This is a genomic window from Dyella sp. C11, assembly GCF_003121485.1.
Lineage (GTDB): Bacteria > Pseudomonadota > Gammaproteobacteria > Xanthomonadales > Rhodanobacteraceae > Dyella.
Map to the genome: position 1 here is coordinate 1 of NZ_QAVX01000002.1, position 57671 is coordinate 57671.

Here is a 57671-nt window from a genome sequence, read left to right on the forward strand (position 1 = left end):
GGGCGGACGAGCAGGCCCCGCAGGGGTGCCTGGCAGGACGCCAGGCACTTTTCGCCCGGGCAGGAGCCCGGTCGAAAAGCCCGGCCGCCCCTCACGGACTGGCTGGGCTGAAAGCCCAGACAGCGCCAAGTGGGGGTGCCTTTTCTTTTGGTTACTTTTCTTTGGGCAAGCAAAGAAAAGTGACCCGGACTGCGGCAGCAGTTCGGAAGCCCGCGGCAGGCGAGCCAGGTCGAGGAAAGGACCCAAAAGAGCGAAAAGGCAAAGTCACTGGATTCCCGCCTTCGCGGGAATGACGGTGAGGGGTAGGGACGTCACCGCAAGAATGGCGGTGGGGGTAGAAACATCATTGCGATGAAAGTGGTGAAGAATAGGGGCGTCATCGCAAAGGCGGCGGCGAGGGATAGAAACATTCCCGCGAGCACCCGACCTTTATCCCCTTATCGGGACTCACCCCAACCCTCTCCCCCCAAGGGGAGAGTGAGCAAAAGCGGCATGACGGCCGAAGAACGAAGCAAAGCGCCGAGCACCCCAAAAAAAACTAAAAACACCCTGCCACCTTCCTCACACCCTCATCAATCTGCACCAGACTCGCGCCACCATATCCAAGGATGAGCCCAACCCTCCCCGGCTCTCCGATGTAACAAGGCGTCAGCGGCCTCACCGAAACACCCACTTCTGCCGCCCTGCGCGACACCGCCACATCATCCACGCCATCGGGCAGCAAACCCGCCAGCTGCATGCCGGCTTCGGTGCCGATCACTTCCAATCGACCACCGAGATAACGCCCAATCGCCTCATGCACGGCGATGCGTTTCTCCATGTACAGCGTGCGCATGCTGCGAATATGCCGCGCGAAATGGCCTTCGCGAATGAACTCCGTCATCACCGACTGGTAGAGCATCGACGAGAACGTGTCGATGGCATCGCGACCTGCGTAAAAATCCGTGACCAGGTCCTTCGGCACCACGATGTAGCCGAGACGAAGTGCGGGAAACATCACCTTGCTGAAGGTGCCGAGATAGATCACGCGCGCCTGCGTGTCCGTACCTTGCAGCGACGACAAGGGGCGACTGCCGAAGCGGTATTCACTGTCGTAATCGTCCTCGATGATCCATGCGTCGTTGCGTGTCGCCCAGTGCAATAACTGCATGCGTCGCGACGCACTCATCGCCATGCCTAGCGGAAACTGGTGCGAAGGCGAGATGTACACCGCACGCGCATCCGCAGCAACGCGCGCGCCATGTGCAACGTCGATGCCTTCGGCATCCACCGGCACCGGCACCAATTCGGCGCCTGCGGTGCGCAAGGCCTGGTGCGCACCGGGATAGCCCGGGTCTTCCATCCACACGCGTTCACCAGCATCCAGCAGCACATGCGCACAGATCTGCAGCGCCTGTTGCGAACCAGTGGTGATCAACACCTGCGACGCATCACAACGCACGGCACGCGCAGCACCGAGGTATTCGGCAACAGCCTCGCGCAGCGGCAAATGCCCCATGGGGTCGCCGTAGCCCATCGATTCCAGCGACAGGTGTCGTGCATGACGGCTCACCAGTTTCGACCACAACGCCGAAGGGAACGCATCCAGCGCAGGCAGGCCCACGCGGAAAGCCCCCATGTTCGCCAGCCATGTCGCTTCAGGTGATCGCAACAAGGCAGCACGACGGGACGTACGCCGCGAACCACCGGGTGATGCGGCAGGCGTTGGGCGCACGCGTTTCGTTTGCTCGGTTGTCATATCCGATGGGATGGCACGCGCCACACATGTACCCGCGCCGGTGAAGGTTTCCAGGAAACCCTCCGCCTGCAGCTGCTCGTACGCACCCAGCACGGGAATGCGCGAAATGCCGAGTTCGGTGGCAAGGCTCCGCGTGGACGGCACGCGCTGTCCCGGCCGCAGCTGGCCGCTGCTGATGGAGCGGCGAAACCAGTCGGACAGCTGCTGGTACATGGGCGTGTCGCTGCCCGCGTCCATGGCGACGGGCGGCAGGAATCCGGCGGGAATGCGCTGCATGGCAACGGCTCCAGAGTGGCTATATAAACTCGCGCCAAAGTGGTTATTCCAGCCGACCACTTTCGGGCATAGCTTGCGCTCGTCCGAACGAGCCAGCAACCATGAAGCGATTCCTGCCCACATCGCTGATGCACCCAAGGATTTTCGTGCTCGGCATGGCGTTCCTGCTCTGCTTGCCCGGCACGTGCCAGCGTGCTCATGCCCAGGACGAGGCATCGTCCACGGAAATACCGCAGACCCGCGACAACGCCTGGTGGACGGGCCCCATGATGGCCAACTCCGCCGAGACCCTGCCACCCGGCCACATGTTGCTGGAGCCCTATCTCTACGACGTCGCCAGCCGCGGTTCCGACAGTTTCGGTTCGCGCACCTACATCAACTACGGCGTCGCCGACCGCTTCACCATGGGCGTGATTCCCGTGTTCGGCTACAACCGCGTGAGCAACGCGCCGAACAGCAGTGGCGTGCAGGTGGGCGACATCACGCTCACCGCGCAATACCGCCTGCGTCAGTTTCATGAGGGCAGCTGGCTACCGACCGTCGCCATCCAGGTGCAGGAAACGTTTCCTTCGGGCAAGTACGACCGACTCGGCAATCGCCCCGCCGATGGACTCGGCAGCGGCGCGTACACCACCACCATCGGCATCAATACGCAGACCTATCTATGGATGCCGAACGGCCGCATCTTGCGCGTACGATTCAACGTGTCCGCATCGTTCTCCTCCAGCACGGATGTGAACGGCGCAAGCGTCTACGGCACCGACGCAAACTTTCGCGGTCGCGCACGCCCCGGCGATAACGTGTTCGGCAACGCATCGGCCGAATACAGCCTTACGCGAAACTGGGTACTGGCGCTGGATGTGATCTACAACCACAACAGCTCCACGCGCGTGAGTGGCCAGGAATATGCAAACGCCGATCCCTTTCCACCCGATCCTGCGCTCGGCGCCAAGTCGAACCGTTACATCGGCTTCGCACCCGCTGTGGAATACAACTGGTCGCCCAACCTTGGCCTGCTGGTGGGGATGCGCGTGATTCCTTCGGGCAATCGCACGACGTCGTCCATCACGCCGGCCATCGCTCTCAACTATGTGCACTGAGGAAGAGACATGAAACGTGTTGTCCTGTTCGTGCTGTCCACGTTGTTGCTCGCCACCGCCGCGATGTCCACGCCGCCTACGCATCCATTGCCAAGTTTCGTGGGCCTGGCCATTGCGGACAAAAACAGGCCTGCCGAGGATCGCGCGCTGGACGACGAACGCCATCCCGCTGCGGTGCTCGGCTTCACCGGCATCAAGCCCGGCGACATCGTGGTGGATCTGATGCCCGGCAAGGGCTACTACACGCGCCTGTTCAGCCGCATGGTCGGCCCGAAAGGCAAGGTGTATGCGCTGCAACCCTCGGAGATGGACAAGGCTGCGCCGAAGGGGCTGGAAAGCGTGCGCGGCTTTGCTGGCTCAGGCGAATACGCCAACGTCAGCGTGCTGGTGCAGCCGGTCAACGAACTGAAGCTGCCCGAACCTGTCGACGTGATCTGGACATCGCAGAACTGGCACGACTTGCACGACCCCTTCATGGGGCCGGCGGACATCGCGAAAGTGAGCAAGGCGCTTTTCGATGCGCTGAAGCCCGGCGGCACGCTGATCGTGCTGGATCACGCCGCCGCCGATGGCACGGGCGTATCGAAGACGAACGATCTGCACCGCATCGACCCGGCTGCCGTCAAGAGCGAACTGGCTGCCGCGGGTTTCCAGTTCGACAGCGAGAGCGACGCGCTGCGCAATCCCGATGACGACCACACCAAGGGCATTCGCGATCCGTCGATCAAGGGACACACGGACCGCTTCATCTTGAAGTTCCACAAACCTTAGGATGCATCTGATATACGCAGTAACGCTTTACTCCTAAGGTCAAGGTGGCCACCTTAATCCTAGGAAAAAGTCCATGGACACCTCCGCCAAGAAACCCTCTGGCCCTTTCATTGCCTCCTCATGGGCAGCGCTGTTACTCGGCGTTATTGCGTACCTGCTCGGCCTGTGGAATGCAGGCATGCCGCTCAACGAAAAGGGCTACTACTTCACCGTGCTTATGTTCGGGCTATTTGCAGCCGTTTCCATTCAAAAAAGTGTGCGTGACCGCGCCGAAGGAATACCCGTTACGGGACTCTATTTCGGACTAGCCTGGTTTTCCATCATTCTGACCATCGTGCTACTTGCGGTTGGCTTATGGAATGCAACTCTGCAGCTGAGTGAGAAAGGCTTCTATGCAATGGCTTTTGCGCTAAGTCTGTTTGCTGCCATAGCAGTCCAGAAGAACACGCGTGACCTCGCATCGATTCCGATGCAAGAAGTGAACGACTAAGCCTCTTATTGGTGGGTTAACCCTGCCCTCGCCTCACAGCTACGCTTCACTTTGTCCGGCGCACTTCACCGTCCCCTCGCTGCGCACCTTCGTTCTTGATGAAATCGACGAAGGCGCGCAGCGGCGCCGGCATGTGCGTGCGGCTTGGGTAATACAGCAGCGGGCCGCTGAAGCGCTGGCACCACTCATCCAGCACGGGCACCAGCGCACCGCTCGCCAGCGACGGCTGCAGGAATTCCTCGAAGGTGTGGATGATGCCGAGCCCACTCACCGCCGCTTGCACCTGCATCTCGGTGGTGGATGAAAGCAACGGTCCTTCCGGGCGGATGCGCACCACTTTTCCGCGACGTTCGAACTCCCATACCGCAATGACGCCACTGGGAAAGCGATGGCGGATGCAGGCATGGCTCACCAGATCCTGCGGCTTCGAAGGACGACCGCGTTCCGCCAGATACGCCGGCGACGCCGCCGCCACGAAACGCTGCATGCGCGGGCCGATGGGCATGGCGATCATGTCGCGCTCCACACGCTCCTCGTAGCGAATGCCGGCATCGCAGCCGGCGGCCAGCATGTCGACAAAGGCATCGTCCGTCACCACGTCCAGCATGATGCCTGGATGAGCGCGCAGGAATCGCGCCGCGATCTGCGGCAAGACGTAGCGCGCCACGATGGAGGGCACGTTGAGGCGCAAGGTGCCGGTGGGGCTGTCGCGGTACGCGTTGATGCTGTCGAGCGCACCGCCGATTTCACCGACCAGCGGCGTCAGGCGCTCGATCAACCGCTGGCCGGCTTCGGTCGGCGTCACGCTGCGCGTGGTGCGATTGAGCAGGCGCACGCCCAGGCGCGATTCCAGGCGCCGCAATGCGGCACTCAACGCCGATGCGGAAACATTCCCCTGCAGCGCCGCACCACGAAATCCGCGGGCGCGCGCCACGGCCAGAAAAGCTTCGATATCGGAAAGGCCAAGTTCTTCCATTGTGCGGATTCCGGCACGGGTCGTGTGGATAGGCCCGGATTATCGTACACCCGCTTCCACCCCATACTTCGCTGCGAATCGATCCTCCCTACCCTTCGGAGATGCGCACATGCAACACCGTCAACTTGGTTCCACGGGTCCCAGCGTTTCCGCCCTCGGCCTCGGCTGCATGGGCATGTCGGGCATGTATGGCCCGTCCGATCGTGCCGAGAGCATCGCCACCATCCACGCGGCACTCGATGCCGGCATCAACCTGCTCGATACCGGCGACTTCTATGGCATGGGCCACAACGAGATGCTCATCGGCGAAGCGTTGAAGAACGTGCCGCGCGAAAACACCATCATCAGCGTGAAGTTCGGTGCGCTGCGCGATCCCGCCAATGGCTGGGGTGGCAACGACACGCGCCCGGTCGCGTTGAAGAATTTCCTCGCTTACACCTTGCAGCGTCTGGGTGTGGATTACATCGATGTCTATCGTCCCGCACGCCTGGACCCCAACGTGCCGATCGAAGACACCATCGGCGCCATCGCGGACATGGTGAAGGCCGGTTACGTGCGTCACATCGGCCTCTCGGAAGTGGGCTCGGAAACGATTCGCCGCGCCGCCGCCGTGCACCCCATCGCCGACCTTCAGATCGAGTATTCGCTGATCTCGCGCGGCATCGAAGACGGCATTCTCGACACCTGTCGCCAGCTGGGCATCGGCATCACCGCCTACGGCGTGCTATCCCGCGGCCTGATCAGCGGGCACTGGGATAAGAACAACGCGGGCAAAGGTGATTTCCGCGCGATGAGTCCGCGATTCCAGGCGGGGAATGTCGACCAGAATCTCGCACTGGTCGATGCGCTGCGCACGATTGCCCAGGCGAAGAACGTGTCGGTGGCGCAGCTTGCCATCGCGTGGGTGGCTGCACAGGGCAAGGACATCGTGCCTCTGGTTGGTGCACGTCGTCGTGACCGGCTGCAGGAAGCGCTGGGCGCTCTCGACGTGTCGCTGAGCGCGGAGGATCTCGCCACCATCGAGGCGGCCGTGCCCAGGGGCGCGGCAGCCGGTGATCGTTACGCAGCGGCACAGATGGCGCACCTGGACAGCGAGCGAGCGCACTGAAGCCTTTCACGGTCACGCCGGCCCGCGTCGGCGTGACCGTCCCTCTGCGTCACCGGCGCCCTATACTCGACGGTACCGGTCCGCCGAGAGTCGCTCATGGGATTCCTGCAAGATCCGCCGCAACTCGCCCACCCGTATCGCGAAGACCCGCTCCTGCGCGCCACCCTGCGCCGCGCACTTCCACCAGCGCGTCTTGCCGCCATCGAGCCGGACCTGCAGGCACTCGGCGATTACGCGGTGATGGAATGGAAGCGCGCCAATCACAGCACCCGCCGCAAGCCCGTGCTCACGCAATGGGATGCCTGGGGCAATCGCGTCGACCGCATCGAACTCACCGAGGCGTGGCAGGAAGGTCCGCATATCACCACGCAGCATGCGGTGCTGGCTGCCGGTCACGAAGCGCATGAACACGCGCGACTGGAAGAGTTTGCACGCGTGTATCTCTATCACGTCGCCAGCGAATTCTATTCGTGTCCGCTGGCGATGACCGACGGTGCCGCCACGGCGCTGAAAGCATCCGGCAACAAGGCGTTGATGGAACGCGCGCTGCCGCATCTGCTCAGTCGCGATGCTTCCACGTTCTGGCTCAGCGGACAGTGGATGACGGAGAACGCCGGCGGTTCGGATGTCGGCAACACGGAAACCGTGGCGCGACAGGATGCCTCCGGTCAGTGGCGCCTGTACGGGCGCAAGTGGTTCAGTTCCGCCGTGGTCGGTGAAATGGCGCTCGGGCTGGCGCGCCCGGAAGGCGCTGGCAGCGGTCCCGGTGCGTTGGCGCTGTTCTACGTCGAAACCATGGATGGTGAGCGTCGCAAACCCGAACTGATCATCGATCGCCTGAAAGACAAGCTCGGCACGCACGAGCTTCCCACGGCGGAAATTCACCTGGATGGCCTGCCCGCATGGCCGTTGGGTGAACTCGCCAACGGCGTCCGCCAGGTGGCGCCGATGCTTAATATCACGCGCACATGGAATGCGATGGGCGCCACCGCCAGCATGGCGCGCGCGCTTTCGCTGGCCCGCGATTACGCCACGCGACGCAGCGCTTTCGGCAAGCGATTGATCGACCAACCGCTGCACGCGCAGACGCTGGCCGACATGCAGGCGGAATTCGAAGGCGCGTTTGCGCTGAGTTTTGAAGTGGCGCATTTGCTTGGGCGCGTCGAACACGGTTCGGCGCAACCGCATGAGGCCGCCCTGCTCCGCCTGCTGACACCGCTGGCGAAACTGTGGACGGGCAAGATGGCCGTGAAGCTGTGCGCCGAAACGCTGGAATGCTTCGGCGGTGCGGGCTACATCGAAGACACGGGCCTGCCCCAGCTGCTGCGCGATGCGCAGGTATATGCCATCTGGGAAGGCACCACAAATGTGCTTTCGCTCGACACCCTGCGTGCATTGGCCGGCGACAATTTCAACGCCCTGTGCATCGCCATCGAGGGTTGGCTGGCCGACAGCATCGATGCGCAGGCACGCCAGGCCATCCACAAGGCACTGCACGATGCGGCGGCCTATCTGCAGACGCATGCCAACCAGCGCGACACTCTCGAAGCCGGTGCCCGGGGCCTGGCTCTCACCCTTGCCCGCACCACCGCCGCCGCCCTGCTGGCGAGGCACAACGCCTGGGGTGCGCAGCACGGCCACGCGCGTGCCGGGGCGGCATTGCGCCGGTTCGTGGCGCATGGGCTTTCGCGGTTTTCCACTTCGGATGCCACCGATACGGCGCTGTTGCTCGGGCCGCATTGAGGCAGCACCCGCCAGCCAGGCGCCAGGCCCGAAGATTCCTCACCGTCATTCCCGCGAAAGCGGGAATCCAGTGCCTTTACACGTCGCGGAAACCTCTAGGGAGAGCAACGACACTGGATTCCCGCTTTCGCGGGAATGACGGGCAAAAAGCCAAAGCAGCGAGCAAAAGCGCGAAGCATGGAAGGCTGGACAACCCGAGGGTGCTCCAACCCGCCCCACCCGCTAAAATGTCCGCCTCCCCATCCTGGCGACCCCGACCATGCAGCACCTGACCATCGTCACCACCGGCGGCACCATCGACAAGATCTACTTCGACGACAAGTCGGACTACAAGATCGGCTCGCCGCAGATCGGCGACATCCTCAGCCAGCTCGGCGTCGCCTTCCAGTTCGACGTGATCCCCATCCTGCGCAAGGACAGCCTGCACATGAACGATGAGGACCGCGCGCTGGTGCGTTCCACCATCGAGGCGCAGCCGCATCGCCACGTGCTGGTGACGCACGGCACCGACACCATGGTGGAAACCGCGCGTGAACTGGCCAACATCAAGGGCAAGGTGATCGTGCTTACCGGCGCGCTCAATCCCGCGCGCTTCCAGGGTTCGGATGCCGTGTTCAACATCGGTTGCGCCGTGGCCGCCGTGCAGACGCTGCCCGATGGCGTGTACATCACCATGAATGGCCGCGTGTGGGACCCGTCGAAGGTGCGCAAGAACCGCGACGCCAACCGCTTCGAAGAAAGCAACGGCTGATCTTTCGCCCGGACGAATGACAAAAGGCCCGGTCACCCTGACCGGGCCTTTTGCGTTTTACGCCACGCGGATGGCGCTTACTGCACGTTGAGGTTCACGTCGTCGAGCACGAACGAGGTCTGCGCGGACGAATCTTCCGTGCCGGTGAACTTGATCGTCACCGTCTGGCCGATGTACGCACTCACGTCGTAGGTGGCCAGCGAGTAGCCCGATGCAGCGTTGAGGTTGGAGTACGTCGCCAGCGTCTTCAACACGGTGCCCGAGCTGTTGAGCACCTGCACGGTGAGCTTGTCGTAGGCGGTGGATTTGGTGGTTTCCGCCGTGTCGATGTGCAGGTAGAACGTGAGCTTGGCCGAGGTCTTGCCGCTGGGAATGGCCACCTTCTGCGACACTGTGTCGGTGTGCGTGGAACCGTAGCCATCCAGCCACGCGAACCAGGTGCCGCTGTGTGCCGTCTCACCGCTGCACGTGCTGTTGCTGCACAGCGCGCCCGAGCTGATCGACCATGGGCTGGCCGTGCCGGTCTCGAAGCCCGGATTCACGATCAGCTGCGTGGGCGTGCTGCCGCCCGACACCGTCACCGACGACGTCTTGCTCGACGTCTTGCCGCTGGCACCGTCGGTCACCGTCTCCGTCACGCTGTACGTGCCGGCCGCCGCATAGGTGTGGCTCGGGCTGGCCGTGGTCGCGGTGCCACCGTCGCCGAAGGTCCACGAATACGAGGTAATGCTGCCGCCCGAGTCGGTGGAGCTGTCGGTGAAGTTGGCCGTCAGGCCATTGGTGACGAAACTGAAGTTCGCCGTCGGCGTGCCGCCCGTGGTGCCGCCACCACCGCCGCCCCAGTACTGCGTCACGTAGCTGTTGAACTTGGCGATGTCGAGCGAGCCCCAGCCGGTGGTGTTGTCGTAGCCGGCCTTCGCCGTGTAGCCGTAACCGTTGTAGCCGTTGTTGCCCGAGGTGACGTCATGCAGCGGTGAGGCATCGGTCGGGAAATGCGCGTACATGTTCTGCGTCGGCAAACCCAGCGTGTTGTTGTTTGCCGAGAGGATGCGCGCCCAGATGCCGACAAAGATCGGTGAAGCCAGGCTCGTGCCGCCGATCTGATAGCTCTGGCCCTGGATGATGATGTTGGCGCCGGTCGATTCGGCCGCATCGAACGCAAGGTCAGGCACCTGACGCATCGTTGCGGAGGAACCCAGCGCGGTGGTCTGCCAGCTCGGTGCTGCTTCGAACAAGCTCACGCCGCCACCGGTGGCCCACAGGCGCTTGTTGTTGTCGCCGCTGTTCGGATCGACGGCCTGCAAGCCTTCGTTCCACACCGTCTCGCCACTCCACGTGGTGCCACTGGTGCTGAGCGTAGTGCCACCCACCGCCACCACATTCGGCGAACTCGCCGGCTCGCTCACGGAGTAGTGGCTGAGCGTGATCTTCACCGTGCCCGACGAATTGGCGACGTAGCCCGGTGCACCTTCCGTCGGATCGCTCGACCACTGGTACACGCCCGCATCACCCGATGCGATGGAGAACGTCTGACCTTGCGCCACGGCCTGCGCGAAGATCTTGTCGTCCGCCGCCTGCGTACCGGAGCTGTTCGCTGCCGACTCGTCTTCGCCCAGCGAGACGTTAATCACCTTGGCGATGTTGTCGGTCACTGCGCGGTTGTACGAAGCAGTGATGGCGGCATCAGTCAGGCAGCTGTCGTTCGCGTCGCAGTTCGGCGCGGTGTAGAAGATCAGCGTGTTCACGCCGCCCGACATACCGGTGATGGTCTGGCTGTCCAGGTTCCATTCGCCGTCGCCGTTGGGATCGTCCGCGTACGCGCTGGTGCCGGTCTTCACCACCTGCGTGTTCACCGTGCTCATGCCGGCGCCGGTGGTGAAGGTCTTGAGGTCGGTGATGGTCTGGGTCATGTCACCCCAGGTGATGATGCCGACCTTGGTGCTCGACGCCGTCGGCGTGCTGCCCACGTCGTAGATTGCCGGGAAATCCTTGGGACTGTGCGAGGTCTGCGCAGCCGCCGCCTGGATGCCCACGCTGTTCGCATTCGCGTGCGACGGACCCGCGATGTGATGCATGGTGTGCGGCACGTTGAGGTTCTGCAGGCCCAGCACCGAATCCACGATGCCACCGAGCGCCGCCGGCACCTGCACCGCCGAATCGTTGGCGATGCGCTGCTTGCCGCCGAATGCGAAGGTGCGCATGTTGGTGCGGAAAGCGGTGCTCACCGTGTTCGCGTTGCCGTCCGCCTCGACCAGCATGTTGTTGGGCGATACATGCACGTTGCTGAAACCGGACTGGCTCAGGTGCGCCATGACTTGCGCCACCTGGGCATCCGTCGGTGCGTAACGCGCCTTGAATTGCGCCGGCGTCAGAAACTGATGGAACTGCGCACTGGCCGGGTCGTTCACCGCGTGCAGGAACGCTTCCAGCTCATTCACGTTGCGCAGGTTGAGGCTCAGCGCCACGTGCACCGGCTTGCTGGCTTCCAGCGGCGACACCGTGGCGGCATCCACCGTCGGCGAGCCATGCATGGCCAGTGTCCACGTGCCGTTGCCTGTGGCTGCGGTGGTTGCCGCCGTGCCGGGTGCCGACGAGCGGCTCATCGCCGCCTGGGTGCGAACACCCACCCAACCGCTATCGGCCGCATGCAGCGACCCTGCCATGGCGAAGGACATCGCCATCGGCAGCAACGCTTTCCGGAACGCCTTTCCCCGCAAATCGATACGAACAGTCATTCTTGTCTCCTTGACGTTTTTTGAGGACGAACCGACCCGATGCGGTGCCTGCGGCACCACATGAACTCACCGCCGCATTCGGCGGCTTCAGGCCTCGTGACTGTGTTGCGATCCGATAGGCGCCCGGACTTGCTTTCCCCCTGCCATTCCATGGAACGGCATGCCCACGCGCAGACTCGCTAGACGACGCACACCTGGCGAATGCCGGTGCCCGCGCCGCCAAAGGACCATCCGTCAACCCTCCCGCTCACGGATTAATTGACGCTAATCAAGAAAATTCGAAGCGTCAATGAAAACGACTCGGCGTATAAAACGCCTCCTCGAGGATAAGTTAATGCGAAATCGAGCCTGAAAACGCCTTTTCTTGCGATGCCTTTCGCGAACCATACAACCCAGAGGACTATGCATTTATCGTCCACTATTCAATATGTTGAACGAAGTGGTGACGTCCGTCTCAATATCGAAAATCAGCAGACAGATCGTTATATGGCGCGAGTTATATCGATCTTGGTTTTAGCGCGTCGCGGCAACGCCGTTTCGCGATGCCCAGAGATAATGCGAAAGATATTGCGCAAAACATCTTGACGAATGTGTACGCCATCCGCACAAAAATGAATTGCCGCTAAATTTCGTCGTATTGTCCAGCGGTGGACAACAACCGCCATCCCGCCGAAAAAAAGCCGGCGAGGCTCAAGCGCATCTCGAAGAGGCTATGACGCGGGGAAGGAACACGAGTTGCCGAACTGCCAGGAAGGTGGGTGCCCGGCGCAAGCGAGCCCTATGCGTCGGCCACAAAAAAGGCCGCCCTTCGGCAGCCTTCGCTTCATTCCACGTGATGTTCGATCACCAAGGCGGCCGTCGGCTTCGCCTTCAAAGCATGCCGGTTTCGAGCTTCGCCGCATCCGACATCATCGAGTGGTTCCACGGCGGATCGAACACCAGGTCCACGTCGGCTTCGGCGACGGTCGGGATCAGCTCAAGCTTGGTACGCACGTCATCCACCAGGATGTCGCCCATCCCGCAGCCAGGCGCGGTCAGGGTCATCTTCACGTAGACCTTGCGCTGGTCCTCGATGAGATGCTCCATGCTCACGTCGTAGACCAGGCCCAGCTCCACCACGTTGATCGGGATTTCCGGATCGAACACGGTACGCAGCTGCTGCCACACCAGGGCTTCCACATCGGCATCAGTGGCGTCGCTGGCCAGCTCGATCGGCGGCGGCGGTTCCTTGCCCAGTGCATCGGCGTCGTTGCCGGCAATGCGGAACAGGTTGCCTTCCACGTAGACGGTGAAGCTGCCGCCCAGCGCCTGCGTGATGTAGCCGATCTGCCCGGCCGGCAGGCTCACCGTCTCGCCCTGGGGCACCATGACTGCCTGGCAGTCGCGCTCCAGGGTGAAAGGTTCGCTGCTAAGACTGAAACCGCTCATGCCGATCCTGCTTGAATCTCATCGATGGGCGCGGCGATGCGCCACGCAAGCTGTCTATTATGCCGGTTGACGACCGGCCATGCCCGTCCAGATCAGGTCGAAAGCGGCCAAACTCAAGGGCGTGCCTGCCCTGCCGGGGCTTAAGGTTCGGGACAGCGGACTCGCCCAGCGCGTTATGATGGTCATTTTACGCCCGGGAAGAACCGTGTCCGCAGTCCAGCCTGTCGCTTGCCTCTCATGACCATCCGGGCCGTGCTTTCCCTGCTTTTCGCGTTGGTGAGTGCCTTGGTGCTGGGCATGGCCGCCGGCGCGGTGTGGATGGTGCCCACGCTTTATTCGCAACATCCGTTGCCCTGGCTGGCATTGCCGCTGGGCTGGTTGCTGGGCAAGGCCGTCCGCCACTGGATTCGCCCGGCCGGTGGCAACGCCGCCGTGTTGGCCGCGCTGGCCATGTTCATCGCCGCGCTTTACGTGAACATGCTGGCGGCCGCGGCCCGCATCGCCGGCCTGATGGGCATGGGATTGGTTGATGCCATCAAGACGGCCGGCCTCGGCTTGCTGCTCGAACTTTCGCGGTTGGCCGGCTCCACCACGGACGACATCTGGTTCGTTGCCGGCATGGGCGTTGCCGCCTTCGTGGCCTTTCGCCACGCGGCGCCAGCCAGGCAGCACTGACAGCACGAACGGCCTCGATGAAGGCCGTTCGCCAACTCAGCCGTCCAGCGCCTTCAGCGCCGCGACCAGTTCGCTGGCCGCCGCCTGGCCATCGCCATAAAGCATGCGTGCGTTGTCCGCATAGAACAGCGCGTTTTCGATGCCGGCGAAACCCGTGCCCTTGCCGCGCTTGACCACGATGACCTGGCGCGCGTCGGCCACATCCAGGATGGGCATGCCGTAGATCGGCGACGACGGATCGGTCTTGGCCAGCGGATTCACCACGTCGTTGGCGCCGATGACCAGCGCCACATCGGTCTGCGGAAATTCCGGATTGATGTCGTCCATGTCGGCAATCAGGTCGTAGGGCACGCCTGCCTCCGCCAGCAAGACATTCATATGGCCGGGCATGCGGCCCGCGACGGGATGGATGGCGAATTTCACCTTCACGCCGCGCGCGATCAGCAGCTTGGCGAATTCCCACACCTTGTGCTGCGCCTGGGCCACGGCCATGCCGTAGCCAGGGACGATTACCACCCGCTCGGCGTAGGCCATCATCACTGCCGCGTCGCTCGCCTCGATCGGCTTCTGGCTACCGGCAATGGCCTGCCCCGTTCCACCAGCGGCGCCGAAATTGCCGAACAGCACGTTGCCGATCGAACGGTTCATGGCCTTGGCCATCAGCTGCGTCAGCAGCGTACCGGCGGCGCCCACCACCGTGCCGGCAATAATCATCGCCTCGTTCTGCAGCACGAAACCTTCAAACGCCACTGCCAGGCCGGTAAAGGCGTTGTAGAGCGAAATCACCACCGGCATGTCCGCGCCGCCGCTGGGCAGCGTCATCATCAGGCCGAACAGCAGCGCCAGCACGAAGAACGCCGAGATCACCGGAACGGTGAGCTGTCCGCTGACCATCATGCCGCCCAGCACCACGGCCGCGGCCAGCACCAGCATGTTCACCACGCGCTGGCCGGGGAAGACGAAACGCCGATCCAGCCAGCCCTGCAGCTTGGCGAAGGCGATCAGCGATCCGGAAAAACTCACCGAACCGATCAGCGCACCCAGCACGGCCAGCGCCAGCCGGGCGATGCCGGGCGAATTCGCGCCATTGGCGGTGAACTGGCCACCATCCAGCAAGGTCACGGATGCCCCCGCGTAGCTGAACAGCTCTGCCGCGCCAATGGCGGCAGCCGCACCACCACCCATGCCGTTGTAGAGCGCCACCATCTGCGGCATGGCCGTCATGGCCACCCGGCGCCCCGACCACCAGGCCGCCGCCACACCAATCAGTACGGCTGCCAGGATCAGCCCCCGGTTGTGCATGTCCGGCAGGGCAAAGGTGGCAAGCACCGCCACCAGCATGCCCACGCCCGCCCACACGATGCCGCCCCGGGCGGACCGGGGTGAACTCATGCGCTTGAGACCGAGAATGAAGAGGAGAGCAGCGAGGAAGTAACAGGCCTTGATCACGTCCGGAAGCAGGCCCATTACTTGGCCTCCTTGCCGGCGTCGGGCTTGCTGGCCTTGAACATCTCCAGCATGCGTTCGGTCACCACGTAGCCGCCGGCGGCATTGCCCGCACCCAGCAGCACGCCGATGAAACCAATGCCCACCTCGAACGGGGTCTGGGCGTGCCCTAGCGCTATCATGGCCCCCACCAGCACAATGCCGTGGATGAAGTTGGAGCCGGACATCAGCGGCGTATGGAGAATCACCGGTACCCGGGCGATGATCTCGTAACCCGTGAAAGCGGCCAGCATGAAGATATAAAGCGCCAGGAAACCGTCGATCATGACCCCTCCCCGCCAGAACATCGGTGAAGCCGCACTATACGGTTGCGGGTCAACGCGTGCGAGCGTCGGACGTTGATTACAAAGGACGTACCGATGGAGTCTCAGGATGGCCGAGCCGACGAACCGGATGAGGACGGCATGAACAGTGCTGTCTCCACGCTGGATAGCGAGCTGCTGGCCGAAGACGTTCGGGTAGCCCCGGCTTCCATGAATGCCTTCCTGGCCCAGGTCGAGCGCCGGGCTTTCCGCATGGCCGAGCTGAACCTGGGCCACCGCGAAGACGCCCTGGATGCCGTCCAGGACGCCATGTTGAGGCTGGTCAAGCATTACAGCGACAAACCTGCCCAGGAATGGACGCCCCTGTTCTGGGGCATCCTGCGCCGGCGCATCGTGGATCTGCAGCGTCGCCGCAAGGTGCGCTCGATCATGGTGGGCTGGCTGGGTGGTCGTGACGAAGACGGCGAGGATCTCCCCGCCTGGGAACCGGCCGATACATCGCCGGGACCGCTGGAACGGTTGAACGATGCACAGTCGTACGCGGATATGGCAGCGGCCGTGAAACTGCTGCCCCAGCGCCAGCGTGAAGCATTCATGCTGCGCGTGCTGGAAGGCCTGGACGTGGCGGAAACCGCGCAGGCCATGGGATGTTCGGAAGGGAGTGTGAAAACTCATCTGTCGCGCGCGCTGCAACGTCTGCGCGACCAACTGGAGGAATGGCGATGAACGCGCCTGTAAACCACCTCGAACGTCGTGCCCGCGAGCTTTACCGCGAGTCGGCGCGCCAACTCGACCCGGCCATCGCCGCGCGTCTGCGCGCGGCTCGAAACCAGGCCATCGCCAATGGCAAGGGATCGTCATTGGCCCATCGACTGCTGGAGCTGCTGCTCCCGGCAGGTGCGTTCGCGGCCATTGCCCTCGTCGCCCTTTTCCTTTCCTCGCCGGTGCAACGCACGCCCACGGCTGCTCCCACCACGGCCACGCAGGCCGCCGACGTTGAAGAACTGCCGCCGGACGCCGCCGCCGCCGATCCGACGCTGTACCAGAACATGGACTTCTACGGCTGGCTGGCCAAGAACGGCGACAGCGAGGCGAGCAGGTAACCATGCGTCGATGCCGTGTTTTCGTGTCGCTGCTTTTGGTCCTCGGACTCAGCGGCATCGCCCACAGCGCCCTGGCCCAGCAAAGTCTCCCGCCGGGTCCGCCGCCGGGAGATTTCCCGCACGGCCCGCCTCCGCCCGGGGCATTTCCGCCGCCTCCTGGCGCGTTCCCTCCGGGGCCGCCGCCAGGACCGCTGCCGGCCGCGCGTTCGTGGCAAAACCTGTCACCCGATGAGCGCAGCATGCTTGCGCCGCTGGCGGACAAGTGGAATTCGTTCACGCCCGAACATCAGTCGCGCATGCTTCAGCGAGTGCAGCAGTGGAAAAGCCTGCCGCCGGAACAGCGCGCGGAAATCCGCCAGCGCATCGACCAGTGGCAAAAAATGACACCGCAGCAGCGCGAGCAGGCCCGCGAAAACAGCAAGCGCTTCCAGGAACTGCCGCCTGAGGAACGCGCACAGCTGCACGCCGCGTTTCAGCGCTTCCAGCAGCTGTCACCGGATCAGCGCGACCAATTGATGCGCCAGTGGCATCAGGAAATGCGCGACGGACCCGGGATGGGACCGCCCATGGGACCGCCAGGTGGCAAGCCGCGACACTGAACAAGAAGCCCCGCTTATGCGGGGCTTTTTTCATTGCGCGTGCAGCACCAACCGATCAACGCCTTTAACCCTGGAAATGCGGCTCGCCTTCGCGTGTGATGCAGCTCTTGGCGACCAGCTCGTCGTTGAAATCCGGCGCAAGCGCGCCGTCGCGCACCAGCAGTTCGACAAAGTTGTAGACGTTGCGCGCGTACATTTCCGATGCGTGCAGTGGTGCGCCGGCAGGCAGGTTGAGCGGGCCAAGAATCACCACGCCGTTGTGTTCCACCCGTTGGCCGGGCTGAGTCAACTCGCAATTGCCACCGCCTTCGGCGGCAAGATCGACGATCAGCGCGCCGGGCTTCATGCCATCCACCATGGCACGCGTCAGGATCTTCGGCGACGGACGCCCTGGCACCGCCGCCGTACTTACGATCACGTCGACCACTTTGAGGTGATCAGCCAATGCCTGTTGCTGGGCGGCACGTTCTTCCGCCGTGAGTTCACGCGCATAACCGCCGCTGCCCGCCGCGCTTACGCCCAGCTCGATGAACTTCGCGCCCAGCGATTCCACCTGCTCGCGCGTCTCGGGACGTACGTCATAGCCCTCGGTTTGCGCGCCCAGGCGACGTGCGGTGGCAATAGCCTGCAAGCCCGCCACGCCGGCGCCGATGACAAGAACGCGGGAAGGACGAATGGTGCCCGCCGCCGTGGTGAGCATGGGAAAGAATTTCGGCGAGGCTTCGGCGGCAATCAGCATGGCGCGATAGCCCGCCACGGCAGCCTGCGAACTGAGCACGTCCATCGCCTGCGCACGCGTGGTGCGTGGAAGAAGCTCCAGCGAGAACGCCGTGAGCTTGCGCTTGCCCATGGCCGCGATGCGTGCCGCGGCACCGTACGGACGCAACTGCCCCACCACCACGGCACCTTCGCGCAGGCGCGCCCACACGCTGTCGTCGGGAGGAAGCACACAGGCAAACAGGTCCGCCTGCGCCAGTACGCTGTCCGCGTCGGCGAATTCGACGTCGGTGTACGTGCTGTCGGGAAACCCTGCTGCCGCACCGGCACCGCGCTCAAGCAATACGCGTACGTCCTTGCTGCGCAGTTTCCTGGCCACTTCCGGTGTGATCGCCACACGGCGTTCGCCGTCGGCGGTTTCGCGCAATGCAGCCACGGTCATCGGCATCGTGCATCCCCTGCGGAAAGGTCCGGGCATCGTACCTGAGCGCCCGCGACGCCGGCCACCAGCCACTTGCAGTCGGGTGTCCAAGAGAGTTAACTGGCCCGCCACCGGTACGAAAAGCGCCCTGGGCGACCGTATCGAGGGGGATCCCGCCATGGAGATCCCGATGACTGATGTCGTTGTTCCCGATGTGCTGCTGAACCTGGCGCGCCAGGCGCGTGAAAACGCGTACGCGCCCTACTCCCGTTTCCTGGTCGGTGCCGCGCTGGTCACCCGCGACGGCCGCCACTTCACCGGCTGCAATGTGGAAAACGCCTCCTATGGCCTGTGCAATTGCGCCGAACGCACGGCGTTGTTCGCCGCCGTGGCTGCCGGTTGCCGTCCCGGTGATTTCGCGGCGCTGGCGGTGATTGGCGATACCGCCGGTCCCATCAGCCCGTGCGGTGCCTGCCGCCAGGTGATGTCCGAACTGTGTGACGACGCCATGCCGGTATGGCTGGGCAATCTCGCCGGCGCCGTGCAGGAAACGACTGTACAGACGCTGCTCCCGGGTTCGTTTCGACTGGCGAGCTGAAGGCAGGCAGCGAGTGGGAAGCAAAGGCTGGCACGACGCCCCTCACTTCCCACTCATCTTTGCACGCGCTTCCTTGGGTTAGCATCGCGGTCTTTCCACCCCGGACTTCCCCATGTCCCACCCTCTTTCCCTGCTCGAACAGCGCCACTCCGTGCCGTCCCGCCAACTGGGCGCACCCGGTCCCGACGCGGCCACGCTGAAAGCGATGCTGGAAGCATCGATTCGCGTACCGGACCACGGCAAGCTCGAACCGTTTCGCCTGCTGTTGATCCAGGGCGACGACAAGCTCGCCTTCGGCCAGAAACTCGCGGAACTCTCGCTGCGGGTGAATCCGCACATGACCGATTCCAAGCGCGAGAAAGACCGAACCCGCTACGACTTCGCACCGCTTGTCGTGGTGGTGATTGCGCGCACCGACGACGAAAGCAAAGTGCCGGTGATCGAGCAGCAACTCACCGCCGGATGCGTCGCCTATAACCTGCTGCTCGCCGCGGAAGCGATGGGTTTTGGCGCGCAATGGCTTACCGGCTGGGCCGCCTATGATCGCGAGGCCGCTGCCATCATGGGCTTGAAGGACAACGAGCAGGTCATCGGCTTCGTGCACATCGGCACGTCGCAGATCGACGTACCCGATCGCGAGCGCCCGCGGCTCGCCGACGTGGTCAGCACATGGACTCCGTGAGCCGACCGGCCGCCCATCTCGTCGATGGCAGCCTCTATGTATTCCGCGCCTGGCATTCCATGCCGGACGAGTTTCACGATGTGGACGGCCATCCGGTCAACGCCGTGCATGGCTTCACGCGCTTTCTTTGCGAACTGCTTGAACGCGTGAAGCCCGAACACGTGGCCGTGGCGTTCGACGCTTCGCTGACCACCTCGTTTCGCAACGCGATCTACCCGGCGTACAAGGCCAACCGCGAGCTACCGCCGCCGGATCTGGAACGCCAGTTCGTGCTGTGTCGCGAAGTGACGCTGGCGCTGGGCATACCGGTACTGATCGACCACACCTTCGAGGCCGACGACCTGATCGGCAGCGCGCTGTGGAGCCTGCGCGGGCACGGCTTCCGCAGCGTCATCGTGTCGGCAGACAAGGACTTCGGCCAGTTGCTCGGCGAACACGACGAGCAGTGGGATTACGCGCGCAACCTGCGCTGGGGTCCGGCCGGCGTGCACGAGAAAATGGGCGTGCATCCGCATCAAGTGGCGGATTTTCTCGCCCTGTGCGGCGACGCCGTGGACAACATTCCCGGCGTGCCCGGTGTGGGCGCGAAAACCGCGGCGGCATTGTTGGCGCATTTCGGCAGTCTGGACGCATTGCTGGAACGTGTGGACGAAGTGCCGTTCCTGCGCATCCGTGGCGCAGCCAGTTGCGCAGTGAAGCTGCGCGAGCATGCGGAAGCGGCACGGCTTTATCGTCGTCTCACGCGCATTGCACTGGATGCACCAGTGCCACCGGAAGCGGACGCGCTGCGACGGCTGCGTGGCGAGCAGGACGCGATGGACGCGCTGTGCGAACGGTTGCGATTTGGGCCGCTGACGCGCACGCGGTTGAAGGCACTGCTAGGCTGATTTCACGACGTTTTTTTGTAGGAGCGCACTTGTGCGCGACCAGCTAGCGACACGATACGCCTGTCGCGCAACGGTCGCGCACAAGTGCGCTCCTACAGAGACCGGCTTTCCGCAGTAGCATGGGCCCCATGCAAGGCGTCCCCTCCACCTTCCCATCGCAACGCGATGCCGCCGAATTCCGCCTGGCGGCGCACAGGCCGGGCGTGGAGCTTTATCGCGCGCACATCGTGCGGCATGCGTTCGAGCCGCATACGCATGACGGCTTCGGCCTGGGTGCGATTGAATCGGGCGTGGAGCGCTTCCGCTATCGCGGCGCCGATCATCTCGCACCGGCTGATTCGGTGGTGATGATGAACCCCGATGAGTTGCATACCGGGCGCGCCGAAACCGAAGGTGGCTGGCACTACCGCATGGCTTACATCGAGCCGGATGTCGTCGCGGATGTCACCGGCGAACCAGGCTGGTGGTTCAGTGACGTGGTTCGGGAAGACCTGCCCAGCGCGCGTCGCATTACCGCGCTGCTCGATGCGTTGTGGCAGACACGTGAGCCGCTGGCGTTCGACAGCCTGCTGCACGAATTGCTGAGTCTTTATCGGCGCCATGCGAAGGTGCCGCGCAAGGCCTCCGACGGTGCGCCGTCGCGCTTCGCGCCGGTGGTGGATTACCTCCACGCGCATCTCTCGCAGCGCCTGACACTCGATGAACTGGCAGCCGTCGCCGGCCTGAGCCCGTTCCATTTCCTGCGTCAGTTCCAGGCGCAGCACCACGCCACGCCACAGCAGATGTTGATGGCGTTCCGGCTTGCGGAGGCGAAGCGCCAGCTCTCACGAGGTGAGGCGCCCGCGCAGGTGGCTGCTGCCGTGGGACTGGCGGATCAGGCGCATTTGACGCGCGCCTTCGCGCGTCGCTATGGCGTGACGCCTGCGCGATATCAGCGCGCGTTGCGTCTCTAGCGACGCATCCCTCCACCTGTGGGAGCGCACCCTGTGCGCGACGAATCTCGCGGTGAGTTGAGGGGGGCCGTCGCGCACAGGGTGCGCTCCCACAAAGGTAGCTGCCTGTCGAGATGGTTATCGGCATAGAGCCACCAGGACAGCGGCGACACGACCGCAATCTCGTACAAGACGACACCGCCTCCACTCATCACGCTGCACCCATGTGGACAGGCATTCTCTACGCACTTACCGCCGGACTGATGTGGGGGCTGGTCTTCGTCAGCCCGCTGCTGCTGCCGGACTATCCCGCGGCGCTGCAATCCGTGGGTCGTTATCTCGCCTTTGGCGTGATCGCGCTGCCGCTGGCATGGATGGACAGGCGCGCGCTGCAACAACTCGCGCGCGCCGACTGGATGGAGGCGCTCAAGCTCGCCGCCGTGGGCAACCTGCTTTATTACCTGTGCCTGGCCAGTGCCATCCAACTGGCGGGCGCGCCGCTGCCCACCATGATCATCGGCACGCTGCCGGTGGTCATCGCCATCAGCGCCAACCTGCGCGATGCCCATCGTGATGGTCGCCTGCCGTGGCTGGCCCTGTTGCCGTCCTTGGTGCTTATCGCCGGTGGCATTGCGTGCGTGAATCGCGCGGAGCTCGCCGCGCTGGATCAGCCATCGACGGCTGATCTCTGGCGCTATGCGCGAGGTGGCCTGCTCGCGCTGGGCGCCGTGGTCTGCTGGACGTGGTATCCGCTGCGCAACGCCGACTGGTTGCGGCGGCATCCCGACCGTAACCCACGCACATGGGCCACCGCCCAGGGCCTGGCTACGTTGCCGCTCGCGTTGGGCGGCTATGCGTTGCTGTGGTCGTTGATGAAGGTCGCCAACCATCCGTTTGCGATGCCGTTCGGTCCGCATCCGTGGCGTTTCGTCGGACTGATGGCCGCCATTGGCCTGTTTGCCTCATGGCTGGGCACGCTGTGCTGGAACGCTGCCAGCCAACGCCTGCCGACGGCGCTGGCGGGACAGTTGATCGTGTTCGAGACGCTGGCTGCGCTGGCTTATGCCTTCGTGTTGCGCGGCCATCCACCCGGTGCACTCACGTTGGCCGGCGTGGCGCTGCTGATCGCGGGCGTGGCATGGGCCGTGCGCATCAAGCCACGGCCGGTGGAGCTGGCGGTGGAATAAAGCGGCGTGCAGGTTGTGGCTGACATGAGGGAGGGGCAACATGCAGCCCTTCCCCTGCTGCATGGCCTCCTCGATGACCGCTCCGGAAAGCCGCATTCCCGCCGACGCCAACGCGCCCGTCGAAACCCTTTACGTCGGCAAATGGCTGAGCCTGCGCAAGCGCGGTCGCTGGGAATATGCCGAGCGCAACAACCCGGGTGGCGCGGTGATCATTCTGGCCGTCACGCCGGATGACCATGTGCTGTTCGTCGAGCAGTACCGCGTCTCCATTCTCAAGAACACCATCGAAATGCCCGCAGGCCTCGTTGGTGACCTGCACGACCATGGCGATGAAGACGCCTTGCTGGCGGCGGGTCGCGAACTGGAAGAGGAAACCGGGTATCGCTGCGGCCGGCTGGAATTCGTGCACGAAGGCCCGTCGTCGTCCGGCATGAGCACCGAGATGATCGCCTTCGTGCGTGCCTGGGATCTGGAAAAGGTCGGCCCGGGTGGCGGTGACGAGAGCGAAAACATCATCGTGCACGAAGTGCCACGCGCGAAGGCCGGCCAGTGGCTGTTCGAGCGCGCCGCCGAGGGCTATTCCATCGACCCCAAGCTGTTTGCGGGCCTTTGGTTCATCGAGCACACGGAGCTGAAATCCATACGCTGAACGCTTCGTGCATCGCGCGCTAAAGAATCCGGGGTTTGTGCCGATCAGTGTCATGTCGACCCTTTGACCTGACTCTCATCACGGACCCCCTTATGAAGAAGACCCTGATCGCTGCCGCCCTGCTCCTGATGGCCCCGCTGGCCTCGCACGCTGCCTGCGCCCCGACCGATTTCGCCGTGCAGGATTTCAAGATGAAGCTGGTCGGCGCCGGCGCCGCTGCACGTCTCAGCCTGACCGGCCAGCTGGTGAACCATTGCGCTGAAGCTGCCGCTGCGCAGATCACCATCGATGCGAAGGACCCGTCGGGCAAGGTCATCCAGAGCAAGAAGGGCTGGCCGGCCGGTACCACCAACATTGGCCCGGGCCAGTCGGTGGACTTCGATCTGGGCCGCCTGTTCCGCTTCGATCCCGAAATGCAGTCGTACACCGTCGGCGTGGCCGACGTGCGTACCTGGTAACGAGTCCTTTGATACAAGCCCTGTACGCAGGCTCTGTTTTGGTTTTACTTGAGGCCCCTGACGGGGCCTTTTTTTTGGGGAGCGCACCCTGTAAATGTGACGTGGTTCAAGTTTTCGGGGCTTTGTCCGATATGCTTGGATGACCACCCACCGCCTCGTCGAGGCCCGGGGTTCCCCGCGATCACGAGGGCGCCCTGGCAGCAGGGAGCGCCATGCAGTTAGATATTCCAACTCTGACGATAGTCAGCCTGCTGATGAGCATCGGCGCGGCGATTGGATTCACGTCGCTGATGGCCGTGCTGAACACGCAAAGGGTGCTGCGCATCTGGGTAACCAGCATCTGGATCAACACGCTGGGCATCATCCTGATCGGCCTGCGCAACCATATTCCCGACGTCATTTCGATCGTGATCGGCAACGGCCTGCTGGTGATCGGCAACGTGCTGGTGCTCAAAGGCATCGTCCAACACCTGGGGCTGGCTTTGCGCTGGCGTTGGCCCGGCGTGCTTGCGGTGGTGTATACCGGCGCCATCGCGTGGTTTGCCCTGGTCACGCCCAATCTGGGCGCTCGCCTGCTCGCCGGCAGCCTGCAGGCCATGGCGTTCAACTTTGCCTACGCTTACCTGCTGCTGCGCTACAGCGAATTGGACATACGCAAGAGTTGCCGCATCGCCGGCGCGTTGCTCACCATCAACGGCCTGTTTTATCTCGGGCGGGCCTTTGTGCCACTCAACCCGGGCGCCAACCAGAACCTGATGCATGCCGGCCTGCCAGTGGCGGCTACCTACGTGATCGGCATCCTCACCACGCTGGCGTCGTATTTCGCGCTGCTGCAGTTGATTACCGAGCGATTGATGGTGGACCTGCGCCGCGCCGCACGCACCGACGGCCTGACCGGCCTGCTCAACCGCAGCGCCATCGTCGCCGAAGGGCGCGCATCGCTGGAGCACTGCCTGGAGCGCGGGCAATCGTTCGCGCTGATGATCTTCGACCTCGATCACTTCAAGCAGATCAACGACAGTTGGGGGCATGACGCCGGTGATGCCGTGCTGCGCCACGTCACGCAGATGCTGCGCAAGTCGATCCAGTGGCCGGGTTACCTCGCCAGCCGCTATGGCGGCGAGGAATTCGTGGTGGCACTGCCAGGCGCCACGCTCGCGCAGGGATTGCAGGCGGCGGAGCGTTTGCGCCACGCGCTGGCCGAATCGCAGGCACGCGTGGGGGAACACACCATTCCCGTCACCGCCAGCATTGGCGTGGCCATTGCCAGGCATGGAACACGCTTCGAGCACCTGGTGCGCCAGGCCGATCAGGCGATGTATCGCACCAAGTTCGATGGCCGCAATGGCGTGAGCTCCGCCGAAGAACAGGACGCATCCTTCGCCTGAGCAACCCGTTCACGCAGTGTCATATCGACCATCGGCTGCGACGCCAGGCCGGCGTCACTTCGTCGTCTGCGTGAGAAAACCTCGGCGTGGAAGCTGCGCCGGAACCACGTTCACTGATGCATCGTGGTTCCGGCAAAGACCGGGTTCGTTGCCTGCCACATGTCGTCGATCAGGTCTCATGGCAGTGGGCCGGAAACAACATCATGGTCTTACCGGCAACGACACCCGGTCTTCACCGGTGGCACATGGTACCGCGACCAGCGTCAAGAAGGCATCGTTGTCGTGATGTCGTTCAGTGCAGCACGAACAGCTTGTCGAATCCCGCCACGCGCAACGTGCCACGCAGGCTGGTATCGGCGTTGACGATGCGGATCTCCGAACGGTCCGCACCCGCGTGTTCGCGCAGCAGAAGCAGCATGCCGAGCGCGGAGCTGTCCATGCTGGACACTTCGCCCAGATCGATGACGTAGCTGCGCGCGGCACGGCCGCCGAGACAGGCATCGTGGAAATCGCGATGCACGGTGAAATCGAAACGCTCGCCCAGCTGCAGCGTGACGCAATCGAGGTCGGGATCGTGGTGGACGGTCAGGCTCATCGTGGTATTTCCTGTGGCAGTGCGATCCGCCGGGACCGCTCGCAAACCTGGCACGGCGTGCCCGATTTGTTGAAGCCAAACCCGACCAGAAGTCAGGCTTGAGCAAGCCGGCGGCGCGCCTTGGCACGCTGCCGGCCGTCGGAATCAGAACAGTTCGATCTCGCCCGCATCCATCGAATTCTGCAGCGCCGGGCCGCGCGAACGGATGCGTGCCTTCTCGCGCTGAATGGCCAGGCGGCTGCGCACGCGCTCGGCACGCTGCGCCAGCGCTTCGGCATCGATGGGATTGCAGGCGAGTTCCTGGATGTCGCGCGTGCATTCGGTGGTGATGTCCTGCAGCTCCACCAGGCGCTGGCGCGTCTGGTTGATCAGCTGGCTCAGGATGTCCTCGAACTGCAGCGAGCGAACCGTGGTGGCCACGTCGGTACCCAGGCCGCGGTTGATCTCCACCACCTGGTCGGCCACCTTGCTGGTACGTGCGTCGCTTTCGGTCACGTGCGCCATCATGGCGTCAATGCCGCCCTTGGCCGACAGCGCCACGTTCAGATCCTGCGACGCCATGGTGCCGACCAGGCCACGCAGCTGCTCCATCGCGGTACGCGCACGCTCCACGTGGCTGCCGATCTGCTCGTTGAACTGGTTGGAATGGCTGGCGAGGTTGCGGATCTCGCCGGCCACCACCGCGAAACCGCGGCCGGATTCACCCGCACGCGCTGCCTCGATGGCCGCGTTGAGGGCCAGCAGGTTGGTTTCCTCGGCGATGGTGTTCACGTTCTTCAGCAGGCCGAACACGGCATCCATTTCCTTGGCCATGCCGTCGATGCGGTAGACGATGCGCAGGCTTTCGCGCGACATCTGCACCACCATGTCCACGAAATGCTCCAGCAGGTCGCTGGTGCGCGCCGCGAAATCCTGCACGGACACGCCTTCGCCCTGCCCGTCGATGATCTGGCGCAGCAGCGACTGCTGCATGCCCGTCTTGCGCGACAGGCCGTCGAAGCCGCCACCCAGCTCGGTCACCGCGTCGCGCAACAGGTCCATCGCCTGGTGCAGTTCGCGCGTGGCGTGACCGAGTTCGTCGACCAGCGAGCTGCGCACTTCTTCCAGTGCTTCGCGTACCGGTTCGTGGTGCTCAAGCGACGCCTGGATGACGGGCTCGACGACCGGCACGGCGCGGCGCGTCTCGACGATCCACGCGGCCGTGAGCAGCACGATCAGCACGGGGCCAAGCCACGCGGACGGCCAGGCCATGGTCAACACCAGCGCGATGGCGCTGGTGCCCAGACCGATTACCGGGCGTTTTTGCAGGAAGGAAAGAAGAGCGTCCATAGGGATATCCGCAGATCAGTTGGCCGCCACAGCGGCGCGGGAAACAGGTTGTTGCGCCATCGCGAGCAGACGCGCGGCAATGTGGTCGAGCGGCAGCTTTTCGCTGGCGGCACCGAGCTTCCACGCAGCGCCGGGCATGCCCCACACCACGGACGACTCTTCGTCCTGCACCAGCGTGCGGGCACCGCCCTGCTGGAGTTCCAGCAGGCCGCGTGCGCCGTCGTCGCCCATGCCGGTGAGCAGCGCCGCGATGGCGGACTTGCCCACGCTGGCGGCCATCGAGCGGAACAGAACATCCACGCTCGGCTTGTGACGGTTCACCGGCGGCCCGTTGTGCAGGCGGCATACGTACTTGGCGCCGTCCCACATCACCAGCAGATGTTCGCCACCCGGTGCGATGTAGGCATGGCCCGCCTGGATCGGCTGACCGTCGCGCGCTTCGCACACGCGCATGGCCGAACAGGTGTCCATGCGCTGCGCGAACGGGCCACTGAAGGCAGCGGGAATGTGTTGCGTGATGACGATGGGCGGCGCATCCGGCGGCATCGCCTCCAGCACCACGCGAATGGCTTCGGTGCCGCCGGTGGATGCACCGATGGCGATGATGGGCATGCCACCGCGCGTGCCGGCGCTCTGCGCGCGAGGCAGCACGGCATCGGCGGTGAGGCGCGGCGGTACGTCGAGCTTGCGCACAGCGGTGCGCTGGCGCGGGCGCGCGAGCGCGGCCAGCTTTACCTTGGCGCAGATCTCCTGCGCGCCTTCGGCAAAGGTGGCGGCCAGATCGTTGCTCGGCTTGGTGAAGAAATCCACGGCGCCCAGTTCCAGCGCGCGCAGCGTGACTTCGGCGCCTTCCTGCGTCAGCGAGGACACCATCACCACCGGCATCGGCCGCAGGCGCATCAGGTTCTCGAGGAACGTGATGCCGTCCATGCGCGGCATTTCGACGTCGAGCGTGAGCACGTCCGGATTGAGCTGCTTGATCTTTTCGCGCGCGATCAACGGATCGGCGGCGGTACCCACCACCTCGATGCCCGGATCGCACGAGAGCATGGTCGACAGCAGCTTCCGCACCAGTGCGGAGTCATCGACCACCAGGACACGTACTCTTTCCATCGTGATTTCATCTCGCCTTCGTCGTGCGGCGTGGCGCGTTCGTCCACATCCGCCGGCCCGTGTCGGCGCCTGATGCCAAGGGGAAAACCGTAAAAACGCGCGGCGGCGTCAGAACAGTTCCACCTCTCCCTTTATCGGATCGTTTGCCAAACGCTTGAGATACTGGCGCTCGCCATCCACCAGCACCGTGTCGGTGCGTCCCCGCAGCTGGCGCACGCGCGCCTTGCCGGTGGCGGGGAAGAACTGCACGTGGCGCGGATGCACGTCGCCCAGGTCCTCGGCCGCCACTTCCAGCCTTTCGGCTTCCAGGTAACGGCGCACGAAGGCGATATTGCGCTGGCCGATGTCGGTCATCGTGGCCAGCACGCGGCCGCCGCCGAACACCTTCACGATCAGGTTGGCGCGCTGGCCGCCCGCCTTGAGGATGGCGTTGATCAACTGCTCCATCGCGTCGTTGCCGTAGCGCGCCGCGCGGCCCACCGTATCGGCCCAGCCACCGCGTTCACCACCGATGGGCTCGGGCAACATGAAGTGGTTCATGCCGCCGATGTGGCGCACGCGATCGTAGATGCAGGCGGAGACGCAGGAGCCGAGCACGGTGGATACCATCTCCGGCTGCGAGCTGACGTAGTACTCGCCCGGCAACACCTTCACCGTCATGCACGACTGCGTGGGATCCCAGAAACGGCGCAGATGTTCGAACCCCGGGATGACCCGCGCGGGGTCATACCCTGCGCCTGCGGGGATATTGGCAACGGCGACGTTCATGCACTGCGCTTCCGGTAGACCGTCCGTCCGATCAGGTCAAAACTGTCGTTGAGTCCGTACATGGACTCCGAATGGCCAAGGAACAGATAGCCGCCGTCGGGCAGCAATCCAGCGTAGCGCTGGAACAGTTTCTGCTTGGTGGGCTTGTCGAAATAAATGACCACGTTGCGGCAGAAAATGGCGTCGAACGGGCCCTGCATCGGCCAATCGTGCAACAGGTTCAGCGGCAGGATGCTCACCAGTTCGCGCAGGCGCGGGTTCACGCAGACATAATCGGCGTAGTCGCCTTCGCCGCGCAGGAACCAGCGGCGCCGACGTTCCACGCTCACGCCTTCGAGGCGCTCAAGCGCGTAGACACCCTTGCGTGCGGTTTCCAGCGCCTGTGGCGACAGATCGGTCGCGAGGATCTTCGCGTCCATCTGCTGCGCGCCGTGTTTTTCCAGCGCCTCGGCCAGCACCATCGCCAGCGTGTACGGCTCTTCGCCCGTGGCGCAGCCGGCGGACCAGATGCGCAAACGGCCGCCGTTCTTCTTTTCATTGATCCAGCGCGGCAGCAGTTCGTCCGTAAGCAGGTCGAAGTGATGCGACTCGCGGAAGAACGCCGTGACGTTGGTGCTGATCGCGCTGGCCAGCTCGCCCAGCTCCTGCTGCGGATCGCGTCGCAACAGGTCGCAGTAAGCCTGGAAGTCACGCAGCTTCAGTGCACGCAGGCGACGCAGCAAACGGCCTTGCACCAGCTGGCGCTTGTGTTCGCCCAGCGAGATGCCGCACTGCTCGTAGACGAAGGCGCGGAGAAACTCGAACTCGGTGTTGCCGAGTGACGGGCCGCCGGTGGCCGCCACGCCCATGTTGTTGTCGATCGTGGCAGCCGTGCTCATGCTTAGAACTCCTTCCAGGAGCCAGCGTCAGACGCTTCGGCGCGTGGCGCACGGGACGCCGGTGCAGCCGAGTTGCGCACCGCGGCGAACACGGCTTCGGCCTCCGCCATCACCGACTGCGAGCGCGCCTTTTCGGTGGCGACCTCGCCATGGCCTTCGCCCATCTGGAAGAAGCCGACATGGCGGGCGAGTTCGCCGGCCTGCTCGTGCATGGCACGGGCAGCGGCGGCCGCCTCTTCCACCAGCGCGGCGTTCTGCTGGGTCATTTCGTCCATCTGCAGCACGGCGTGGTTCACCTGGTCGATGCCGGCGGACTGTTCCTGCGACGCAGCGGCGATCTCGGCGACGATGTCCGTCACCTTCTTCACGCTGTCCACGATGTCGGCCAGCGCCTTGCCGGACTGGTCCACCAGCGACGAACCCACGCGCACCTTCTCCGCGCTGTCGTTGATGAGGCCCTTGATCTCCTTCGCCGCACCCGCGCTGCGCTGCGCGAGGTTGCGCACTTCGGTGGCCACCACGGCGAAGCCGCGGCCCTGTTCGCCCGCACGGGCCGCTTCCACGGCGGCCTTGAGCGCCAGCAGGTTGGTCTGGAAGGCGATCTCGTCGATCAGGCTGACGATTTCGGAGATCTTGCGGCTGGAAGCGTTGATGTCGCGCATCGCGGAACTGGCCTGCGCGGCCACTTCGCCGCCGTGCTCGGCCTGACGGCGCGTGGCGCTGGCAAGCTGGTTGGCGTGGCTGGCGTTCTCGGCGTGCTGCTTCACGGTGGAGGTCATTTCCTCCATCGACGAGGCGGTTTCCTCCAGGCTCGACGCCTGTTCCTGCGTGCGCTGGCTCAGGTCATCGTTGCCGCGAGCGATCTGCTGCGCGGCCGAGCTGACGGAGCCTGCGCCGTGGCGCACTTCGCCCACGATGGTGACGAGGCGTTCGTCCATCGTGCGCAACGCGTCCAGCAGTTCGCCCAGTTCGTCCTTGCGGGTGGTGGTGATCTTGTGGCCGAGCCTGCCGCCGGCAATGGCATGGGCCACCTTCACGGCAACGCCCAGCGTGCTCAGGATCGAGCGCATCAGCAGCAGCGCCATCACCGAGGCAATGGCCAGGCCCACCAGCAGCGCGCCGATGCTGATCGTGCGCACCACGTGGTAGCGCGCGACCTGTGCATCGTAGATTTCCTTGGCGTCGGCGCGTTGCGCGTCAACCATCTTGCTCAACGCCTCCTGGCGCTGCATCAGCAGCGGACGCACCTGCATTTCCAGCAGTTCGCTGGCACCGGTGTCGCCCTGGTTCAGCGCATCGACCATCGAATCCTTCGCGTCCTTGTAGTCCGCGTCGGTGGAGTGCCAATCGTCGTAATGCTTCTTGACGGCGGGGCCCATCGGGATGGCGGCCAGCTGCTTCTTCAGGCCTTCCATTTCGGTCTGAAGCTTGGTGTATTCGGTGAGCTTGGCCTTCACCTGGTCGGGCTTGCCCACCAGCGAGCCCGACTCGCCCAGCAGGATGAACGACATCAGCTGGTGCGCAGTGATCTGCGAGACGAGCTGGGTCGGCACGATCTCTTCTTCATAGATCTTGCCCATGCCGTCGTTCTGTTCCTGCATGCCGCCGATGCCGATCACGGCGCCGGCGATCAGCATCAGGCCCAGCAGGCCAAGCACCGCACGCAGGCGGTTTCGAACGGAGAGTTCCGGGGCTTTCAGTGCGAACTTCTTCATGATGATTCCACTTCCTGCGTATGTCGTTCAGGCCACGGCTTTCACATCGGAGGCAGCTGGCAGCGCCGCCTCAAGCATTTGTGCGTCCTGGGGCTGCAGCAGCTTGTCCACGTCCAGCAGCAACACCATGCGGTCGCCGGCGGAGGTCAGCCCCTTGAGGTATTCGGTATCCACGGTGGTGCCCATGTCGGGCACGGGGCGGATGGCGCCCGCTTCCACGTCCAGCACGTCGGAGACGGCATCCACCACCACACCGAAATTGCGACCGGCCACGGTGATGATCACGGTGACCGTGGTGACGCCATACGCCTCGCGTTCCAGGCCGAAGCGCAAGCGCATGTCGATCACCGGCACGATCGCGCCGCGCAGATTGAGCACGCCCAGCACGTACGACGGTGCCTGCGGAATGCGCGTCACCGGCGTCCATCCGCGAATTTCGCGGACCGCCAGAATGTCGATGCCGTATTCCTCGTGGGCGAGGTTGACGGTGAGGTACTGCGACTGGAGCGCCTCGCTCCGGGTGTTATCGGACATGTTCGCCTCGTGGACAGGGCCGCATGAGAGGCCCCCTATCAGGATCTGGATCGGCGGTGCGGGGGGAAACTTGAGCGAAATGCACGTTTTCGGCAGATGGTTTTTTGGGCGCTGCGGAAGCGACACTTGTGGGAGCTCACCCTGTGAGCGACGAGCCTTTGGAGCCTCAAGGCGACCGGTTGTCGCGCACAGGGTGCGCTCCCACAACGAAGCGGAGCTCTGCGATTCAGAACTCGCTCCAGCCTCCCGCCATGACGACGGCCGGCTTGGGGGCCTGAACGACGGCGCGTGGCACCGGGGCAGCCGCTGGCGACGACGCCCGCCTGGCCACAGCCCCTTCCTGCAACCGGAAGAACCGCACCTGCGCCTCCAGCTCGTCGGCCTGCTCCTGCATGGCCCGCGCTGCCGCGGCCGCCTCTTCCACCAGCGCCGCGTTCTGCTGGGTCACCTCGTCCATCTGCATCACGGCACGGTTCACCTGGTCGATGCCCGACGACTGCTCCTGCGCCGCGGCCGCGATTTCCGCCACGATGTCAGTCACGCGCTTCACGCTGTCGGCAATGCCGGCCAGCACGTTGCCCGACTCTTCCACCAGCGCAGAGCCGGCCTGCACCTTGTCGACGGTGTCGCCGATCAACGCCTTGATCTCCTTCGCCGCCGTGGCACTTCGCTGCGCAAGGTTGCGCACTTCGCCGGCTACCACCGCAAAGCCGCGGCCTTGTTCGCCCGCGCGCGCCGCTTCCACCGCCGCATTGAGTGCGAGCAGGTTGGTCTGGAACGCGATCTCATCGATCAGCTGCACGATGTCGGTGATCTGGCGACTCGCGCCTTCGATCTCGCGCATGGCGTGGCTGGTGCGCGAGGCGACGTCGCCACCACGCTCGGCCTGTGCGCGGGCACTGCGCGCCAGCTGGTCCGCATGGCCGGCGTTGTCCGCGCTCTGGCGCACGATGGAGGTCATTTCTTCCATCGACGCGGCGGTTTCTTCCAGGCTGGACGCCTGTTCCTGCGTGCGATGCGACAGATCGTCGTTGCCGCGCGAAATCTGCTGCGCCGCCGTCGAGACCACCTGCGAGCCTTGCTGCACCTCGCGCACGATCTCCACCAGCTTGGTGCGCATGCGCTGCAAGGCATCGAGCATGCTGCCCGGGGCAAAGGTGTGACCGCCATCACCGGTCGCCAGGTCACCGTCGGCGATGCGTGCCGCCATGGCCAGCGCGAACGCCGGTTCACCGCCGATGCTCCGGCGAATGCTGCGCATGGACAGCCACACCACGCCGATGACCAGCAAGCCGACCAGCCCCGCCTCCAGCAGGCTTACCAGCAAGGCATGGCGGAACTGCTCGTTGATGTCCACGAAGTAGGCACCCGTGCCCATGTGCAGATCCCACGGCTTGAACCAGGCGCTGTAGGTGATCTTCGGCTCGATCTTCTTGTCCGGCGGCATGGGCCACTGGTATTCGGTGACGCCCGCGCCCTGCGCGCGGTCGACCTGCGCCATCAACTGCCAGATCGGCTTGCCCGTCGGGTCCTGGTCGTCGTGCACGTTCTTTCCTTCCTTCTCGGGAAGAAAGGGGTGCATGCGCATGATGAAGTTGGAATCGAACGCGAACACGTAGCCGGAGCCGTTGCCCCAGCGCATGGTGCGGATGACGGCGAAGGCACGGTGCTGCGCTTCTTCCTCGCTGAACTCGCCGGCTTGCGCGCGATCATGGAAATTCTGCGCAACGGCCATCGCAGTGGCGACCTGGTCGCGTAGCGCATGCACGCGCGCCTCCATCTGCAGCCGTCGGCTGTCGAACGCCGACACGACGGTCAACGTCACGAGGCCGGCGATGACGAACGCGATGACCAGCCACACCTTGGCCGCAAGGCTCAGGCGATCGATGAATGTGAGGGGAGACGTCATGAAAAACCTTCAGAATGAAAGGGGGCGTTTTCTGCGATTGCCCGGATTCATTCCCTGCACTGCCCTGCGCCGACATCCTGCCGGCGGCCGCGGCTTCCTGTCGCGGCTTGTTCGCGTGGCGAACGGTGTTTCTTCAGGAACCGCGAATTCGCGGTTCTTTTCGCTTGTTGTGGGAGCACACCCTGTGGGCGACAGCCTCAGTGCATGAAGGCGCAGGTGCGCCTGCACTCGCCTGACCCACAATCCCAACTCGCCTGTCGCTCACAGGGTGAGCTCCCACAAGGCATCGCCAGTCCGTCAGAACTCGCTCCAACCACCGGCGGTAGCCACCTGCGGCGTGGACGCCACGGTGCGGGTGACTGTGGGGCGCGGCTTCGCCAGCGGCTCACCACCCTGCACCCGGAAATAACGAATCTGCCGCTCCAGTTCGTCCGCCTGTTCCTGCATGGCACGCGCTGCGGCAGCAGCTTCTTCGACCAGGGCCGCGTTCTGCTGGGTCACTTCGTCCATCTGCATCACCGCGCGATTCACCTGGTCGATGCCCGATGACTGCTCCTGCGCCGCCGCGGCGATTTCCGCCACGATGTCGGTCACGCGCTTCACGCTGCCCACGATGTCTGCCAGCACCAGGCCTGATTCGTCCACCAGTGCCGAGCCCACCTGCACTTTCTCGACGGTGTTGCCGATCAGCGCCTTGATCTCCTTCGCCGCCGTGGCGCTGCGTTGCGCGAGGTTACGCACCTCACCGGCCACCACGGCAAAGCCGCGCCCCTGTTCGCCCGCGCGCGCTGCTTCCACCGCCGCATTGAGTGCGAGCAGGTTGGTCTGGAAGGCGATCTCGTCGATCAGCTGCACGATGTCGGTGATCTGGCGACTCGCGCCTTCGATCTCACGCATGGCGTGGCTGGTGCGCGTGGCCACCTCACCGCCGCGTTCGGCCTGCGTGCGCGTGCTGCGCGCCAGCTGATCGGCATGACTGGCGTTGTCGGCGCTCTGGCGCACGATGGAGGTCATTTCTTCCATCGACGCGGCGGTTTCTTCCAGGCTGGAGGCTTGTTCCTGCGTGCGATGCGACAGATCGTCGTTGCCGCGTGAGATCTGCTGCGCCGCCGTCGACACCACCTGCGAACCCTGTTGCACTTCACGCACGATGCCAACGAGTTTGTTGCGCATGCGTTCGAGTGCTTCGAGCATGCTGTCCGGCGAGAACTGGGTGTCACCCTGTGCCACCAGGTCGCCATCGGCGATGCGCGCCGCCATGGCCAGCGCAAATGCCGGTTCGCCGCCGATGCTCTTGCGGATGCTGCGCATGGATTGCCACACCACGCCGATCACCAGCAGACCCACGATGCCGGCTTCCAGCAGGCTCACCAGCAGCGCATGGCGGAACTGCGCGTTGATGTCCACGAAGTACGCGCCCGACGCCACGTGCAGGTCCCACGGCTTGTACCAGCGGGTGTAGGTGATCTTGTGTTCGTCCTGCTTGCCGCCCGGCATGGGCCACATGTATTCGGTGGCGCCGAAGCCGTCGCGCTGGTCGGCTTCCATCATCTGGCGATACATCGGCGTGCCCTGGCTATCCGCCTCGTCGCGGATGCTCATGCCCACGCGCTGGGGCATGATCGGGTGCATGCGCATCACGAAGTTCGAGTCGAACGCGAACACGTAGCCGGCACCGTTGTTCCAACGAAGTGCAGCGACCGCGGCGAGCGCCTGCTTCTTCGCCTCCTCGTCGGTGAGCTGACCGGCGACAGCGCGCGCGTGGTAGCTGTCCAGCAACGAGATGGCCGTAGCCACCTCATCGCCCAGCGCGCTCACGCGCGAAGCCATCTGCAGGCGGCGGCTATCCATCGCCGACACGAAGGTCATCGTGGCGAGCCCCGCGACCACGAAGGCAATCACCAGCCACACCTTGGCGGCCAGGCTCAGTCGGTCGATGGTGGCGAGTGGAGACTTCATGGAATAAACACCTTCAGAATGAAATGGGCGGTTTGCCGTTGCCCGGATTCATTCCCTGCACTGCTCTGACGCCAGGCCGCAGCCCGGCGCGCCGCGGCTTCCTGTCGCGGCTTTTCGTTTTCCTTTCTGGTGTTTGCTTGTCATCCCAGCGAGGAGCTCCACGACAGCGAAGCTGGTCAAGCTGGGATCCAGCGCCTTAGGCAGCCTGGCGAAAAGTCACTGGATCCCAGCTTTCGCTGGGATGACGAGCTTGTGCTCTCCGACGCGGCGAATTCACGCCGCCTTCTTACGCCCCTGCATGCGCACCAGCCCCGCGATATCGACGATCAGCGCCACCGAGCCATCCGCAAGAATGGTCGCGCCCGAAACGCCCTGCACGCGCCGATAGTTGGCTTCCAGCGACTTCACCACGGCCTGCTGCTGGCCGATCAATCCATCCACGAACAAGCCGACACGCGCGCCGTCGCCTTCCACCACCACCATCAGGCCATCGTCGATGGCGTGGATCGCCCCGTCGCAACCAAACGCATCGTGCAGGCGGATCACCGGCAGGTATTCGCCACGGAAGCGGAACAGTTCACCGCCGCCCGCCACGCTGCGCACCGCATCGGCCTTCAGCTGCACCGATTCCACAATGGATACCAGCGGCACGATGTAACGCTCTTCGCCCACCGCGGCGGTGAGGCCGTCGATGATCGCCAGCGTCAGCGGCAAGGTGATGGTGAACACGCTGCCCTTGCCCTGCGTACTGCGGATGGTGACCGTGCCGCCCAGATCGGACACGTTGCGGCGAACCACGTCCATGCCCACGCCACGACCCGAAAGGTCGGTGGTAACGGCAGCGGTGGAGAAACCCGGCTGGAAGATGAGTTCCGCCACGGCGTCGTCGCTCATGCCTTCGGCGCTGGTGATGATGCCGCGCTGGATCGCCTTGGCCACGATGGCGTCGCGGTTGAGGCCGGCGCCGTCATCGGAGACTTCCACCACCACGTTGCCGCCGCGATGGGACGCATGCAGCGTGAGCGTGCCGGTGTCGCCCTTGCCTGCCGCGCGACGCTTGTCCGGTGTTTCCAGGCCGTGGTCGATGGCGTTGCGCACCAGGTGCACCATCGGGTCGCCGATCTTTTCCAGCACGGTCTTGTCGAGTTCGGTCTGCTCGCCGATCAGCTCCAGCTTCACCTGCTTGCCGAGCTTCTGGCTGATGTCGCGCACCATGCGCGGGAATCGGTTGAATACGGAAGCGATGGGCAGCAGGCGAATGCCCATCACGCTTTCCTGCAACTCACGCGTGTGACGCGCCAGTTGCGCCAGGCCCTGTTCGAGCACGGCGATGCGCGAGGCGTCGAGTTCGCCTTCGCGGAAGGTGTCGAGCATGGACTGGGTAATCACCAGCTCGCCCACCAGGTTGATCAGTCCATCGATCTTGTCGATGGATACGCGGACGGAGCTCGATTCGGCATTCGCTTCGCGCTGCGCGCGTGCGGTGCCGGCATCGGCAACGTTCGGTGCCGGTGCCGCGGCAGGTGCCGCGACGGGCGCCGCTGCCGGTGCGATGTCGGCGACAACGTGCTTCGCCTCGATCTCCAGATCGCACTCGCCTTCCACCCAATCGAATACGCCGGCAATGTCGGCGCGCTTCACTGGACCTTTCAGCTCAATAGTCCAACCGATGTGGCACTCGGTGGGTTCCAGCGCGGCGAAGGCAGGCAATGCATCAAGCGATGGCGCAACGGCCAGCTCGCCCAGGTCCGCGAGCTCGCGGATCAGGCGCAGCGGTTCGTTGCCACCGGCCAACATGCCGGCATGCGGACGAAAGCGGATGGTCCAGGCATCGGCTTGGTCCACGTTGCGTCGCGCCGTCGTGGCGACCGGCGTACCACGCCCCATGGCGGCGGCCAGTTCGTTGCGCAAGCCTTCGGCCACGGCATCGTTCAACGGCTCGCCGGCTTGCGCGCGGGCAAACATGCCGCGCAGGCAGTCCACCGTGCGCAGCATGAGCTCGATGATGGATGCATCGATGGGCCGCTTGCCGCTGCGTACCTCATCAAGCAGGGACTCGGCCTCGTGGGTGAACGAGGACATCTCCGGAAAACCGAAGGTGGCCGCGCCGCCCTTGATCGAGTGAGCAGCGCGGAAAATGGTGTGCACCAATTCCGCGTCGCCGCCGTCGTCCAGCGCAAGCAGTGACGACTCCATCGTGTCGAGGCCTTCAAGGCTCTCTTCGATGAACACCTGTTGGAATTGCGCCAGACCGGCCTTGCTCATGGGGATCTCTACTCTTCGGGGTACGTCGCGAACTCGCCTTTGACCGTCATCCCTGCGAAAGCAGGGATCCAGTGACTTCTTCGCGGCGTTGAAAGACACTGGATCCCAGCTTTCGCTGGGATGACGAGCCAAAGGCCTCGCGTTTAACCCAGCACGCGCTTCACAGTCGCCAGCAGCTGCTCGGGATCGAACGGCTTCACCAGCCAGCCGGTGGCACCGGCGGCCTTGCCTTCCATCTTCTTGTCCGTGTGGGACTCGGTGGTCAGCATGAGGATGGGCACGCCCTTGTAGGCCGGCAGCGTGCGCAGTTCGCGCACCATGCTGATGCCGTCCATTACCGGCATGTTCACGTCCCCCAGCACGAGGTCGCAGCTGCCGCCCTTGGCAGCGTCCAGCGCCAGCTGGCCGTTTTCCGCCTCGCTCACATCGTGGCCGGCGTTGCGCAGGGTGAAGGCCACCATGCCGCGCATCGAAGCCGAATCGTCAACCGCAAGAATCTTTGCCATCTTCCACCTCAGTTTCAGGCCGGCATGGGTGCCGGCAATTCCAGAGCCTGTGCGAGGCCGAGCACGCCGGCCGCATCACGTATCACATCGCTTATGCCCAGCCACGAGGGCGACTGGCCGCGTGCCGTCGCCTCGCGACGAAACGCCACCAGCAGTTGCAGCGCGGCGGTGTCCACACGCTCCACCCCCGCGCCGTCCAGCTGCGTGGCGGGCGCGTCGAAGGCATCGATCAGCTCAGCCTTCACGTCGGCCACGCTGCCTAGCCGGAAATCGGCCGGCAACGCGATCACCCGCGCGCCGCCCTTGTCTCCACCCGTGGTTTTGCTGCCCATCGCGCTGATCCTCTGCCCACCCGATGGGCGTCTACGGGTGGTTTATCGGCCATGCCGCGGTCGGCTTTAGGAATTTCGCGGTGTTGGTGGCCGGTCACAGAACCGGAAAAAGAGCCCTCAAGTTTTTCCGAAACCCGCCGATGATCAGGGCACGGACGGGCGCGCACACTCGCTCTGTGCGCAAGGAGCCTTGATTGATCATTCAACCCACCAGCCTCGCAGCCCTCGCCTGGGCCGGCGCTGCTTCCGGCAGTGCCGCCGAGAGCTGGCGCATCGGTACCGTGCTGTCCGCGCGCCCGCTGGGGATCAATCCCGACGGGATGATGGTGCTGCAGATCGGCGCCGTCACCGTGGAAATGGAAGCGCCTGCCGGCCAGCAGCTGCCCGCCCAGTTCCAGGTGCGCGTGCTCACCCTGGGCGCCCAGCCGCAGCTTGAATTCGTGATGCCGCAGACCGTTGCCGAGCCCGCCACGCAGCTGGCCATGCGCGAACGCCTGCCCCAGCAGAACGGTTACGCCCCGCTGCTCGCCACGCTCGATGCGCTCGCGCAACGCCCGGCCCTGCGCCAGCTGCCGGCCTATCTGCGTCCCGCGCTCGCCTTGCTGGAACATGGCGTGCGTACGCCCGCCGAAATCACCCGCGGCGAAGGGCTGGAAGAAGCCATCAAGCGCAGCGGCCTGTTCCTCGAATCGCAACTGGCCCAGCCGAACCTCGACATGGCCGGCCTGAGCCAGGAAGACTGGAAAGCCGCGTTGCTGCGCCTGGCCAGCCTGCTCGACGACTACCTGCCAGCGCGGCGTGCGCCGTCCTCTTCCAGCGAAACGCCGCCGCCGCTCCAACAGCGAGGGCTGCAGGCGCAACCACGCGCCCTGCTGCCGACCTCGCTGCTCGATGACGATGTCGACGCGCTGCTCGCGCGCCTGCATGGTGAGGTGCACGCGGCACTGGCGCGCGTGGAAGTGGCGCAGCTGGAGGCCACCACTACCTCGGCGTGGATGATCGAAATCCCGCTGCAGGGCGAAGAGGGACGCGACATCCTGCAGGTGCAGATGCAGCGCCATGGCGATGCCCAGTCGGGTTCGGCGTGGACCTTCGGTTTCGCCATCGACCTTCCCTCGCTGGGCGCCATCCAGGGCGAACTGCAACTGCGCGACCTGCGGCTGTCGGTGCGCTTGTGGGCCGAGCGCATCGAGACGGTGCATCGCCTGGAACAACAGTTCGGCGCGCTGCGCCAGGCGCTGTCCGCGGCTGGATTGATTCTTGACCAGCTCTCCTGCCAGCAAGGCCTGCCGCAGTCGAACCATCCGCACAGCGCCATCCTGTTGAGGACCACCGCATGAGCCAGTCGCTGCCTCCCGCACGTCGACGCGTCACGCTGCGCCTGTCGGGCGGTCCCGTCGATGCGCCGGCCAACACGGTGAACCTGCCGCCCGAATCGCTGGAAACCTTGCTCGCGCGTGCGCGTGCACTCGGCATTCCGTTGCACCACGATCCGCAAATGGCTGCGCTGCTCGCCTCGCTGCGCCTGCGCCAGGAAGTGCCCGCCACACTATACGCGGCAGCGGCCGCCGTGATGGCCTGCATCTACGACGCGGCCGACGCGCACCACTGAACGCATATTCCTGCGATTGCACGCACTGCGCGCACGCGCGAAAACATGACGCCTCCTTCATGACCGGTCCGCAACAGTGCGCCGGCACAGACAGGATCGCCCATGGCACGCACCAGACAGCTCGCCGTTCCACCGGCCAAACGACAGCAGGCGCTCACCGAGCGCCGTAACACCAAGATGGCTCGCTCAGCGCATGCTTACGTGCGCGGCAACACGGCGCAGTTCTACGAATGGCTCGCGTCACGCGCTGCGCCGCGTCTCCCTGTCGGGCCTTCCATCTGGATCTGCGGCGATTGCCACATCGGCAACATCGGCCCGGTAGCCGACGACAAGGGCCGCGTGCACATCCAGATCCGCGATTTCGACCAGAGCGTGATCGGCAATCCCGCGTATGACCTGGTGCGCCTCGCACTCTCGTTGGCCATGGCAGCGCGCGGTTCCGACCTGCCCGGCATCACCACCGCCAATATGATGGAAGCCATGCTGGATGGTTACGAAGCCGCGTTTCCCGAGGTGGACGATCCCGAACCCAAGATGCCCAGCACCATCAAGCTGGTGATGAAACAGGCGCTGCAACGCAACTGGAAATCGCTGGCTTATGAACGCCTCACGGGCACGGGCCTGGAATTTCCGCTGGGCAAGGAATTCTGGCCGCTGGCGGCGAAAGAGCAGAAAGCCATCCAGTCACTCTTCAAGGAAACGGCGCTGGACGAACTGGCCACGCAACTGCGCCATCGCGAACCGCAAGGCAAGGTGAAAGTGCTCGATGCCGCGTACTGGCGCAAGGGATGCAGCTCGCTCGGCAAGCTCCGTTATGCGGTGTTACTGGATGTGGACGGCAACGTGGTCGAAGGCGATGACCTGTGCCTCATCGACATCAAGGAAGCACACCCCTCCATCGCACCGCGAGCCAAGGATGTGCGCATGCCACGCGATCCGGCGCAGCGCGTCGTCATGGCTGCGCAGCATCTGTCACCGGCGCTGGGCAATCGCATGCGCGCTGCACACCTGCTCGACAAGCCGGTGTTCGTGCGCGAGTTGCTGCCGCAGGATCTGAAGATCGACATCGCTCGCCTGCGCCGTAAACAGGCACGTCGTGTTGCGGCATTCCTCGCGCATGTCGTGGGCCATGCGCATGCACGGCAGATGGATGCACCGACCCGCAAGGCATGGGTCGCCGAACTCAAGCGCAATCATTCGCGCACGCTGGATGCACCGTCGTGGTTGTGGACGGCAGTGACCGGATTGCTGGCGATGCATGAGCGCGACTATCTCGATCATTGTCGGCGCTATGTGGGTGGTAGTGCGTAATTGGCTGGTATTCGCCGGAGAGCGGCGAGTACCGAAATCTTGCTTCACCCGTTGTACGTCCTCACCGTCATTCCGGCGAAGGCCGGAATCCAGGGCCTTTGCCCTTTGGGCCTGATGCAAGAGCAAAGGCGCTGGATTCCGGCCTTCGCCGGAATGACGGTGAGGGAAATTAAACTATCTCGCGAGCTGCAGACGCTTCGTTTCATAACGAAGCAGCCGCCCCGTTCCACACCGAAACAGACACCTCACATCACAGCGAAATCGTCGCCGACAACATCGCCGGATTGCCCTTCAGGCGATTGGTGACGTCGAATTCGTGCAGCCAGCGCAGCGAGAATTCCGCCTGCCCGCCCTGCCACTTCTTCAGGTAGTTCACCATGGGGCCAACGCCAATCGAGTGGCCCTTGAAGCCACCCAGCAGGTCCGCCGTGGGACCGGTGTCGTTTTCCAGCTGGTAGATCCAGCCACCTACCGCACCGATGCCCCATCCCGTGGGAAAGCGCTTCACCAGCAGGGTATCCAATCGATACACCGCGCCGTTCTGGTAGTTGGTTGCCTTGTCCCTGGTGTAGAAGTCCACCGCCGTGGTGGCGCTCCACTCCAGCGAACCCTTGTCGAACAATCCGGTGTAGCCCACCGTGGGCGAGAACGTCCACATGTTGAGGCTTGCATTGGCCAGGCGGCCGTCCTTGTAGTCGCCGGTGGGGGCGTAGACGTAAAGCGAGAACGAGACGTGCTGCGTCTGGCTGAAATGATGGCTGGCAATCACCGGCGCGAAGAACATGTCGTACGGCCCGAGCACGTGTGACGAGCGGCTCGCGCTGAAAGGCCCGATGCGTGCGTTGACGTTGGCATCCACGTACGCGAACGGCAGCGTCATCATCGAGGCAAAGTTCCATGACGACGGCTTGGTATTCCAGATGTACAGGCCCGTGATGGTGGCCAGCTGGAATTCCGCCTTGAGGCCCAGCGACGTGCCGCCACCGGCGATAGGCACCTGCCTGGAAGCGCTGATCGAACCATCGTAGTACGCGTAGCCGTATTGCCAGGTAAGCCCGGGCGTGGGCGGGATCAGGCCGGAATACGAGGTGGCTTGCAGACCCGTGATGGAACGCCCCACACCGGTCTCCGTGGCATGCAGCGGCAACGCGACCAAGACGACCAGCAAGGCTGCCCATAGCGCGACTCGTTTCATGACAGCTCCGAACCCTCAGCGATGCGGCGGCTTGCACGTCACGTGAAGCAAAAAAGCGCCGTCAGGTGGTCGCAGCGTCTCCGGATCACCGGGTTCAAACAAGCGAAAATCCACCTATGCCGACTAGGTAGAACTACGGAAACCGACGCCCTTCCAACGCGGCAAGAACGTCGTTCCCGCAACATCGCTCGATCATGCAAAGGAATCGCCGTACAACGCCTTCCACGCGCGCTTTCAGATGGCTGCGCTGGAAGGCACCGCTGCGTTGCCGCCTTCCGGAAAGCGGGCAATGGCTTGCTGGGCGGCCTGCTCCAGCGACGTCACGAACTCGTTGACGTTTTCGTTGAGCGGCGGCGCCACTTCTGCCGCGGCGAGCGGTTCGGGGAACATCACGCCGACGATGCAGGCGTGCGACATGCGGGCATGGACGAGAGCCACGGCATCGTCGAAGGCATCGCGCTCCTTCACCGGGCTGGTGCTGACCACGTAAGCCATCGACACGGCCTTGGGCGTCAGGTCCGGGTGCGCCTGCGCGTCGAACGATTCGAAATCCGCGATGGAAATGTGGCGGGCATCGATATGCAGGTCCCGCAGGATGCGCGTGAGCAGTTCGGTGGAAAGATCGTCCGCCATCGAGCCCAGGCCCATGCACAGCACGATCGATCCCGGCGCCACCGCCAACGGACCCTGGAACTGGCCCATGGCGTCCTCGCGATGCTGACGCAGGCTCTGGCCGATGGTCATGCTTTCAAGCACCGACGTGCGGCGACGCCAGCGCAGCCAGCGGCTTTCATGGCTGTCGAGCGACTCGACCACGGTGACGATGGCCTGCTTCACCGACAGTTGCTGCGCCGTGCTGATGGCGCCATTGGCCAGGTCGATGCGTGCCAGCTGCAACGCGGGCAACAGCACGGCATCGCAATAGGCGGCGAAGCTTTTGCGCTTCAGGAAGTCGCGCGCCTCGCTGATGATCTCGCTCGAATCACCCGACAGCGCGCGCTGGTACACGCGTTGCGGCATGGTAAGTGCCGGCGTGTCGCCCAGCAGGATGTTGAGCAGGTCCAGCGCCTGCACATGGCGTCCTGCGACAACCAGGCACAAGGTCAACGGGGTCGACATCAACAGTCCCACCGGCCCCCACAGCCAGCTCCAGAAAATCGCCGCCACGACGACGGCCAGCGGCGACAGGCCGGTGGTGTGGCCATAGAGGAACGGCTCGATCAGCTGCGACACCACGATCTCCACCACCAGGTAGAGCACCAGCGTCATCCACAGCAACGACCAGCCCGGCGCCACCGCCGCGGCGAACACGCTGACCAGCGCCGCCACCAGCCACACGCCGATATAGGGCACGAAGCGCATGGCCGCGGTAAGCAATCCCCACAGCAAGGCATTGGGAACGCCGATCAGCAGCAGCCCCAGCCAGCTCGCCACGCCTACGCCAAAATTCACCGAAAAGGTGGAAAGAAAAAAGCGCGACAGTCGTTCGCCGGCGTCGATGATCGCCGCCGTGGTGGCGCGAAGGTCCGAACCGCCCGCCAGGCGGATGAAGCGATCACGCAAGGATTCGTGCTCCAGCAACACGAAGATCAATACCACCAGCACGATGCCCGCCGTCTCCACCGGCACCCACGCGGTGGAAAGCACGCGCGTGAGAATGCCCACGGGCGTTGACGGTGTCTTGGTCGCCTGCGTCGAGGGCTTCGGCGTTGCCGGTGCGTTGGTGAGATAAGGCGGCGCAAGGAACGGCTGCGCCGCCGTTGCACTGGGCGCGGGCGTGCCGTCCTGGCCCGAATCATCAATCACCTTGCCCAACTCGCCGCGCACCACGTCCAGCCGCCCCAGCGTTTCCTCGCGCAACGACTGCGCCTTGGCACGGATGGTCACTTCGTACTGCGGCAGGCTGCGCGCCACGTGCACCACCTGGGTGCCCATCATGGTCGTCACGCCGGTGACGATGACCACCAGGGCCACTACGGCGATCAACACCGACGCGGTGTGACCAAAGCCGATGCGTCGATAGATGCGCACCCACGGCGCCATCAACAGGCTGAGAAACAGTGCCAGGATGATCGGCACCAGCACTTCCCTGCCGAAGTACAGCAGCGCGAGCACGCACGCCAACGCAACAATGACGACGGCACGTTGACTCGCCGTCGCGGCGGTCTGTGCTGGGGGTTGCGACGACATGGGCTCTCTCCTCTCCACCACGGTATCGCCGGGATCTGCGCCCCGGCGTGCCGCAAGGATAGCCGCGCCTCGGGCATTGGAGATGTCAACCTGCTCGAAACCGCCCAGCGATACAGCTTTACACGCCATTGTGCCGCCGAAAGCCGCGCCGGGCGTCACAGCAGCCCCCAGGCCACAAGGTCATACAGGGCTTGCAACAGCCACTAATAGTGCGAGCTGGTACCCAGCATAGCGGCCTGCCGCACCGCCTGTGCGGCACAGATGGGACGCAGCTCCCAAAAGAACCCACGCAAATGCATGCGTGAGATACGGGTACACAGCGCCAACTGAGAATTGCCCATGTAATGGGGCTGCATATAGTCCCTCCAGAGCACCGCGCAGGGCTGGCGAGCCGGCCGCGTCTGGACGATCTGGAGTGGTGGGTGAACAGGCAAGCGAAGCATGGGTGTGGATGTTCTGTAGGGCGCTGGCGACGCAGCCCCAGCACGCGCACTTCAGTGTGTGGGCTTATTCCGAAAGAGCCTGTCCGTTCTCGCCTAGGTGTGGCGCAACAGCCCAAGAGCCGTCGCGCCACGGGGAACGATCACAAGGACGGGGTCAAGCGTTCACGGTGGGCACGTGGCCGTGCCCAAACGCTGCCCGCTCCAGACAGTGAATGGCTATCGAGAGCGCAGCCGTTACCTCCGCCGACAGCGGATACTGCAAAGGTTTGACCGGGAAACCCCACACCCGCGCCTTGCGATACCGGTCGCTGTTGCGGCGCAAGCGCACTAGCGTCAACACCGCGAGCGCCGTGTCGACCGGATCGTAGGGAAGGAGTGCTTCTACAGGTAAACCCGGTGAAAACGGGCTGCCGGGAGGTTCCGTGAGGGTGTCGTCGTCGGGAAACGACGGGCGTGCGCGTGCCGTATGATCGCGGATAGCCATGATCAACTCTTCTCTAGTTGGTGATGGTTAGCGGGTCGCAGGTGTTTCAGCACCTGCGGCCCGCGTCTGATGGCATCGCTGCCACCGTCACTCGCGCAGGCCGGTAAAAGACGGCGCGAGTGACGTGCCGAAAGTAGCAAAGCCCCACCACGCTGACTGTCGGGCTTTGCCGATAGTTCGGTTCGCACACGGACCATTCGGCGCACGGCTGGGCGCAACCGTTCCTTGTGCATCGCCTGTTGCACCGCCCATGCCGAGCGCGCAAGCGACCAAGGCCGGGATATCGCCGACATTATGGACGGCCAAACCTGTCGCTGGTATCGGCTTTACCTGATTGGCGACTCGCATTCATGCGCCTCACGCTGCGCAGCTTCCATCGTTTGTGCCAAGGAAACGCTTGTGCCACGCCACAGTGATATTCGCTTCACCTTCGAATCCGCCAGCAGCGTGGCTTTTGACGTGGCCGGCTTTCGGCTGGAGGAGTCCCTCAGCCAGCCGTTTGTGCTGAATGTGGACCTAAGTAGCTGCAACCCTTCGGTAGATTTCGGGCAGGTGCTGGATCAACCCGCCTGCCTGACCATCTGGCGCGGCGAGCAGCCCATTCGATACGTCCACGGTGTGGTGTCGACCGTGGAGCAAGGCACCACCGGTTTCCGCCGCACCCGGTATAGCGTTGTAGTGGAACCGCGAATGGCCCGTGCGGGCCTCCGCAGCAACTGGCGTATCTCGCAGCAGCAAACCGTGCCAGAGATTCTACAAACCGTACTCAAACGCTCGGGCGTTATCGATGTCGAGCAGCGATTGAGCAAAGAGCATCTGCCGCGCGAATACTGCGTGCAACCAGGCGAGAGCGATTTGGATTTCTTTCAACGCCTGAGCGCCGAAGAGGGTCTTTATTACGCGTTCGAACACAGCGCCCACGGCCATCGCCTGATTCAGGGCGATGTGCTTTACACCCACGGCGTGATTCCCGGTGGACCGGTCACCTACAACCCCATGCCCGCCGGCGATTCGGACGAACCGTGCCTGCACACGTTCCGTTACACCGAAAACGTACGCACCGCGCGTCAAGTGCAGCGCGATTACACCTTCAAACACCCGCGCTACAACCAGCAACACGCCAGCGATGGCAACAACCTTACCAACCAGGCGCGGGACTACGAACGCTACGACTATCCCGGCCGCTACAAGCAGGACGAGGCCGGCAAGCCGTTCACCAAAACGCGCCTGCTCTCGCTACGCCGCGATGCGCAAGTGGCCACTGTCGAAGGCGACGATGCGCGCCTGCAACCGGGCTTGGCGTTCGATCTGCAGGGGCACCCCCGTGAGGCGTGGAATACCGGCTGGCGCGCTATCGCCATCGTGCATACCGGCGTCCAGAACATTAGCCAGGAAGAAGACAGCAGCGATGCCACCACCGGCACCCACTACAGCTATACAGCAGAGATCATCCCGGACCAGGTGGAATGGAAAGCACCGCTATGTCCCAAGCCCCGCATTGACGGCCCGCAGATCGCCACCGTGGTGGGTCCCCAAGGGGAGGAGATTTTCTGTGATGAGTTTGGCCGGGTAAAAGTCCAGTTTCCCTGGGACCGTGAGGGCAATCACGACGAGCACAGTAGTTGCTGGATACGCGTAAGCCAGAACTGGGCTGGAGCCGCGTGGGGTCACATGGCCCTTCCGCGCATCGGGCAAGAGGTGATCATTGGCCACCTGGATGGCGACTGTGATCAGCCGATTCTTATAGGGCGCACGTACCCGGCCACCCACCCCACGCCCTACGAACTGCCGCGCCACAAAACGCGCATGACCATCAAGAGCCAAACCCACAAGGGCAACGGCTCGAATGAACTGCGTTTTGAGGACGAGAAAGACCAGGAAGAAATCTACGTCCACGCCCAGAAAGACCAGAACATCATCGTCAACAACGACGAGACCACCCGTATTGGTCATGACCGCCAAGAGAATGTCGAGAACGACGAAACCATCCGCATCGGCCACGACCGCACCGAGAGTGTGGGCAACGATGAACAGGTGACCATCGGCAGAAATCGCACGCATCAGATCGGCCAGGACGCGTTTCTCAGCATCGAACGCAATCACGCCATCAACATTGGCAAGGATCGCCATGAAACGGTGGGCAATAACCGTCACGACAAAACCACAGCCAATCACGTCATCGATATCGGCGGTCATGTCGAGCAGACCGTGCAGGGCCATCACAAGCTCAGCGCCGGTCAAAGCATCGAGCGACAGACGCAGCGCTATCAGCTACACGCCGGTGAGAGCATCGAAATCAAGGTCCAGGCCGGAAGCATCACGATCGATAGCAACGGTATCGTCATCGACGCGCTGAAAATCCTGATCAAGGGCCCCGTGCAGCAATCTTCTGGTGCTTATACCGGCGCTGCCTGGCACGGCGCGGCGTTCGCAGAATCCCTGCTAGCCCCCTTTATCACCGCCCCCATCGCACTTACATGCGCAGCATGGTCCGAGGGCGGAACCACCGGAACGCAGGGCTACGATACGCACACAGCATCAATGGCGCCCCAGGCAACTGATCAACCAGCAGCGTCCGAAAATAACGCCACCAAGGACACTGCAACGCCTCCATCCGTGCCCCATACGCCAGCGCCTATGACGTGCGACTGGAAGCTGAAGTCGTTCAAGGAAACCCACTGCAGCATGCCGATGGAAACGGCGACTTACTACCAGTTGGACGAAAACAAGCGACATGTTTTGGACCGAGATGGCAAGCCCACGCTTTGCAGCGGGCCAGCGACCATGCCTTTTGAGCTGGCGTTCGATGGTGACGCGAAAGTGCTTACCGCCGCGGTGCGAATAGCGGTGAAGCTCAAGGACATGTACGAACTCGATGCCGTAACAGGCAAGCCAAAAGCCGACACGGAGGGGCGTCCCATTGGAGTGCCCTACGACAGCACTGGTAATGGCAGTAACGCCCCTCCAGAAGTGCGTGCCAAATTTCTCGTGGCAAACCGTTCAGTGGCCACCTTGGACTTCACTGGTCTCAAGCAGCGCATTGAGCGTGTCCTCAACCAGAACAACTACCGGCTGACGCTTAGTGATTGTGCACAGGGCGCCGCGTGTGGCTGCATCGTACCCGTGCAATTCGTGGTTCATTTCTTGGATCCGGGAGTCAAAGGACAGGGCAAGCCTCACGATTCGATTGATCTTTTCCCGAGAGCGGTGAGAGCTGATGCCGGCAGCTGGAGCGAATTGACCGTGAGCTTTGACAAATTTCGCAATGAATTTGTAACTACGGCGGTCGAATGCATTAGCGCTCATGAAGCAGGTCATTTATTCAGCTGGCCAGACGAGTATTGGTCCAACGGTGGATCAATTCATCAGCAATACGTCAAACAACAAGAAATCGATTTCACCAAGGGCGATGAACTCAAAGGCCAATTGGTTTGGCAATTGAATACCGATGATACCTTGATGGGCTACGGCGCCTATAAGAACTCCGTGCAAACCCCTGAGTACTACCTTTATCGCATCCGCGATTGGTTCACGCGTAAGACGGGCAAGCGATGGAAGTTAACGACATGAACAAGGCATGGACTAGGGGATTGATGATGGTGATGGCGATACTCGGCAGTGCGGTGACATCGGTAAAAGACACGGTCGCAGAACATTCGAACGAATCGGTGTCGATATCCTTCGACATAGGCGGCGGCATGGGTTACGGCGTGCGGCGACTCAGTGCCACTACCCGCGATGGCACTTTTCGCCTTCTGCTCACTGACACGGAAAATCTCGAGGACTTCGTGGGCGTTGGGGTCTTTGATGGCGAGTTAAGCGACGAGGATCGCGCCCATGTCCAAGAGGCAGCACTTTTGTTGTGTCGCTCACAAAGCCAGCTACAAAACAGCCCCTCGGACATGGGGCGTGGCCAAATGAACAACATGCCCATGGCGGGCTACAGCGCAACTTGCGGTGGAACCGCAGTACAAGGTTCGCTTTACACGTGCCCCAAAGAGATCGGAGATCGGGTACGAGACATCGAATATCGACTAGCGAAATCGTTCTACTCGCATGGCCGAAAGGTGGTGAAACTGGATGTGGAGGCAAAGGTCGAGTCGCAGCCGTACAACTTTCTGGTCACGGTACGCTTTGTTAATTCTGGAGATCGGTCGATCACATTCAAAAGTCCGGCGCTTTGGTCTGGAATACTCCCTCTAGCGCAGCTACGAGCAGGTGGTAGAAATCCACAGAGCCGTCACATCGGCGATAACGAGAACTCCGGCGGCTTTATCTTCGACCTATCTGGACTAACTCCCATCAACGCATCTGCTTTTCCAGATGACGTCATTGTTATCCCCCCACACGAAACTAGCGAAATTACGTTCCTCGCGGCACCGGACGGCAAATATACGCACGGCACTTATGACTTTGGGGCGACCGTGTATGCCGACATCCATGTCGATGGGCCGGAATGGTCGGGTGGTCATGTCGATTTTTGGACGGGCATTCAAAACGTCAAACGCATCACCATTCCCCGTGACTATCCCGCCACCCCACAGGAATGGGACGACTACGAGGCCAAGCACCGCAAAGATATGTTGGCCGAGCCAGTGAAAGCAGGCGGCATCGTCAAGGAGGATGGCTACTACCGCCCCAACGCCGGCGAGCAGCAAGGGCGTTTCGTCACCCGCCTACTCAAGGGCGATTTCACGCCCGGCAGCGGTGAACAGCAAGACAGCAACGGCACATTGTTCACACCTACACAGTGGGTATGGGATTCCGATATCGCCAGCACAGTGGAAGCGCGTTCCAAAACGCCCTGCCCCAAGAGCGGCCGCTGGCTCGCCAACATTCCCACCGACGTACCCAACGCCGGCTACTACCTGCAGCGCGTCACGGTGGTGCAAATGAAAGCTGGCGATACGTTGCCAGCGGTTGGATTGGGCAGCGGCGTCGATGAGGAACGCGTGCGCTGGGTGTGGATCGGCCCTTGAAAGAATAAACGACGCTCAGCCACGATGCCTCTTGCGTATCCAACCGTGCCTGGTGTGGCGTAGCGCCAAGTCTCCTCGCGCGATCGTCAGTCCCCTGCAGCCAAGGAATCAGGCCGCTTCGCTTTCCAGCGGCAGGCGGCAGAGGCGACGCACGTCCAGCAGCGCCACGAAGCCGCCCTTGGTCGGCAGCACGCCGTGCACGGGATCGTCGTCGCGAGCGGCGCCGCCAGGCAGCGGCGGAGCGATGTCGGCGGGACGGGCTTCAAGCAGGTCGCCAATGGCATCCACGCGGATGCCGACCAGGTGCGTGCCGTGCGACAGCATCACCAGGCGCACCTGGAACGGGTCCACACGGCCTTCCTCGGGCAAGCCAAGACGACGCCGTCCGTCCATCACCGGCACGATGCGTCCGCGCAGGTGGCGAATGCCGAGCAGGTCGGAAGCCGAACCGGGCACGGGCGTCAGTTCGCCATCGCGAAGCACTTCGCTCACCTGCGTCAGCGGTGCGGCGTACAGCTGCGCGCCGATGCGGAAGGAAAGCCAGTGATCGGCGTTCGATGCGTAGTTCATGGCGTCGACTCCGTTGCGGTGGCCGTGGTGGCCGGTATCACGTTCATGCAATTCATGGGCCATGCTCAGGCGACGCGAGACGCGTCGAACCCGCCGTGATGGTGCCGGCGGCCACGTCGGGCAACGCGGGGGCCTGAATCGGCTCTGCCTGCTGCTGCGCGGTGCGCTCGGGCCTGGCCAGGATCACCTTGTTCACCGGCACATCGGCGGTGGGTCGCGGTGCGACCACCTCCACCGTGGGTGCCGGTGCCTGCCCCGCTGCGTCATGTGCTGCCGCGATGGCGGCAGTCGCTGCCGGTGCGGAAGACGCGGCGGGTGCCGGCGTGGCGTCCGACCCGGCGGTGAGCGTGTTGTCGTTGAAGAAGCGCTTGGGCGCGTCGTCTTCGCTCAGCACCACGATCAGCACGCGGCGATTGTGGTTGCGGCCGTCTTCGGTGGCGTTGTCGGCGCTGGGTTTGTATTCGCCCCAACCCATGATGCCCAGGCGCGAGGGTTCCACGCCCTGCTCGGAAAACAGGCGCGCCACGCTGGCGGCACGGGCGGCGGACAGCTCCCAGTTCGAGGGATACAGCGCCGTATTGATCGGGCGATCGTCCGTATAGCCTTCGATGCGCACGGCATTGGGGAACGGCTTGAGGATCGACGCCATGTTATCGAGCACATCGTTCGCCTGGGGCGACAGCTTGGCTACGCCGCTGGCGAACAGGATGTCGGTGCGCAGTTCGATCTCCAGCCACGAGGTGGTCTTGCGCACGATCACCATCTGCTTGTCGATCAGCGGCTGCATGGCGCGCACCACCTGGTCGCGAATCACTTCCAGGTTGCGCTTCTCGGGCGTGTCCGACGGTGCACGCGTATCCACCGCGCGCACCAGTTGCGGACGGGCCGGAATCGGCACGCTGACGGGAATGCTCGCAGCGCCCGGCTGGCTCGCGGGCGCCGCAATGGCCGGGTCGATGTTGTGCGGCTGCACGCGCGTCTGCGGCATCGGCGCGATCACGTGGCTGGAGCCGTTGAACGCCTCGATGATGGAGTTGGACATCACACGGTATTTGCCTTCGTTCACCACCGACACCGCGTACATCACCACGAAGAAGGCGAGCAGCAACGTCATCAGGTCGGCATAGGGAATGGCCCATGCCTCGTGATTCACGTGGTCTTCGTGGTGTTTTTTCTTCCTGGCCACTGCGCGCTCCCGTTAGGCCAGGTAGCCCTGAAGCTTGGCTTCGATCTGGCGCGGGTTCGCACCCTCGGCGATCGACACCAGGCCTTCAATCAGGATTTCGCGCATCTGCGTCTGCTTGTGGATCAGCGCCTTCAACCGCGCGGCCATCGGGATCATCAACAGGTTGGCCAGCGCCACGCCGTAGATGGTGGCGACGAAGGCGGCCGCAATGCCGTGGCCGAGCTTGCTCGGGTCGGCAAGGTTCTGCATCACCGCCATCAGGCCCATCACGGCACCGATGATGCCCATGGTGGGCGAGAAGATGCCTGCGTTTTCGAACACTTTCGCAGCGGCAAGATCGTGATGCTCGCGCGCGCCCACTTCCACTTCCAGCACGCCGCGAATCGCTTCGGGCTCGCTGCCGTCCACCAGCAATTGCAGGCCCTTGCGTACGAAGTTGTCGCTTTCCGAATCGATCTGCGGTTCCAGGCTAAGCAGGCCCTGGCGACGCGAGATTTCACTCCAACCCACGATGCGGCTGATGAGATCCGACGGTTGATGCTGGGGTGGCTTGTACACCAGCGGGAACATCGACATGGCGTGCTTGAGCACCTTGCCGGAGTTCTGCACCAGCAACGCGGCGATGGTGCCGAGGAACACGATGACGAACGCAGCCGGATTCCACAGCGCTTCCACGCTGGAACCCTTGAGAATCGTGCCGACGATGATGACGATGAACGCCAGGATCGTGCCGATGAGACTTACCAGATCCATGTCAGCCGCTCACCGTCAAAGAAGAAAGTAGTTGGCCATCACTGCCTGAAAGGCCAGCCAGATCCATCACCAGTGCGAGGCGACCGTCGCCAGTAACCGTGGCGCCGGCAACCGCAGGCACCCCCTGGAACAGCGGGCCCAGCGGCTTCACCATCACGTCTTCGCGTCCCAGCACTTCGTGCACCAGGCAGCCCAGGCGCATGTGGCCGATGTGCAGCACCACCACGTGACGACCGGCAGGGCCTTCCACGCCCACCCAGCCGCCGAGGTCGGCCAGCGCCAGCGCTCGGCCGCGATGCGACGCCACGGCGCGACCATCCAGCTGTTGCTGCTGTCCCGCGGCGAGTTCGAACACTTCGTCCACGTTCGACAACGGCAGTGCAAGCAGACGCGCACCCACGCGCACCATCAACACGCGCTGGATCGCCAGGGTCAGCGGTACCGCCAGTTCCAGCGTGCTGCCCTTGCCCAGCTGCGAGCGCACCGACAAGGTGCCGCCCAGCTCCACCACGCGCGTCTTCACCACGTCCATGCCCACGCCGCGACCGGAGATGTCGGAGACGGTGGCCGCCGTGCTGAAGCCGGGGCGGAAGATGATTTCGTAGCATTCGTTTTCGGTGAGGCGCGAGGCCTGCGCCTCGTCCATCAAACCCTTCTCCACCGCCTTGCGGCGAAGCACTTCCGGGTTCATGCCGCGTCCGTCGTCGGACACGGTGATGATGATGCGTTCCCCGCGCTGGCTGGCCGCGAGGGTCACCTTGCCCTTGCGCGGCTTGCCGGCGCGATCGCGTTCTTCCGGCATTTCCAGGCCGTGATCCAGCGCATTGCGGATCAGGTGCACCATGGGATCGGCGAGCGCTTCGACCAGGCTGCGGTCGAGATCGGTGTCCTCGCCTTCCTGCAGCAGCTCCACTTCCTTGCCGAGCTGGCGCGACAGATCGCGCACGATGCGCGGAAAGCGCTGGAACAGACGGCCCACCGGCTGCATACGCATGCCGAGCACGGCGTTCTGCAGCGCATCGGCCACGCGGTCGAGTTCGGTGGCGGCGAGTTCCAGCGTTTCGTCGCCCGTCCTGGCGGCGAGGGTCAACAGGCGATTGCGCACCAGCACCAGTTCACCCGCGCGGTGCACCAGCGCATCGAGGCGCGCGGTGTCCACGCGCACGGTGTTTTCCGGTGCGGGCGCGGCCTGCTTGGCGGCAGGTGCTGACGGCGCGGGCGCTGCCACCGGTGCAGGTGCCGGCGCGATGGCACCTGGCGGGGCGCCCTTGCCGTGAAGATTGTCGAGCAGCGACTCGAATTCGTCGTCCGAGATTGAGCCCGACGCAGAGGACGCTGCAGGCGCGCTGGTCGTGGCGACGGGTGCGCCACCTTTGCCGTGCAGGTTGTCCAGCAAGGCTTCGAATTCATCGTCGCTGATGCTGCCGGAAGCAGCCGGCGCCGCAGCAGGTGCGCCCGGCGAACCGCCCGTGCCATAGAGGCTGTCGAGCAGTGCCTCGAATTCCGAATCGTCGATGGTGCCGTCACTCGGCGGCGGTGCCACCGGGGGCGCCACGGGTTTGGGCGGTGGCGTGGCCGCCGCACCGGGCATGAGGCGCGCCAGCAGGCTCGGCGGCGGCATTGCCATGGGGCTGCCGCCAGCCAGTGCCGCCAGCATGTCGTTGAGCAGGTCCAGCGCTTCGAGCAGCGCATCCATGCGGTTCGCATCGAGCACAAGCTGCCCGTTGCGCGCCACGTTGAGCAGGTCTTCGGCGTGATGGCACAACTGCACCATCGGTTCGATGGCAAGAAAACCCGCGCCGCCCTTCACCGTGTGGAACGCACGAAACACGGCGTTCAACAGGTCGGCGTCGCGCGGCGAGGTTTCCAGCCCGATCAGCTGCTCGCCCAGGCGCTGCATCAACTCTCCGGCTTCCACCAGAAAATCGTTGCGCAGCTCGCTGTCCAACGTGGGGTCCATTCGGCTCGCTACCTTTTAGAAACCGAATTCGCTCAACAGGCGATCCGCCTCGTCCTGGCTGGTGACCTTCACCGGGCCGGCCGCGGCTTCGCCCGATGCCAGTGCACCGGTCAGGCTCACCAGTTCGAGCAGCGAGTTCTCCACGCTGCCGATGAAGTTCACGACCTTCTTGATGCGCTGGCCGGACAGGTCCTGCCACGACTGCGCCACCACGAAATCGGCGAGGCCATCACGGCATTCGGTGGCGAAGGTCTGCGCCTGCGTGGCGAGTGCGACGTCGGCAGCGTTGGCTTCGATGGCAGTCTTGGCGTTGGCCGCGAGTGCTTCGGCCTGCGGGCGCATGCGCTCGGCGAAATCGAGCGTGCGGTGCGCAGCCTGCGAACTCATTTCCAGTACGTCCTGCAGATGCTGGCGCGCATCGGCCACGCTGCCCGGCACACCTTCCTGCGCCAGGTCACCACCCAGGCGGCGCACGGCGTCGTGCAGTTCGCGGGCCAGCAGACCCAGCGCGCGGAACATGCGCTGCTCACGCTGGCGCACCAGCGAATCGAGCGCCTGCTCGAACGCGGCGCCATCGGGGCTGTTGAGCAGGTCGTGCAATTCCTGCGGCATGGCCTCCGCGACCATCGCGACTTGTGCGTTCATGCGGCGGCTCCCGATGCGGCCAGGCGTTCGAAGATCTTGGCGAGCTTTTCCTGCAGCGTGACGGCGGTGAACGGCTTGACGATGTAGCCGTTCACGCCGGCCTGCGCGGCAGCGATGATCTGGTCGCGGTTGTTTTCCGCGGTGACCATCAGCACGGGGAGGCCTTTCAGCGAGGGCTCGGCGCGGATGGCGCGCAGCAGGTCGATGCCCGTCATGTTGGGCATGTTCCAGTCGGTCACCACCATGTCGAAGCTGTTGTTGCGCAACATGGTCAGCGCGTTCTCGCCGTCATCGGCCTCCTGGATCAGCGTGTTGCTGAAACCCAGCTCGACCAGCAGGTTGCGAACGATGCGCCGCATGGTGGAAAAGTCGTCCACCACGAGGATCTTCATATTCTTGTCCAAACGCTTTCTCCGCTGCGCATGTGTAGGGGTAAATCGGGGGCGACGGATGAGAGACGAGCACGGCGCAGCGACCGTCGAGAGTCGCGCCCTCGCTACTAACCCCTCGCCCCTTTCTTTCTCTGCTGCTCCTGCCCCTCGTGCCAGCCGGTCATGCGCGCGCGCAAGCGCACGATGGCCTGGCCGTGGATCTGGCACACGCGCGACTCCGTCACGCCGAGCACTGCACCGATCTCCTTGAGGTTCAGTTCTTCCTCGTAGTACAGGGACATCACCAGCTGCTCGCGTTCCGGCAGGCCGCCAATGGCCTCCACCAACGCCTCGCGCATGCCTTCGTGCTCGACGCTGTCGGCGGGGCTCAGGCTGTCGCCGTCGGCCACGTCGAACGCCGCGCCACCATCCGCGTCATCCGGCGCGGAGAGGCTGAGCAGGCGCGCACTCGCCGCGTCGGCCAGCACCTGGTGATATTCCTCGGCACCCATGCCCAGACGCTTCATCACTTCGGCGTCGTCGGCATCGGAGCCGGTTTCAATTTCGATTTGCCGAACGACCTCCGCCATTTCGCGCACTTTTCGATGCACCGACCGTGGGGTCCAGTCGGTACGCCGCAATTCGTCGAGCATCGCGCCACGAATGCGGATACCCGCAAACGTTTCGAAACTCGCGTTCTTGCCGGTGGTGAAATTGCGCGCGGCCTCCAGCAAACCGATCATGCCGGCCTGGATCAGGTCGCTCACATCCACGCTGGGCGGCAGGCGGCCCATCAAGTGATAGGCGATCCTTCGCACCAGGGGAGCATGCTGGCGAACCAGTTCGTCGGCACTCTGCCGCTGCAGCTGCAGATATTCGGAAGCCACA

Annotated in this window: 52 protein-coding genes (1 of these 52 running past the window's edge); 23 read left to right on the forward strand and 29 right to left on the reverse strand. The window is 63.9% G+C overall.

Annotated elements, in window-relative coordinates; translation table 11 throughout:
• Positions 1-538: 538 nt before the first annotated feature.
• Positions 539-2014: a PLP-dependent aminotransferase family protein gene (locus DK366_RS02385; protein WP_109123930.1), complete on the reverse strand. Its 1476-nt coding sequence runs from the start codon at positions 2012-2014 to the stop codon at positions 539-541.
• Positions 2015-2115: 101 nt separating this feature from the next.
• Here DK366_RS02385 and DK366_RS02390 point away from each other — a divergent pair, with 101 nt between their 5' ends.
• The 3 genes from DK366_RS02390 (at position 2116) to yiaA (ending at position 4375) form a co-directional block, all read left to right on the forward strand.
• Positions 2116-3114 (forward strand): hypothetical protein, encoded by a 999-nt coding sequence (locus DK366_RS02390; RefSeq protein ID WP_109123931.1) that lies wholly within the window; start codon positions 2116-2118, stop codon positions 3112-3114.
• 9 nt (positions 3115-3123) lie between these two features.
• Entirely contained in the window at positions 3124-3885 is a 762-nt protein-coding gene (locus DK366_RS02395) for a methyltransferase domain-containing protein (protein WP_109123932.1), read from the forward strand.
• 73 nt (positions 3886-3958) lie between these two features.
• Positions 3959-4375, forward strand: a complete 417-nt coding sequence (gene yiaA / locus DK366_RS02400) for an inner membrane protein YiaA (protein WP_109123933.1) — start codon at positions 3959-3961, stop codon at positions 4373-4375.
• A 46-nt stretch (positions 4376-4421) separates the two neighbouring features.
• Here the strand turns inward: yiaA and DK366_RS02405 are convergent, their stop codons facing one another.
• Positions 4422-5327 (reverse strand): LysR family transcriptional regulator, encoded by a 906-nt coding sequence (locus tag DK366_RS02405; RefSeq protein WP_198651410.1) that lies wholly within the window; start codon positions 5325-5327, stop codon positions 4422-4424.
• Between the two features lie 133 nt (positions 5328-5460).
• Here DK366_RS02405 and DK366_RS02410 point away from each other — a divergent pair, with 133 nt between their 5' ends.
• From DK366_RS02410 to DK366_RS02420, 3 genes are all read left to right on the forward strand, one after another.
• Positions 5461-6459, forward strand: a complete 999-nt coding sequence (locus tag DK366_RS02410) for an aldo/keto reductase (RefSeq protein ID WP_109123935.1) — start codon at positions 5461-5463, stop codon at positions 6457-6459.
• A 96-nt stretch (positions 6460-6555) separates the two neighbouring features.
• The gene (locus DK366_RS02415) at positions 6556-8202 is read left to right on the forward strand and encodes an acyl-CoA dehydrogenase family protein (protein WP_109123936.1); all 1647 of its coding nucleotides are present in this window, start codon (positions 6556-6558) and stop codon (positions 8200-8202) included.
• 259 nt (positions 8203-8461) lie between these two features.
• Complete coding sequence (locus tag DK366_RS02420; RefSeq protein ID WP_109123937.1) at positions 8462-8953, forward strand: asparaginase domain-containing protein; 492 nt, start codon at positions 8462-8464, stop codon at positions 8951-8953.
• Positions 8954-9030: 77 nt separating this feature from the next.
• Here DK366_RS02420 and DK366_RS02425 read toward each other — a convergent pair whose 3' ends face one another.
• Both DK366_RS02425 and sufT read right to left on the reverse strand, forming a co-directional pair.
• The gene (locus DK366_RS02425; RefSeq protein ID WP_232820879.1) at positions 9031-11688 is read right to left on the reverse strand and encodes a protease pro-enzyme activation domain-containing protein; all 2658 of its coding nucleotides are present in this window, start codon (positions 11686-11688) and stop codon (positions 9031-9033) included.
• 870 nt (positions 11689-12558) lie between these two features.
• On the reverse strand, positions 12559-13116 hold the full coding sequence (gene sufT, locus DK366_RS02430; RefSeq protein ID WP_109123938.1) for a putative Fe-S cluster assembly protein SufT: 558 nt from the start codon (positions 13114-13116) through the stop codon (positions 12559-12561).
• Between the two features lie 237 nt (positions 13117-13353).
• Here sufT and DK366_RS02435 point away from each other — a divergent pair, with 237 nt between their 5' ends.
• Complete coding sequence (locus tag DK366_RS02435) at positions 13354-13791, forward strand: hypothetical protein (RefSeq protein WP_109123939.1); 438 nt, start codon at positions 13354-13356, stop codon at positions 13789-13791.
• 36 nt (positions 13792-13827) lie between these two features.
• Here the strand turns inward: DK366_RS02435 and DK366_RS02440 are convergent, their stop codons facing one another.
• Positions 13828-15258: an NAD(P)(+) transhydrogenase (Re/Si-specific) subunit beta gene (locus DK366_RS02440; RefSeq protein ID WP_109123940.1), complete on the reverse strand. Its 1431-nt coding sequence runs from the start codon at positions 15256-15258 to the stop codon at positions 13828-13830.
• Positions 15258-15563 (reverse strand): NAD(P) transhydrogenase subunit alpha, encoded by a 306-nt coding sequence (locus DK366_RS02445; RefSeq protein ID WP_109123941.1) that lies wholly within the window; start codon positions 15561-15563, stop codon positions 15258-15260. The genes DK366_RS02440 and DK366_RS02445 overlap by 1 nt, the downstream gene beginning before the upstream one ends.
• 138 nt (positions 15564-15701) lie before the next feature.
• On the opposite strand from DK366_RS02445, the gene DK366_RS02450 reads away from it, so the two are divergent.
• The 3 genes from DK366_RS02450 to DK366_RS21670 are packed head-to-tail and all read left to right on the forward strand — an operon-like array spanning position 15702 to position 17262.
• The gene (locus DK366_RS02450; RefSeq protein ID WP_109124253.1) at positions 15702-16286 is read left to right on the forward strand and encodes an RNA polymerase sigma factor; all 585 of its coding nucleotides are present in this window, start codon (positions 15702-15704) and stop codon (positions 16284-16286) included.
• Positions 16283-16663, forward strand: coding sequence for a DUF3619 family protein (locus tag DK366_RS02455; RefSeq protein WP_109123942.1), 381 nt, complete (start codon positions 16283-16285; stop codon positions 16661-16663). The genes DK366_RS02450 and DK366_RS02455 overlap by 4 nt, the downstream gene beginning before the upstream one ends.
• Before the next feature lie 2 nt (positions 16664-16665).
• Positions 16666-17262 carry a DUF3106 domain-containing protein gene (locus DK366_RS21670; RefSeq protein ID WP_109123943.1) on the forward strand — a complete coding sequence of 199 codons (597 nt, stop codon included), beginning with the start codon at positions 16666-16668 and terminating at the stop codon, positions 17260-17262.
• Between the two features lie 64 nt (positions 17263-17326).
• Here DK366_RS21670 and DK366_RS02465 read toward each other — a convergent pair whose 3' ends face one another.
• Positions 17327-18427, reverse strand: coding sequence for an NAD(P) transhydrogenase subunit alpha (locus DK366_RS02465; protein ID WP_109123944.1), 1101 nt, complete (start codon positions 18425-18427; stop codon positions 17327-17329).
• Between the two features lie 163 nt (positions 18428-18590).
• Between DK366_RS02465 and DK366_RS02470 the strand changes: the two genes are divergently transcribed.
• The 8 genes from DK366_RS02470 to DK366_RS02505 all read left to right on the forward strand — a co-directional run bounded on the left by DK366_RS02470 (position 18591) and on the right by DK366_RS02505 (position 25181).
• A complete protein-coding gene (locus DK366_RS02470) occupies positions 18591-18998 on the forward strand; it encodes a cytidine deaminase (protein WP_109123945.1) in 408 nt (135 codons plus the stop codon).
• 112 nt (positions 18999-19110) lie between these two features.
• Entirely contained in the window at positions 19111-19680 is a 570-nt protein-coding gene (locus DK366_RS02475) for a nitroreductase (RefSeq protein WP_109123946.1), read from the forward strand.
• Positions 19668-20567 (forward strand): 5'-3' exonuclease H3TH domain-containing protein, encoded by a 900-nt coding sequence (locus DK366_RS02480; protein WP_109123947.1) that lies wholly within the window; start codon positions 19668-19670, stop codon positions 20565-20567. The genes DK366_RS02475 and DK366_RS02480 overlap by 13 nt, the downstream gene beginning before the upstream one ends.
• A gap of 128 nt (positions 20568-20695) precedes the next feature.
• Positions 20696-21520 carry an AraC family transcriptional regulator gene (locus DK366_RS02485; RefSeq protein ID WP_109124254.1) on the forward strand — a complete coding sequence of 275 codons (825 nt, stop codon included), beginning with the start codon at positions 20696-20698 and terminating at the stop codon, positions 21518-21520.
• 203 nt (positions 21521-21723) lie between these two features.
• Positions 21724-22686, forward strand: coding sequence for a DMT family transporter (locus DK366_RS02490; protein ID WP_109123948.1), 963 nt, complete (start codon positions 21724-21726; stop codon positions 22684-22686).
• Positions 22687-22759: 73 nt separating this feature from the next.
• Positions 22760-23335 (forward strand): NUDIX hydrolase, encoded by a 576-nt coding sequence (locus DK366_RS02495; RefSeq protein WP_109124255.1) that lies wholly within the window; start codon positions 22760-22762, stop codon positions 23333-23335.
• Positions 23336-23427: 92 nt separating this feature from the next.
• A complete protein-coding gene (locus tag DK366_RS02500; protein WP_109123949.1) occupies positions 23428-23793 on the forward strand; it encodes a hypothetical protein in 366 nt (121 codons plus the stop codon).
• 212 nt (positions 23794-24005) lie between these two features.
• Complete coding sequence (locus tag DK366_RS02505) at positions 24006-25181, forward strand: GGDEF domain-containing protein (protein ID WP_109123950.1); 1176 nt, start codon at positions 24006-24008, stop codon at positions 25179-25181.
• Between the two features lie 292 nt (positions 25182-25473).
• Here DK366_RS02505 and DK366_RS02510 read toward each other — a convergent pair whose 3' ends face one another.
• The 12 genes from DK366_RS02510 to DK366_RS02565 all read right to left on the reverse strand — a co-directional run bounded on the left by DK366_RS02510 (position 25474) and on the right by DK366_RS02565 (position 39084).
• Complete coding sequence (locus DK366_RS02510) at positions 25474-25776, reverse strand: STAS domain-containing protein (RefSeq protein WP_198651393.1); 303 nt, start codon at positions 25774-25776, stop codon at positions 25474-25476.
• Between the two features lie 144 nt (positions 25777-25920).
• The gene (locus DK366_RS02515; protein ID WP_109123951.1) at positions 25921-27105 is read right to left on the reverse strand and encodes a methyl-accepting chemotaxis protein; all 1185 of its coding nucleotides are present in this window, start codon (positions 27103-27105) and stop codon (positions 25921-25923) included.
• 15 nt (positions 27106-27120) lie between these two features.
• On the reverse strand, positions 27121-28218 hold the full coding sequence (locus tag DK366_RS02520; protein ID WP_109123952.1) for a chemotaxis response regulator protein-glutamate methylesterase: 1098 nt from the start codon (positions 28216-28218) through the stop codon (positions 27121-27123).
• Positions 28219-28326: 108 nt separating this feature from the next.
• Positions 28327-28986, reverse strand: coding sequence for a chemoreceptor glutamine deamidase CheD (gene cheD, locus DK366_RS02525; RefSeq protein ID WP_198651394.1), 660 nt, complete (start codon positions 28984-28986; stop codon positions 28327-28329).
• On the reverse strand, positions 28983-29864 hold the full coding sequence (locus DK366_RS02530) for a protein-glutamate O-methyltransferase (RefSeq protein ID WP_109123953.1): 882 nt from the start codon (positions 29862-29864) through the stop codon (positions 28983-28985). The genes cheD and DK366_RS02530 overlap by 4 nt, the downstream gene beginning before the upstream one ends.
• Positions 29865-29866: 2 nt before the next feature.
• Positions 29867-31579, reverse strand: coding sequence for a methyl-accepting chemotaxis protein (locus DK366_RS02535; protein ID WP_109123954.1), 1713 nt, complete (start codon positions 31577-31579; stop codon positions 29867-29869).
• A 27-nt stretch (positions 31580-31606) separates the two neighbouring features.
• The gene (locus DK366_RS02540; RefSeq protein WP_109123955.1) at positions 31607-32113 is read right to left on the reverse strand and encodes a chemotaxis protein CheW; all 507 of its coding nucleotides are present in this window, start codon (positions 32111-32113) and stop codon (positions 31607-31609) included.
• A gap of 226 nt (positions 32114-32339) precedes the next feature.
• On the reverse strand, positions 32340-34022 hold the full coding sequence (locus tag DK366_RS02545) for a methyl-accepting chemotaxis protein (protein WP_109123956.1): 1683 nt from the start codon (positions 34020-34022) through the stop codon (positions 32340-32342).
• Between the two features lie 297 nt (positions 34023-34319).
• Positions 34320-35981, reverse strand: a complete 1662-nt coding sequence (locus tag DK366_RS02550; protein WP_109123957.1) for a methyl-accepting chemotaxis protein — start codon at positions 35979-35981, stop codon at positions 34320-34322.
• A gap of 273 nt (positions 35982-36254) precedes the next feature.
• Positions 36255-38246 (reverse strand): chemotaxis protein CheA, encoded by a 1992-nt coding sequence (locus tag DK366_RS02555; protein ID WP_109123958.1) that lies wholly within the window; start codon positions 38244-38246, stop codon positions 36255-36257.
• Between the two features lie 143 nt (positions 38247-38389).
• The gene (locus DK366_RS02560) at positions 38390-38752 is read right to left on the reverse strand and encodes a response regulator (protein ID WP_109123959.1); all 363 of its coding nucleotides are present in this window, start codon (positions 38750-38752) and stop codon (positions 38390-38392) included.
• Between the two features lie 14 nt (positions 38753-38766).
• A complete protein-coding gene (locus DK366_RS02565; protein WP_109123960.1) occupies positions 38767-39084 on the reverse strand; it encodes an STAS domain-containing protein in 318 nt (105 codons plus the stop codon).
• Positions 39085-39278: 194 nt separating this feature from the next.
• On the opposite strand from DK366_RS02565, the gene DK366_RS02570 reads away from it, so the two are divergent.
• The 3 genes from DK366_RS02570 to DK366_RS02580 all read left to right on the forward strand — a co-directional run bounded on the left by DK366_RS02570 (position 39279) and on the right by DK366_RS02580 (position 42007).
• Positions 39279-40424 carry a flagellar hook-length control protein FliK gene (locus tag DK366_RS02570; RefSeq protein WP_109123961.1) on the forward strand — a complete coding sequence of 382 codons (1146 nt, stop codon included), beginning with the start codon at positions 39279-39281 and terminating at the stop codon, positions 40422-40424.
• Positions 40421-40696, forward strand: coding sequence for a flagellar biosynthesis protein (locus DK366_RS02575; protein WP_109123962.1), 276 nt, complete (start codon positions 40421-40423; stop codon positions 40694-40696). Before DK366_RS02570 ends, DK366_RS02575 begins: the two co-directional genes overlap by 4 nt.
• Before the next feature lie 102 nt (positions 40697-40798).
• Entirely contained in the window at positions 40799-42007 is a 1209-nt protein-coding gene (locus tag DK366_RS02580; protein ID WP_109123963.1) for a DUF2252 family protein, read from the forward strand.
• 250 nt (positions 42008-42257) lie between these two features.
• Here DK366_RS02580 and DK366_RS02590 read toward each other — a convergent pair whose 3' ends face one another.
• From DK366_RS02590 to DK366_RS02600, 3 genes are all read right to left on the reverse strand, one after another.
• The gene (locus tag DK366_RS02590; protein WP_109123965.1) at positions 42258-43202 is read right to left on the reverse strand and encodes a transporter; all 945 of its coding nucleotides are present in this window, start codon (positions 43200-43202) and stop codon (positions 42258-42260) included.
• Positions 43203-43436: 234 nt separating this feature from the next.
• Positions 43437-45392: an AI-2E family transporter gene (locus tag DK366_RS02595; protein ID WP_109123966.1), complete on the reverse strand. Its 1956-nt coding sequence runs from the start codon at positions 45390-45392 to the stop codon at positions 43437-43439.
• 597 nt (positions 45393-45989) lie between these two features.
• Complete coding sequence (locus tag DK366_RS02600; protein ID WP_109123967.1) at positions 45990-46319, reverse strand: hypothetical protein; 330 nt, start codon at positions 46317-46319, stop codon at positions 45990-45992.
• Positions 46320-46718: 399 nt separating this feature from the next.
• Here DK366_RS02600 and tssI point away from each other — a divergent pair, with 399 nt between their 5' ends.
• A complete protein-coding gene (tssI, locus tag DK366_RS02605; RefSeq protein WP_109123968.1) occupies positions 46719-49889 on the forward strand; it encodes a type VI secretion system tip protein TssI/VgrG in 3171 nt (1056 codons plus the stop codon).
• Positions 49886-51298 carry a hypothetical protein gene (locus DK366_RS21085; protein WP_157956431.1) on the forward strand — a complete coding sequence of 471 codons (1413 nt, stop codon included), beginning with the start codon at positions 49886-49888 and terminating at the stop codon, positions 51296-51298. The genes tssI and DK366_RS21085 overlap by 4 nt, the downstream gene beginning before the upstream one ends.
• A 108-nt stretch (positions 51299-51406) precedes the next feature.
• On the opposite strand, the gene DK366_RS02615 is transcribed toward DK366_RS21085, so the two are convergent.
• From DK366_RS02615 to DK366_RS02645, 7 genes are all read right to left on the reverse strand, one after another.
• Positions 51407-51868 carry a chemotaxis protein CheW gene (locus DK366_RS02615; protein WP_109124258.1) on the reverse strand — a complete coding sequence of 154 codons (462 nt, stop codon included), beginning with the start codon at positions 51866-51868 and terminating at the stop codon, positions 51407-51409.
• Positions 51869-51920: 52 nt separating this feature from the next.
• Entirely contained in the window at positions 51921-53054 is a 1134-nt protein-coding gene (motD, locus tag DK366_RS02620) for a flagellar motor protein MotD (RefSeq protein WP_109123970.1), read from the reverse strand.
• Between the two features lie 12 nt (positions 53055-53066).
• Entirely contained in the window at positions 53067-53807 is a 741-nt protein-coding gene (locus tag DK366_RS02625) for a flagellar motor protein (RefSeq protein ID WP_109123971.1), read from the reverse strand.
• Between the two features lies 1 nt (position 53808).
• Positions 53809-55767 carry a chemotaxis protein CheA gene (locus tag DK366_RS02630; RefSeq protein ID WP_109123972.1) on the reverse strand — a complete coding sequence of 653 codons (1959 nt, stop codon included), beginning with the start codon at positions 55765-55767 and terminating at the stop codon, positions 53809-53811.
• A gap of 15 nt (positions 55768-55782) precedes the next feature.
• Positions 55783-56412, reverse strand: coding sequence for a protein phosphatase CheZ (locus tag DK366_RS02635; protein WP_109123973.1), 630 nt, complete (start codon positions 56410-56412; stop codon positions 55783-55785).
• Positions 56409-56816, reverse strand: coding sequence for a chemotaxis response regulator CheY (cheY, locus tag DK366_RS02640; protein WP_109123974.1), 408 nt, complete (start codon positions 56814-56816; stop codon positions 56409-56411). The genes DK366_RS02635 and cheY overlap by 4 nt, the downstream gene beginning before the upstream one ends.
• 95 nt (positions 56817-56911) lie before the next feature.
• On the reverse strand, positions 56912-57671 hold the 3' portion of the coding sequence (locus DK366_RS02645) for an RNA polymerase sigma factor FliA (protein ID WP_109123975.1). Its footprint extends 5 nt past the window's final position; only the last 760 of its 765 coding nucleotides appear in the window; the start codon falls outside the window, past its right edge; its stop codon occupies positions 56912-56914.

What these genes read in the sequence shown, in the direction of transcription:
- DK366_RS02385 (WP_109123930.1), bottom strand. Translation starts at nt 2,014, where the DNA reads ATGCAGCGCATTCCCGCCGGATTCCTGCCGCCCGTCGCCATGGACGCG.
- DK366_RS02390 (WP_109123931.1), top strand. Translation starts at nt 2,116, where the DNA reads ATGAAGCGATTCCTGCCCACATCGCTGATGCACCCAAGGATTTTCGTG.
- DK366_RS02395 (WP_109123932.1), top strand. Translation starts at nt 3,124, where the DNA reads ATGAAACGTGTTGTCCTGTTCGTGCTGTCCACGTTGTTGCTCGCCACC.
- yiaA (WP_109123933.1), top strand. Translation starts at nt 3,959, where the DNA reads ATGGACACCTCCGCCAAGAAACCCTCTGGCCCTTTCATTGCCTCCTCA.
- DK366_RS02410 (WP_109123935.1), top strand. Translation starts at nt 5,461, where the DNA reads ATGCAACACCGTCAACTTGGTTCCACGGGTCCCAGCGTTTCCGCCCTC.
- DK366_RS02415 (WP_109123936.1), top strand. Translation starts at nt 6,556, where the DNA reads ATGGGATTCCTGCAAGATCCGCCGCAACTCGCCCACCCGTATCGCGAA.
- DK366_RS02420 (WP_109123937.1), top strand. Translation starts at nt 8,462, where the DNA reads ATGCAGCACCTGACCATCGTCACCACCGGCGGCACCATCGACAAGATC.
- DK366_RS02425 (WP_232820879.1), bottom strand. Translation starts at nt 11,688, where the DNA reads ATGACTGTTCGTATCGATTTGCGGGGAAAGGCGTTCCGGAAAGCGTTG.
- sufT (WP_109123938.1), bottom strand. Translation starts at nt 13,116, where the DNA reads ATGAGCGGTTTCAGTCTTAGCAGCGAACCTTTCACCCTGGAGCGCGAC.
- DK366_RS02435 (WP_109123939.1), top strand. Translation starts at nt 13,354, where the DNA reads ATGACCATCCGGGCCGTGCTTTCCCTGCTTTTCGCGTTGGTGAGTGCC.
- DK366_RS02440 (WP_109123940.1), bottom strand. Translation starts at nt 15,258, where the DNA reads ATGGGCCTGCTTCCGGACGTGATCAAGGCCTGTTACTTCCTCGCTGCT.
- DK366_RS02445 (WP_109123941.1), bottom strand. Translation starts at nt 15,563, where the DNA reads ATGATCGACGGTTTCCTGGCGCTTTATATCTTCATGCTGGCCGCTTTC.
- DK366_RS02450 (WP_109124253.1), top strand. Translation starts at nt 15,702, where the DNA reads ATGAACAGTGCTGTCTCCACGCTGGATAGCGAGCTGCTGGCCGAAGAC.
- DK366_RS02455 (WP_109123942.1), top strand. Translation starts at nt 16,283, where the DNA reads ATGAACGCGCCTGTAAACCACCTCGAACGTCGTGCCCGCGAGCTTTAC.
- DK366_RS21670 (WP_109123943.1), top strand. Translation starts at nt 16,666, where the DNA reads ATGCGTCGATGCCGTGTTTTCGTGTCGCTGCTTTTGGTCCTCGGACTC.
- DK366_RS02465 (WP_109123944.1), bottom strand. Translation starts at nt 18,427, where the DNA reads ATGCCGATGACCGTGGCTGCATTGCGCGAAACCGCCGACGGCGAACGC.
- DK366_RS02470 (WP_109123945.1), top strand. Translation starts at nt 18,591, where the DNA reads ATGACTGATGTCGTTGTTCCCGATGTGCTGCTGAACCTGGCGCGCCAG.
- DK366_RS02475 (WP_109123946.1), top strand. Translation starts at nt 19,111, where the DNA reads ATGTCCCACCCTCTTTCCCTGCTCGAACAGCGCCACTCCGTGCCGTCC.
- DK366_RS02480 (WP_109123947.1), top strand. Translation starts at nt 19,668, where the DNA reads ATGGACTCCGTGAGCCGACCGGCCGCCCATCTCGTCGATGGCAGCCTC.
- DK366_RS02485 (WP_109124254.1), top strand. Translation starts at nt 20,696, where the DNA reads ATGCAAGGCGTCCCCTCCACCTTCCCATCGCAACGCGATGCCGCCGAA.
- DK366_RS02490 (WP_109123948.1), top strand. Translation starts at nt 21,724, where the DNA reads ATGTGGACAGGCATTCTCTACGCACTTACCGCCGGACTGATGTGGGGG.
- DK366_RS02495 (WP_109124255.1), top strand. Translation starts at nt 22,760, where the DNA reads ATGACCGCTCCGGAAAGCCGCATTCCCGCCGACGCCAACGCGCCCGTC.
- DK366_RS02500 (WP_109123949.1), top strand. Translation starts at nt 23,428, where the DNA reads ATGAAGAAGACCCTGATCGCTGCCGCCCTGCTCCTGATGGCCCCGCTG.
- DK366_RS02505 (WP_109123950.1), top strand. Translation starts at nt 24,006, where the DNA reads ATGCAGTTAGATATTCCAACTCTGACGATAGTCAGCCTGCTGATGAGC.
- DK366_RS02510 (WP_198651393.1), bottom strand. Translation starts at nt 25,776, where the DNA reads ATGAGCCTGACCGTCCACCACGATCCCGACCTCGATTGCGTCACGCTG.
- DK366_RS02515 (WP_109123951.1), bottom strand. Translation starts at nt 27,105, where the DNA reads ATGGACGCTCTTCTTTCCTTCCTGCAAAAACGCCCGGTAATCGGTCTG.
- DK366_RS02520 (WP_109123952.1), bottom strand. Translation starts at nt 28,218, where the DNA reads ATGGAAAGAGTACGTGTCCTGGTGGTCGATGACTCCGCACTGGTGCGG.
- cheD (WP_198651394.1), bottom strand. Translation starts at nt 28,986, where the DNA reads ATGAACGTCGCCGTTGCCAATATCCCCGCAGGCGCAGGGTATGACCCC.
- DK366_RS02530 (WP_109123953.1), bottom strand. Translation starts at nt 29,864, where the DNA reads ATGAGCACGGCTGCCACGATCGACAACAACATGGGCGTGGCGGCCACC.
- DK366_RS02535 (WP_109123954.1), bottom strand. Translation starts at nt 31,579, where the DNA reads ATGAAGAAGTTCGCACTGAAAGCCCCGGAACTCTCCGTTCGAAACCGC.
- DK366_RS02540 (WP_109123955.1), bottom strand. Translation starts at nt 32,113, where the DNA reads ATGTCCGATAACACCCGGAGCGAGGCGCTCCAGTCGCAGTACCTCACC.
- DK366_RS02545 (WP_109123956.1), bottom strand. Translation starts at nt 34,022, where the DNA reads ATGACGTCTCCCCTCACATTCATCGATCGCCTGAGCCTTGCGGCCAAG.
- DK366_RS02550 (WP_109123957.1), bottom strand. Translation starts at nt 35,981, where the DNA reads ATGAAGTCTCCACTCGCCACCATCGACCGACTGAGCCTGGCCGCCAAG.
- DK366_RS02555 (WP_109123958.1), bottom strand. Translation starts at nt 38,246, where the DNA reads ATGAGCAAGGCCGGTCTGGCGCAATTCCAACAGGTGTTCATCGAAGAG.
- DK366_RS02560 (WP_109123959.1), bottom strand. Translation starts at nt 38,752, where the DNA reads ATGGCAAAGATTCTTGCGGTTGACGATTCGGCTTCGATGCGCGGCATG.
- DK366_RS02565 (WP_109123960.1), bottom strand. Translation starts at nt 39,084, where the DNA reads ATGGGCAGCAAAACCACGGGTGGAGACAAGGGCGGCGCGCGGGTGATC.
- DK366_RS02575 (WP_109123962.1), top strand. Translation starts at nt 40,421, where the DNA reads ATGAGCCAGTCGCTGCCTCCCGCACGTCGACGCGTCACGCTGCGCCTG.
- DK366_RS02580 (WP_109123963.1), top strand. Translation starts at nt 40,799, where the DNA reads ATGGCACGCACCAGACAGCTCGCCGTTCCACCGGCCAAACGACAGCAG.
- DK366_RS02590 (WP_109123965.1), bottom strand. Translation starts at nt 43,202, where the DNA reads ATGAAACGAGTCGCGCTATGGGCAGCCTTGCTGGTCGTCTTGGTCGCG.
- DK366_RS02595 (WP_109123966.1), bottom strand. Translation starts at nt 45,392, where the DNA reads ATGTCGTCGCAACCCCCAGCACAGACCGCCGCGACGGCGAGTCAACGT.
- DK366_RS02600 (WP_109123967.1), bottom strand. Translation starts at nt 46,319, where the DNA reads ATGGCTATCCGCGATCATACGGCACGCGCACGCCCGTCGTTTCCCGAC.
- DK366_RS21085 (WP_157956431.1), top strand. Translation starts at nt 49,886, where the DNA reads ATGAACAAGGCATGGACTAGGGGATTGATGATGGTGATGGCGATACTC.
- DK366_RS02615 (WP_109124258.1), bottom strand. Translation starts at nt 51,868, where the DNA reads ATGAACTACGCATCGAACGCCGATCACTGGCTTTCCTTCCGCATCGGC.
- DK366_RS02625 (WP_109123971.1), bottom strand. Translation starts at nt 53,807, where the DNA reads ATGGATCTGGTAAGTCTCATCGGCACGATCCTGGCGTTCATCGTCATC.
- DK366_RS02630 (WP_109123972.1), bottom strand. Translation starts at nt 55,767, where the DNA reads ATGGACCCCACGTTGGACAGCGAGCTGCGCAACGATTTTCTGGTGGAA.
- DK366_RS02635 (WP_109123973.1), bottom strand. Translation starts at nt 56,412, where the DNA reads ATGAACGCACAAGTCGCGATGGTCGCGGAGGCCATGCCGCAGGAATTG.